We start from the raw sequence: 57,671 nt of genomic DNA on the forward strand, positions 1-57,671 counted from the left end.
TTGGGCTGAAATTCCCCACTGTAAAAGTGTCTGCTCATCTTGCATGGGACTGTAGCGAAACAGCTTTCCTTGGTCTAAAGTTTCTAGCAATTGCACCAAGCTAACGCAGAGATTACAATTCCCGTCGTAGATTACGTAGTAATTCATAAAAATAATGGCTCTTTGGCAATTGAATTGTCGGATGTGTCTAAAACACAACTTTGGTATTCTAGCTTAGAAAACTGTAGCGATCGCTTTTGCCTCACCGAAGCAGTACTAAGTAATGCGATTCACCTCAGCCAAAACAAAATTTCATTTGTGAATTGGTAGCGGCGATAGCGTAGGTAAGTCGAATCTTTGAGCGTCGGAGTCCCCCACCTCACATCTTGCACCTCGCATTTTCCAAGTACCTTATTGAGGCGCAATAAGTAATAAAATTAACTTTTTATTGTGGGTGTTCTGAGATAAGGATAGTATTTTGCATAACCATTTGTTGTTTAGATCAGACTGCGACCGATACTGGCTCCACCGTCTACAAATAAGGTTTGTCCTGTGATGAACGCTGCTCCATCAGAGCAGAAGAAGGCGATCGCAGCAGCAATTTCGTCAAGCTGACCGAACCGACCCATTGGAATCATGCTTGAATAAAGGTGTTCTTCCTTAATGCCAGGGGAAACTTTTTCATGAAACATTTCAGTTTCAATCGTTCCCGGAGCGATCGCATTCACGGTAATTCCAGTTTTTGCTAGTTCTAGCGCCCAGGTGCGGGTCAAGCTGATGACTCCTGCTTTAGCCGCCGAATAACTGGTGCGATTAGGAAAACCCAAAGCTGCGAGGCTGGAAATGTTCACAATGCGTCCCCATCCCGATTGTTTCATGCTTGGCAGCAGCGCTTGTGTGAGCTGCACTGCCGGACGTAAATTAAGATCCAAAACATTGCTCAAATCCTGCAAATTGATTTCTTCCAGAGGCTGTGCCTGACTCAAGCCGACATTGTTGACCAAACCTGTGATGGAGTAGCTAGCAGTCAACTCTGCTAGCACAGACTTTGTTTGCTCAAGATTCGCTAGATCAATGCTGACGAATTGGCCAGGAAAAGGAGCTTTCGGTGGACGTCGTGCCACCCCAATAATTTTATGTCCTTGATTTGCCAGATAATCAGCCGTGGCGCGCCCAATGCCTTTGCTTGCACCTGTGATCAAGATTGTACGTGGGGTGTTAAAATTCATGGGTTATTGTTCTTGGTAGTGGCTCGAATCAAGATTTTATTTATTCTTCTACAATAATGGCTGGTTTATTTCCGCCGTGCTGTACTAGTGACATGAATACTGATTCAAATATGCATAATATCGTCGAGTTTAAGTTGTAAATTTGGCAAGACATCAGAAGAAATAGTATCTCTTAAGCGATATTGTTGTAGCTGGTACACACCGTTAACTAACTGACAAACGGTAAAGGTGGGTTGTTTGGGATTGCCGATAAACTGCAAACCACCCAAGCCACGAAAGTCTACAATCCAATATTCTGGGATGTTAAGAAAAGCGTATTCTTCCACTTTTCTTGCATAATCGTCTTGCCAATTAGTACTTACAACTTCAGCAACAAGTTTAATTGTATTGCCGTTACAAATAATCGGTTCTTTTTGCCAGAGTGGTTCTTTACTAAGTTCTGCTTTATCTAAAACAATTACATCAGGACGAAGTGCTGTGGCTTCAGCCGCCGATGGTTTAATCAGACAAGTTTTTGGAATTAGCCATTTTAAATTAGAATTAAAAATTTCGACATAGTTTCTACCAGCGATATTACCTGCAACAGCTTCGTGTAGCCCTGTAGGTTCCATGTCTCTTAGTTGTCCGTCGATTAATTCGTAGCGTGTATTATCACCATATTCAGCTATAAATTCCTCGAAGGTAAGTAGTTTGGGCGAGGTGTAAGTCATTATGTCTTATTTTGACTTGACGTAGGCTTATTATACAGCATTGCTATGCCCCTACAGCATGGTCTGCGATCGCAGGATAATTAAGAAAATCCTAAAACAATCCATTTTTTAATGCACATCACGATGCCTTTGTACAGCATGAAAGTCCTACAATCATAGTTTCCAAACAAGGACTATAGAATGTTTATATATAAATTATTCTCGCCACAAAAAATAATTAGCATTCTTATTTTTTAACAAAAAAATCTTGTGGATTGATTCCTATTTAATATATAGTCTTTTTTCGTACACACATTGGCACAAGAAAATACTGGATGCTTGCGACATGTAAGTATATCCTTAATTTTCAGACTTTGTATCTTAAAACACCAATTACCTAATAAACAAGTATGGCTAATATCACTGGAACCCCTCTAAACGATGTTCTTAACGCTACTATTGGCAACGATGTAATCAATGGACTGAATGGAGATGACCGCTTAACAGGGAATGCTGGAGTCAATACTCTGAACGGTGGTTCGGGTGATGACAACCTTGATGGTAGAGATGGTAATGATATTCTAATTGGCGGATTGGGTAGAGATATCTTAGCTGGTGGAGCAGGAGCTGATATCTTCCGTTACAACAGTGCTTTAGAGGGTGGCGATATTATCAATGACTTAAAGGCATCTCAAGGTGATAAAATCCAAGTTTCTGCATCTGGATTCGGAGGTGGACTCGTAGTAGGGCAATTACAACGTTCTCAATTAACTCTTGGTAGTGCTTTCACCAATCCTAACCAACGCTTTAGATTTGACACCAGTAGCTCGATTCTATTCTTTGACAAAGATGGTAGCGGTTCGCAATTTGGCTCCGTCGAAATTGCTAGAATAAACGGCGTTAACGGCCCTCAAATTATCGAAGTAATCGCCTAGAAGATTTTGGATTTTAGATTTTAGGGTCGGGTGCCGTAGCTAGATGGACTATGGCACCATTAGCAGACATCAAAAAACCTAGAAGCCGAGTTTCGTAAATTTAAAAACCTAGTTATAGAAAAATATTCAATTTCAATTTTATCATATTATTAAAACAACAGTATATTTAATAATTTATTTTTGTAGGTTGGGTAACGCTAAAGCTCAACCTACAAATTTTTATTTTTTAGCCTTAACCGAGTAGTATTGCAAAGCGACCGTTGCATTTAAATAGCAAAACATCGCCCCCGGTTTCCAGTTATCATGCTTTTGGAATGATATTTGCTTAGTTTTTTCATTAAAGAGAAAATATTCATGAGATACAAACTCTTGGGCAAAAGCGGGTTAAGAGTCTCTGAACTCTCCTTGGGAACCATGACCTTTGGTGAAGATTGGGGTTGGGGTGCATCTGTTGACGAAAGTCGTAAAATCTTTGATAGCTATGTAGAAGCAGGGGGAAATTTCATTGACACCGCCAACGGTTATACCGATGGTAGCAGTGAAAAAATTGTTGGTGAGTTGATTGCTAAAGAACGGGAACGCTTTGTAGTTGCGACAAAATATTCCTTTCCCTTGCGGATGAATGACAAGAAGGGCGACCCTAATGCCAGTGGAAACCATCGCAAGAATTTAATTCAATCTTTGGAAGGTAGTCTCAAACGCCTGAATACCGATTACATTGATTTATTCTGGTTGCACGCTTGGGATTTCACAACACCGATTGAAGAAGTCTTGCGATCGCTTGATGATGTAGTGCGTCAAGGTAAAGTACTTTACATTGGCATTTCTGACACACCCGCTTGGATTGTTTCCCAAGCAAATACCATCGCCCATTATCAAGGATGGACGCAGTTTGTTGCTCTGCAAATTGAGTATAGTTTGATTCAGCGGACACCAGAGCGGGACTTGATCCCGATGGCAAAAGCTTTGGATTTGGCAGTAACGCCGTGGTCGCCCTTGGGTGGTGGAGTGCTCACAGGAAAGTATAACAAACCCAGTCAAGAAGGCGGTGAACAAGGGCGAGTAGCGAGTTTAGGGGGAGAAGTTTCTGAAAAGAATTTAGCAATCGCGCAAGTTGTCAGTGAAGTTGCGACAGAAATTGGACACACACCTTCACAGGTAGCATTAGCTTGGTTACGTGCTCAAAGTGGTGTGATTATTCCGATCGTTGGCGCACGTAAGTTAACCCAGTTTCAAGATAACTTAGCTTCCATTGATGTCAGCCTCTCGCCAGAACATCTGCAACGGTTAGATGAAGTCAGTCAAATTGAACTGGGTTTTCCTCATGACTTTTTGCAAAATAATGATATTCGCGATCGCCTTTTCGGTGGTACATTCAATACCATAGAAAACCATCGTATCTGACCAAGAGTCATAACCAGTAACACATTCAGCCATTAATATAATCTGTCGTCAGAGAGTTTCGCACAGCCAACCAAAATCTGTAAAGTTAAATGCAAAAGGCATTAACGTAGAACTATGAGCGACAACACTATTACATCACGTTTGTACCCCACTCGTATTGACATTCCCGCTGAAGCGCGAGTGCAAATCGTGGTACTTCTCAACCAAAGCTTGGCAGCTACTTCGGATCTAAAAACCCAAGCAAAGCAAGCGCACTGGAATGTAAAAGGAACTGACTTCTACCAGTTACATCTATTATTTGATGAACTTGCTGGGGAATTGGAAGAGTACATCGATTTGATAGCTGAACGCGTCACAGCTTTAGGTGGATACGCTTTCGGAACAGCCCGCGCCGCAGCTAGTAATTCCATCCTGCCAGAATACCCCTTAGATATTTTGGATGGCAAAGACCATGTGACAGCCTTGGCAGATCGCTTTGCATCCTATGCTAAACATCTCCGGGAAGCGATCGATAAAACTGATGAATTAGGCGACCTCGATACTGCTGACCTTTACACGGAAATTTCCCGCACCATTGACAAACGACTCTGGTTCTTAGAAGCTCATCTGCAAGTAGCAGAAATTAAGGCAGAGAATGGCAAAGCGAGTACTACTCAAACTCAAAGGATACCTGCTGGTGTAAATTAAGCACTTTTGAGAGACACTTGATTTACTAATAGGGTGCATTAAACTAAAGCTTAAAGCACCCTATTTCAACGTTATCTTGATATGAGTTCGACAAAACTCTCTACCTGGAACTAAAGTTCAAAAGTGTCCCTCTCCAAGTCAGTGAGGGACACTTTTGTATGGTAAAAATAGGCAGAGGTTATTAAACCTCTTGCACAAATGCAAAATTCGCCCACCCTGCGGGATCTTGCTACAACCCCCAACCCGTCTCCCAATATTAGGAGAAGGGGAGCTAAATTAAAAATCCTTCTCCCAAGGTTGGGCTATGGTGTATACACAAGTCAGATCCAGTTTTACCCCACGCTTGGGATCAGCCAGAAAGCCCTCATGTAGAGACGCGATTTATCGCGTCTAAAAGACTGGCACGTTAACAAGACGCGATAAATCGCCGTCTCTACAGAGAATATACTCGTCAATTATTCCTTGACAGACTACTATTTCCAACTTGTGTGTACACCATAGGCCAAGGTTGGGAGAGGGATTTAGGGTGAGGGCTTTTGATTCATACAAGAAGTCTATTGATTCGGCTAATTAGACAGACATTATATGAGCCGTCGAATTCACGTTACCTCGATCGGATTTTTGATATGTGTCTAACACAGGCTAGCAGCTAATCTTGTTGTGCAAAAATTGAAATTGCAGTAATTTAGTTTTTTAAGAGTGTATTTTATTCAATTAAAAATATCTGTCAAATTTCACAGTATCTTTTTAGTAAGTACGCCACTTTTAAGTGCGTACTTTTCATTTTATATGTATATACTTTACTATTTAAATAGTTACAAATTAGTTCTAATCAATCAGAATTCTAAATTTTGAATTCTAAATTCTTCTAAAAACAATTAACAACGAGGTAAATTTATGTCTCAAAATACAATTACCCACTTAATTCACGATCGCAATGCCCGTGGTCACGCTAAAATGGGCTGGCTCGATAGTTATCACACATTTTCCTTCGGTAGTTTTTACGATCCCAACCGCATGGGATTTCGCTCTCTACGGGTAATTAACGACGATCGCATCGCCCCTGGTGCTGGATTCCCTACCCACAGCCATCGTGACATGGAAATCCTCACATACGTCTTAGAAGGTGCTGTAGAGCATAAAGACAGCTTGGGTACTGGCTCGGTGATTCGCCCTGGTGATGCCCAAATTATGAGTGCTGGAACTGGAATCAGCCACAGTGAATTTAATCCCTCACCAACTGAACCACTACACTTACTACAAATCTGGATTTTTCCCGATCGAGAAGGGTTAGCACCAAGATATGAACAAAAAGCTTTTCCTCTAGAAGAAAAACGCGGCAAATTACGCTTAATAGCTGCTAAAGATGGGCGCGATGGTGCTGTGACAATTTACCAAGATGTTGATTTATACACATCTGTTTTAGAGTCAGGTGATGTTGTTAATTATCAAGTCAAACCCGCTCGCTATGCCTGGTTACAAGTAGCGCGAGGCATAGTCAACTTAAATGGTGAAGAACTCAGAGCCGGTGATGGTGTACAAATCAACGGCGAAGAACAGCTAGAAATTAGCACCAACATCGGCGGCGAAATCTTGCTTTTCGATTTAGGCTAATATTGCAGCTAAAAGGGCGGTTAAAAACCGCGTCTAAACAAAACCTGCGGAAGCAGGTTATAACAAGGGGCTTAAGCCCCTTGTTTTGTCTTAGTCCGCGCAGACGGACTTTGCCTGTGTAAAATGAGACTGTTGGAAAACTATATCCAAATCACGGTTATACTTTCTCATAAAACCACCAAAATACTTGGGGGCAATGGACAAAAAGTTCTTAGTTTGGGAAAGATGTATCAGACTTTAATAAGTATTAGAGGTGGCTGTAATGCCGACGATTCATTTTGTGGATGGTGAAAAAGGCGGGGTAGGAAAGTCTCTCTTTGCCAGGACAATGATTCAGTATTGTCTGGATAAGAGAATCCCATTTGTACCAGTGGAGACAGATAGATCGAATCCAGATGTAGCAGGGGTATATAAGGAGATATGTAAGTATGCTGTGTTTAGTGAGAATGAACGACAGGCAAATAAGGCAGATAGAATATTTGAGTGGGCGATAGAGAAGCCAGTAATTGTTAATTTAGCTGCACAATCGCATAGAGCAGTACAAGGGTGGATTGAATCTAATCAATTACTTGAACTAGGAAGTTCGCAGGGAGTTCTGTTTTGCAAATGGTTTGTATCGACAGGAGGATATGACAGCATCAACCTGTTTACTCAGTCAGTGAATACTTACGGTGAGAAAATCCCTCATATTCTGGTGAGGAATTTAGGGCTGTGTGATGATTGGGAGCATCTAGAGTCAGACTCCAACTATCAGAACATAGTAAATAAATATCAGATAAAAGTTATAGATTTTCCGAAGTTAGCATACAGAGAAAGAAACATAATTGACCAAAATCGCCTGACTTTTGCAGAAGCTAGAGAGTATAAAGAATTTGGGATAATTGGGAAACAGAGAATAGTGAATTTTCTGAAGCTTGCTTATGGTGCTTTTGAGAAAGTAGGTATCTGGTATGAAAAAGTTGAGTAGCAGTCATTAGTCATTGGTCATTGGTCATTAGTACCAATGACTTTGGAGAAACCTTAACAGGAGATTGGATGGGGGTGTGATGGTGTACCCGCCCACCGTAGGCGATCGCTTTGCGAATTTGACTACAATGCTTAGAAAGAGTAGCTAAAACCTAAATGTCTAAAAAGTCCGATTCTCAGTTTCAAAATCTTTTTAGTTCACCCAAATCAACTAACTGGGACGAAAGATTAGCCCAAATAGCTTATCGCTTTAACCGAGAATATCAAGGTGAAACCTTTGAACTCCCAGCAGAAGTACAGGCAATGCCGATATTTTGCGAGTGGATTGCTGGAAGTTTCTCAGGGAGAATTGCTTCCCCTTTTTGGGAAATTGCTAAACCTCAAAAAAACCAACACTGTATAGATATTGGCTGTGGGATCAGCTTTTTAATCTATCCTTGGCGGGATTGGCAAGCATTTTTTCATGGGCAAGAAATTAGTAATATGGCACGCGATACCCTGAATTCTCGTGGGCCACAGTTGAATTCTAAGCTGTTCAAAGGTGTTGAGTTGGGAGCAGCCCATCAGTTAAACTATTCATCAGAGCAGTTTGACCTGGTGATCGCCACAGGATTTAGCTGCTATTTTCCCCTCGAATATTGGGATGCTGTACTAGCAGAAGTCAAGCGGGTGTTAAAACCAGGTGGACATTTTGTATTTGACGTTCTCAATCCAGAACAGCCTTTAGCGGAAGATTGGGCAGTTCTGGAAACCTATTTAGGGGCTGAGGTGTTTTTAGAGCCTTTGGCTAAGTGGGAAAAAACGATTAAGGCCGCTGGTGCTAAAGTCGTAACGCATAAATCAGGGGAATTATTCGAGTTGTATAAGGTGCGATTTTAAAAATCTTATTACTCAGGGATAAGTGGACTTGATGGATCTAAAGAAGTTGTAAAAACAAAATAGATTACCCCAGTTCCGAGAATCATCACAGCGAGACTGAACAGCAACACCCAACGGTCTGTTGGTTCGTAAGTATCTTCTTCGATATCACGACGAACAGCAAAATAGTGTACTGTTGAGAGCCACACCGTGATTAAACCCACCAGCGAGAAGACTAAACCTAACTTCCAGCCGTTACCAGGACGGGGTATCAAAGGTACTTGGAAGGCACGCAAACGCACGATGACGACACCAAAACCTAAAAGAGCGATCCCTGTCCGCATCCAAGCGAGGTAGGTACGCTCATTTGCCAAGTGATCTCGGATTCTGGACGGATTTAGTCGTCCTGGCTTTTTTTTATCTTTATCTTCTTCTGTGGGTTTCAATTTTAACTGCATCAATAACACCCTTATCCCCAAAGCGGCTCTTATCAAAAAAATGCGAAGGTAGTAGAAAATCTCTTTCCAGATGACTTGCACCCAGCACAATAGTTGCGCTACTGAAATATGCCTGTTGTGATTGTACATTTTTTCCAAAATTTATTTTAATGCAGATATCGAAATAAAACAAGCCTAAAATTGAGGACAGATAAATTCAAAAAAAAATAGCCAAGATCAGAGAGATGTTTCACCAGTGTTTGTCCTGTTTTTCTCTGATTTTGGCTGTTACTCTATATAAATTCAGAACAATCATTCAAAAATAAACTATACAGTTCTATTTCAAGACTGATTGCTAGGCGCATTAGGAACTCGTGTATTTATGAGATCCTGCGATATATTTGGGATAAACCAGTTAGCCTCTTTGCTGTTAAGAACTTTTACAGTCGGGACATTCAATTCAATCTCAGCAGTATCTGGATTCCTCTTGATTACCAGCTGAGTGCCATCAAGGATCTTCAGAGCAGCGGCTCCTGTCAATTCTTCACCTTGCCCATTAGGACTAGAAGTGAAATTTGCTACCTGGGCATCATTCGGTAGATAGATGCCATCACAATCCCAGTTATTTTCAGTGGACTGACCATCAGCTAGAAAATACAGACCATTCTCATATACGGCATCTTCATTGTCTTCATCATTTGGTGTCTTGCCATATACCCCTATGGTATTACCAGTTTGGTTGTTGCACTGACCCCAATTGATTCCCGTCTCTAAAGCATATTTTTGCAGTGTTAATTCCTCGGTTCTTTTTTTAATTTCTTCTGGTGTCAGACCTTCAACTTGAGTTTGGGCGTCTTTTGTCTGAGAGAGTTGCTTAAGAGCTTTGGTGACTTCGATGTAATCAGGGTTTTTGCTAAATTTTGGTCTGTCAGCAAAAGAAGGTTGAGCAAAGGCTAGATTAACGACAATCATTAAAACAATTAGCAGAGATTTCCAGATTTTCATGTTTTGATTCCTGTTGATGGGTAAGATATTTTCCAGTTTATAATTCGTTTTGTTCAGAAAATTGATGATGCACCTCTTTATTAGACACTTAATTTTTCTTGTTCTTCACTCGACGGCTGAGTATTGAAACCTAAAATTAATGAGAATATATAACTAGAAACTACAGATAAAAGAGTCCAAGTAACATTTTCTGTGACAATAAACACGCCCAAACCAATCAAGATACAAGGTACAAAAGTATTGCCATTTTCAGTTAAAAAGTTGGCGATCGCAGGCAAGTAGGTTAATTTATAAGCGGTATAACACCATACACCAACTAGGGTAAAAAATACACTTAGTATTACCAGCAGACTATCTAATTCTGAGTTGGCAAACAGGGGTACATAGACGCTGATATTATCACTGCCATTAGCAAAGGCGATCGCGGCTACATTGCAAGTTTGCGGAGAGAGAAAACTACTAACTATAGAGGGACAAGATGGCTCAGTTTCTTCTTCGGCTTCCTCTGGTGAATCCTCTTCGCGTTTTAGTAAACCGCTCACACCAATGATTATTGGCATTAAACCAAGTAGTCTAATCCAGTCCTGCGGTATGATTAGTCCACCGAAGAAACCGGGAAGGCTAGCAACGATCAATGCCGCAAAACCGAGATACTGACCAGCAAGGATGTGACGGCTGCGAAACGTTTTACTTATTTGTGAAAAAAGCAACGTCAGAATGACAATATCATCGATGTTGGTGGCAGTGAATGCGGTAATCCCTGTGGTAATGGCAGTTACTAAATCGTTCATTTGTGGATGTCCTTATGTTCATGCTTGGGAATTGGGCATGGGGCATTGGTTGTTCTCCCTCTGCTTCCCATGCTTCTTCCGCTCTCTACTTGGCCGTTTGAGTCCGTGCCGAAGCTTTGATTTATACTTTAGTCAAACTAACCGATAGAATCAAATGCTTTTATTTGTCAAAATGATAAATGAAAGTGATTAAAATTTTGACACCAAGTCTTAGGGATACGATAAATGGCAGGAATGACGCTTGAGCAGCTAAAAATATTTCTAGCTGTGGCGCAGAACTTACACTTTACTCGCGCTGCAGAGGAGCTTTATATTACACAACCGGCTGTCAGTGCAGCAATCCACAACCTAGAGCAAGAATACGGAGTGAAACTGTTTCATCGGATTGGTCGCCATATCGAGATTGCTGAGGCGGGTAAATTACTGCAAGTAGAAGCGCAGAAAATTCTCGATCAAGTTTCCTTGACAGAAAGGGGATTGCGAGAATTGAACAATCTGCAACGGGGTGAATTGAAATTAGGGTCGAGTCTGACAATTGGTAACTACTGGCTACCAAGTAAGATTAGTGAGTTTAAGAGCCAATATCCTGGTATCCAGATTGACTGTACCCTTGCCAATGCAGAAACGATTTGTGTCGGTACAGCGATGGGACAGTTTGATTTAGGTTTGGTGGAAGGTGATGTGAAGCCAGCGCTTCAGAATACTCTAGAGTACGAAATAGTGGCGAGCGATCGCTTGCAAATTGTGGTCGGTCAAAAACACCCTTGGTTTGAGTGGGGAGAAATTGATTTAAGCCAACTAACTCAAACTCCTTGGGTGATGCGGGTGCGGGAATCTGGTACACAGCAAAGGTTTGAGGAAGCGTTGCAAAATTGGGGGATCAACCTCAGCGAACTGAATGTAATTTTAGTGTTCACCAGTGGTGAGATGGCAAAAGCCGCGATTGAAAATGGCGTAGGCGCAACTGGAATTTCTGAGTTGATGGTAAAAAAAGAAATCCAGCTAGGAACTCTGCGGGCAATTCGAGTTATTGATAACCGAGAAGGCAACAGTGCGATGCCTACGGCGGGCTACGCCTACGCAGAAATAGTTCGACCTTTTTTCAAAATCAAGCATCGTCAGCGTTTTCAAACTGCTCTTTCCAAAGTCTTTGAACAAATGTTGATATCGTCTATGTTGGATGGTTCACATCATTTATCAGTTATTTAAAGGAGACTGGGCATTGGGCATTGGGCATTGGGCATTGGGCATTGGGCATTGGGCATTGAAAAGAGGCAGAGAGGAAAAACTTACTGCAACTGCTCCCCTACTCCCTGCCCCCTGCTCCCTCATCCCCTCATCTCCCTTAGTCCCCAATCCCCTTCACATCTTCCGCATATTTCTACTGATGGGGTCAAAACCTCTAGAAAACCGTGTACTTTCATCGTAGCAAGCGCCAGTCAGATTAGCTCCATACAACTTGGCATAGTTGAGTTTTGCTCCTCGGAGATTTGCTTCATTCAGATTGGCACCGCTCAAATTAGCTCTGGTCAAATTCGCTTTGGCTAAATTAGTTCTACTCAAATCTGCTCCCCAGAGTTTAGCTTTAGCTAAGTTAGCTCCACTCAAGTCAGATCCCCATAAATTAATTCCAGGCAAATCGGCTCCAATTAGCTTGTCCCGACTCAAGTTGACGGCTGGAAAATATCTTTCTCCTGCGGCAAAACGCCTTTTTAATTCTTCAGCATTCATGCGTCACGTTGACCTTGTTTAGCAATACAGAAGTTATGTGTTCCCATTCCTGGCTTAGTTCTCCTGAAAATGCTGGCTGACCACTGCGTTGATACCAGAAATGGGCATTTTTCAAATCGCCTTCTTTGCGGTGCAGATAAGCATGAACCCAGGCACTGTCAGCATCACTGGCATTTGCAACTATTTCATGAGCCTTGCTCCAATCACCTTTGTTGTCATACCACATTGCTTGCAGCCCTTTTGGTAGTGTCTGAGGACATGGGCGCTGCTTTTCGATCAATCGCAGGAATTCCTCTGTATTCACGATCGCCCCCAACAAGAATCAAACTTCTATCTCTAAGATACTCTCCAGGTTAAGGTTAAGGGGAGTATGGGCGTAGAGACTAGAGCTTTTTTACTTTCCAAACATCTCTAAGCTTTGTGACCTTTCTTACAATACCCCCTACTTTTAAAACATCCTCTAAACAAACGCCAACGAATTTGACTGTGGACAGCTTCTATTTTAACCCCCATAGTAGAGGTTGTTTATTTAATATCTGCAATACTCCAAATTTCCTCAGATGCACAGAGCTAATAGAGAGCAATTTCTTCCTATTAATATTCGGGCAGGCGGTCATTTTTTTGCAGCAACTAGTGGATTTATCTTATTAACTATTACAGCTAATTTCTGACAGCGCAAACGATTAGCTAGGTTACAGTACTGTTCCAATTGCTGAAGAAACCATTTTAGTTCGCTTTAACTGTAAAATAACCTCAACATGAGATTCTATTTAATTATTTTCTTACAGAAAGAGTCATGGTCTTTAAAACAGCAACCGAACACCTGATAGCTCTAAAAAGTGTCAGCAAATCTTATCAGCAGCCCAACGGCCAGCAGATTGTAATCCTGGAAAATATTAATCTTGAGTTGCGTCCAGGGGAGATAGTCGCGTTGCTAGGGCCTTCAGGTTCAGGGAAATCTACTTTAATGCGAATAGTTGCTGGGTTAATCGCCCCCAGTCAAGGTGAAGTTATATATCATAACCGTCCTCTAGTTGGTTTAAATCCTGGGGTAGCAATTGTTTTTCAAAGTTTTGCCCTTTATCCTTGGTTAACTGTACTGGAGAATGTGGAACTAGGTTTAAAAGCAAAAGGAGAAGTGCCAGATTCTCGACGGCAAAAGGCGCTACGGATGATTGATATTATTGGTTTGGATGGGTTTGAAAATGCCTATCCCAAAGAGCTTTCTGGGGGAATGCGTCAGCGAGTTGGATTTGCTAGGGCTTTGGCCGTAGAACCAGAACTGTTATGTATGGATGAGCCGTTTTCGGCCTTGGATGTGCTAACAGCAGAAAACTTGCGGTTTGAGTTATTAGATTTGTGGTTAGAACGTCGCATACCTACCCAAGCCATTCTGATTGTTACCCACGGGATTGAGGAAGCGGTAATTATGGCGGATCGGATTATTGTTCTCGGACGTAATCCGGGAAGAATTCGGGCTGATTTACCTGTGACTCTACCCCATTACCGCGATCGCAAACACCCAAGTTTTCAAGCCCTGGTAGATAAAGTTTATACAATCATCACGAACCCAGAACTAGAAACAATTCAGCCTCCAGCCACTACCTCTGTACAACCTGCAACACCACCAGCAAAATATCAGTCTTTGCCAGCCGTGCGAATTGGTTCCATTGCCGGTCTTTTGGAACTTTTAGAAGATCGTCAGGAAAAAGACCTATATCGGCTTGCTCAAGAATTGCAACTAGAAGTAGATGAGATTTTACCAATTGTGGAAGCTGCAAAATTAATGGATTTTGTAGAACTTGCAGAAGGTGATATTAACCTGAAGCCAGTCGGGCAACAATTTATCAATGGTGGTATTGATGATCGCAAACAAATCATGCGATCACAACTCTTAACTAATATTCGCTTGGTACAGCAAATTTACCGTCTTCTGGAAGCGAAAAATAATCAACGCATTCCAGAAGAACTGGTTTTAGATATTCTAGAAAGTCACTTTAGCCCACAAGAAGCCGAACGACAATTAAAAACTGTCGTTGATTGGGGTCGTTACGCCGAGATATACGGCTACGATCAGCCATCAGGACAAATATTTTTAGAGCAAGTTGTTAATGCTGATTAGTCAGTTGTCATTGTTAACTCTCCCCACTCCCTATTCTTATGACCCGACCCCTCACTCCTGCTAATAAAACTCTGGGACGTAGCAATTGGACTTGGCAAGATGGATTGCTGATTCTGGTAATTTTATCTTTCATTGTGGCAATTATTAGAACTGCTTCCCAATTTAGTGGTGCTTTTGAACCTGAACTCACAATTTCTACAAACATCAATGCTTTGCCAGGATATACAGCCCAAACCCTGATCCGCATGGGGTTGGCTTACTTTTTATCCCTAATTTTCACTTTATTGTATGCTTATACTGCTTATCGCTCCCGAATTGCAGAGCGGATTTTAATTCCGATGTTGGATGTTCTGCAATCGATTCCAGTATTGTCTTTTTTACCAGGTGTGGTACTGGCTTTAATTGCCCTGTTTCCGGGTCAGAGAATTGGTGTAGAACTAGCAGCTATTTTGCTGATTTTCACTGGTATGACCTGGAATATGACTTTTAGTTTTTACCAATCTCTCCAAAGTATTCCGCAAGAATTACTAGAAGCAGCGCGGGTTTATCGGCTTAATCCCTGGCAACGCTTTTGGACATTGGAGTTACCATCTGGTGTAATTGGTTTGGTATGGAATAGTGTGATGTCAGTGGCTGGAGGTTGGTTTTTTTTAATTGCTATCGAGTCATTTACTTTGGGGAATAAAGATTTTCGTTTACCAGGATTAGGCTCTTTTTTAGGCACAGCAGCCAACAAAGGAGACTTTAAAGCTATATTTTGGGGCTTGGCGGTGCTGATTGGGATCATTGTGGCAACTGATTTTTTTGTGTGGCAACCCCTGATTGCTTGGGCAGAAAGATTTAAGCTGGAGATGATTGAAACTGAAAATGCACCGCAATCGTGGGTATTGGATATTGTCAGGCGATCGCCTACTTTACGCGCAATTGGCGATCGCGTTTTTCAGCCATTACAAACAGCCCTAGACGACAGTTTAATTCGGTCGTTTCCCGTGCGTTCTGTACCTGTAAATGCCAAAGGCAATCTCAATTTGCCGAGTTTTTTAAATTGGGTATTTGTTAGCGGCTTCACCTTAATTGTCCTGTGGGGTACTTGGGAAGCCGTGTTACTATTACAGACTTTAGGCTGGGCTGATTGGCAACAGGTAATAAAGGGCGCTATGTTAACGGCGTTGCGGGTGATAATTGCTTTGATATTATCACTGTTGTGGACTGTACCCGTGGGAGTAGCAATCGGTCGCAATCGCCGACTGGCTCAAGTGTTACAACCATTAGTACAAATCGCCGCTTCTGTGCCTGCAACAGCCTTATTTCCGGTGCTGCTGTTGGGTTTAACCCGCGTCGCTGGCGGTTTGCAGATTGGTGCGATCGTTCTGATGATGTTAGGGACAATGTGGTATATCCTGTTTAATGTCATTGCTGGGGCACAGTCGATTCCCTCAGACCTGATCGAAGCTGCTTCAGTGTATAAACTATCCCCTTTGCAACGCTGGCGAACCTTAATTTTACCTGCAATCTTTCCCTACCTAATTACAGGAATTATTACCGCCGTTGGCGGTGCTTGGAATGCCAGTATCGTCAGTGAGTACGTCACATTTCAAGGGCGAGTAATTAGTACTTCTGGATTGGGGGCAACAATTTCTCATGCCACCGCGACAGGCAATTTCTCCCTGTTATTAGCTTCGACAGTGATCATGTCGCTATTAGTAGTGTTGACCAATCGTTTGATTTGGCGACCTCTTTACAATCTAGCTCAAGAGAAATATCAATTATTAGTTTAAGTAGGTAAGCGTGAATAATTAAAGATTTGTAGTAAGCGGATCCAGCCCTGGAGTTAAGGGGGATCAATAAGTGCCTAAAATTATAGCCAAACACTTTTCAAACAACCTCTTCTATTCCAATACACTTGGGTTAAGGCTTGATCCTCCCGAACCCTCCTTCAAAGGAGGGAATTAGAGCAAGCCTCTTCTTTCACATCTACTTGACTGGAATAAGTTCAAACTCGAAAGTACTGATCAAACGGTCATCAATATACACCTCTATTCTATGCTTACCAACTGGATCGCCAGGGGCGATTGTCCAAAAATTCTCAATTACACCTTCTGGAGCCGACTGTGTGCGCCGTGTTACAGATGTCTTGCCGTCTGCTGATATTGAGAAATCTTCACCATTATCTGTACCCCAAGTTTCTGGAGGTTTTGGTAAATGCAAGACTTCACGCCATTTCACTTCACCTTGGTAGTTTTTGAGTTTAATCCGCCACCCGTAGGTGTTTCCTTCCTGAAGTGGCACTCTTGTTGTCTGGAAAATGGTAACGTTTCCTTTGGAGTCAACTCTCTTCAGACCAAACTCGGTGTTACTGACAGTAATCTGTTTTGCATTCGTTGGCGCTGGAGATGATATGGCATTTTCTACCAAAACAGAAGTAGCGTTAATTGGCTTAGAACCGATGACCCCAGATATTAGCCAAAAAGCAGCTAGCACAGCAGTAGTAGTCCAAATTCTCATTAGTATGGTTTTCCTGTCAGACTTTTGGTACTTATTCAAGTAATCTGCCATGTTTTCCGGGTCAAGGTTAGCGATGGTTAGACAAAGACGAATTGCTTTGAGAAAGTTGGCGGTAGCCTCCATAGTGACGATCCCACTTAATGTTGTGCGTCAAGCAGACGAAAAACTTTATAACAGTCTCAAAGGTGGTGATTTTTGCTACGTCTTCAACTCTCGGCAAATGGGTAAATCATCCCTACTACAGCAAATAAGTCGTCGTCTCAAGTCAGAAGGCTATAAATGTGTTTACTTAGACGTGACGCAATTGGGTAGCGAGGATACCACATCAGCATTGTGATTCTGTGGGATCTAGAACAAATTCTCCATCTCGACCTACTGAAATACAGTTGTGATTGGGTGCGGGATTATTTAAAGACTAATATAACAGTGGAAAAGAGCGATCACTCTCTTTGCAATTACAGCCTTTTACATTGATTTGAAACATAATTCCTTGTTGGGACGGCTGGAAAACAATACCTGTGAATAAAATTCTCAAGCCGCTCTTGCGGTCAGAATTTATAAATTTAGAAGCAATTCCAACAACCAAAACACAATAACTGACGAAATCTACACGGCAATTGAAATTTGAACAATTAGTTTATTTAGCTGAATCTTTGATTAACAATAATTAAAAAACATCAAAAATTCTATGCTTAAACTACTCAGATACATTAGTATTTTCCTGATTACTGCCTGTTTGCTACTTGCTTGTAATACTTCAGCACCAACTGAAGTAAAACGCCCTCCATTGAAAGTTATATTTGCATCTTTTGTTGGAGAGCTTCCAGGCATCATTGCTCAAGAAAAAGGATTCTTCAAAGCCCAAGGGGTAGATGTGGAACTAATTCATAAACAATACCCCCAATTGGAACAAGCAAACTTCAATGCGGGTAAGTATGATGGTATTACGTCGTCCTTGGGAAAGTTTATAATCTTGAGTGCCACAAATCCAGATATACAAGGCGCGATGGTTATAGATGAATCAATAGGAGCAGATGTGGTAGTCGCCCAATCACAAATTAAAACTGTCGCTGACTTGAAAGGCAAAAAGCTGGGTACAAATCTAGGCAGTTTTAGCGAAGTTTTCGTGACTGAAATGTTGAAAACTGCAAACTTAACTAGTGATGATGTGAACTTAGTTCAATTAGAGGCTTCAGAAATTCCTCAACGCCTGAAAAATAATACGATTCAAGCCGGACACACTTGGGAACCCTATCTCTCTGAAGCGATGAAATTAGAGGGAAATATCCTATTTACTAGCAAACAAACCCCTGGCTTGATTTTAGATTTGATTATCTTTCGCGGTGAGACAATCCGCGATCGCCCCGAAGAAATTCGTGCATTTGTGCGAGGATGGCTGCAAGCCTCGACCTACTGGAAAGCAAATGTTGAGGAAGGAAAAGCTATCATCAGCAAAGCGTTAAAAATTCCGATCGATACTCTCTCGCTGGAGGGAATAGACCTAACTGATTTCAGTGAAAATCAAAAATATTTTCAATCTAGCAACCCTAACTCCATTTACAAAACAGCCAATATATATGCAGACTTTTTTATTCGCTCTGGAAACATTACGCGTATTCCTGAGCTAAAAAGTCTGTTCAACTCTTCCTTCTTGAATCCCCCCTAGTTTGAAGCTATGCAGCACTCCTTTTTGGGCAGCATCCGTACAAAGTTGATCGCCTCGTTTCTCATTGTTGCTTTGATTCCATTGCTGTTATTGGCATTTGTCAACAAACAGACAACCGAAAAAGCACTAACTGACAACGCCCGACAAGCCCTATCTGCGGCGGCTAACGAAACCGCTAACAGAATAGATGCCTTTATTGATGGAAATCTCAATGCCGTGCGCGTAGAGGCGATTTTACCAGGTTTGGCACGCTACCTGAGCCTAACTCCAAAACAGCGAGATGACAGCCCCGAAATGCAATTGGCGACAGAAACATTAATCCGTCTCAGTCGCAAAGATATGCTCAATATTCTCTCATACGCTTTGCTCGACTTAAACGGTAAAAATGTATTGGATACACGTACACTGAATATTGGCAAAGATGAATCAGTTCAAGATTATTTTAAAAAACCGCTACAAACTGGTTTCTCTTTTGTTTCTAGCATGAAGCTATCGCCGACAATTCCCGATCTTATTACCCTCTTTTTTAGTAGTCCGGTTCGCAATGCTAAGGGAGATATATTGGGTATATTGCGTGTTTCATACAATGCGACTGTTGTTCAGCAGTTAGTAACTCCACAAACTGAACGGGCTGGGGAAAAATCTTTTGCTATTCTTTTAGATGAAAATAATATTTATCTGGCACATAGCACTGCACCAGAACTGCTTTTTAAATCAATTGTACCTCTGCCTGACGATGTTGTAAATCAACTGCAACAGGAAGGTCGTTTGCCTAATTCTTCTGTCAAAGAATTGGCAACTAATGAGTCAAAACTTAAACAAGCATTGGATAATAAACAGTCGTATTTAATTTCTCCTTTAGAAGCAACAGGTAATCAGGTTAATCTGATTGCGATCGCTCGTTTGCAATATAAACCTTGGTCTGTGTTGTTTGCACGACCCCTTGCCGTTGCCCTAGCACCTGTAAAAAAGCAAATTCGTGATGCAATTTTTCTATTTGCATTTATTGCTGGGCTAGTGACAATCATCGCTTTTGCCATTGGACAACTGCTAACCAAGCCAATAATTCACCTTACCAATATAGTTTTCCAGTTTACCGCAGGTAACTTAAATATCCGCGCTAAAAATAACTCAAAAGACGAAATAGGTCAACTCGCAAAATCATTTAATAACATGGCACTTCAGTTACAAACATCTTTTGAAACTTTGGAACAACGGGTACAGGAGAGAACAGCAGAGTTAGCCATTGCTAAAGAAAAAGCCGAAGTAGCAAATCAAGCTAAAAGTTTATTTATTGCTAATATGAGTCATGAATTGCGATCGCCCCTCAATGCTGTTCTAGGTTTTTCTCAATTAATGTTACGTGCTAAAAACTTGCCTGCCGAGCATTATGAAAATGCCGGGATCATTTATCACAGTGGTGATTATTTACTAACACTCATTAATAATATTCTCGATTTATCAAAAATAGAAGCGGGTAAAACTACTCTTAACCCCAAAGACTTTGACCTGTATCGCTTGCTGGATGACTTAGAAGATATGCTGTATTTACAAGCAAGTAATCAAGGCTTAAATTTAATATTTCAACGTAGTGAAAATCTCCCATGTTATATTTGTACAGATGAGTTAAAACTCCGGCAAGTATTAATTAATTTGATTAGTAATGCCATTAAATTTACTCACAAAGGAACAATTGGTTTAACAGTAAATAATAGTAGTGAAGAAATCACAGATATTTTAACTCTTAATTTTAAAGTCTGTGATACAGGAGTAGGAATTGCAGCAGCAGAATTACCCAAACTATTTAATACTTTTTCCCAAGCACAAGCCGGAAAAGAATCCCAAGAAGGAACAGGTTTAGGTTTAGCAATTAGTCGCAAGTTTATTCAGTTAATGGGAGGAGATATTTCTGTTGAAAGTAAATTAGGAGTAGGGACAACTTTTAAATTTTATATTCAAGCAAAATTAGGTCAACCAATACATAGCAATACTTTAGAAGGACATCCAAAAGTATTAGAACTTGCACCAGGACAACCTATATATAAACTATTAATAGTAGATGATAAACCTATTAATCGCCAATTATTAATTAAACTTTTACAACCGTTAGGGTTTGAGATGAAAGAAGCTAGTAATGGCAAAGAAGCGATCGCTATTTGGAATGAATGGGAACCCCACCTGATTTGGATGGATATGCGAATGCCTGTCATGGACGGTTACGAAGCTACAAAATATATCAAGTCCACTACCAAGGGGAATGCTACAGCTATAATTGCTCTGACAGCAAGTGTTTTAGAAGAAGAAAAAGCGATCGTCCTTTCAGCCGGGTGTGATGACTTTCTCCGCAAACCTTTTGCAGAACATACAATTTTTGACACACTAGCCAAACATCTTGGTGTCAAATACATATTTGCTGAAAATAATTATTCAAATTTTGAATATACAGAAAAATATCCTTTAACATCCAACAATCTAATTTGTATGTCTCAAGAGTGGATTAATCAATTTTATCAAGCTGCTTTAGAAGCAAATACTAATCGTGTCATAGAATTAATTAGAGATATTCCCAAAACAGAAACTTTTTTAATTCAATCTTTAACAAAACTTGCTCGTCAATTTGAATTTGAGGAATTGGTTGATTTAGCCGAACCCCTGAGAAGCAATGAATCTTGATTCTGACAAAGAAAATAAAGGTAATATTCTCCTAGTAGACGACAGTCCCAAAAATTTACATTTACTAAGTGATTCTCTGGTCAAACTTGGCTACACTGTTCGTAGCGTCACAAGTGGGCGGATGGCACTAAAAACAGTAAAGGTGAAGCGACCAGATATCATTCTTTTAGATATCAAGATGCCAGAAATGGATGGCTATCAAGTTTGTAGAATTCTGAAAGCAGATGAAGTTCTAAGCACCATTCCCGTTATTTTTATTAGTGCTTTAGATGATGTTTTCGATAAAGTGATAGCCTTTGAGTCAGGGGGCATAGATTACATCACCAAACCCTTTCAGATGGAAGAAGTCGTAGCGCGTCTAGAAAATCAATTAACCATTCAACGTCAGCAACGGCTTCTAGAACAAGAAAATATTAAGCGTAGGGAAACAGAAGAGATACTGTATCAGTCCAAGGCAATGCTAGCCAGCATTTTGAATAGTTCGCTAGATGGTATTGCCGCTATGCAAGCTGTCCGCAACCCTGCAACCGGAGACATTGAGGATTTTCGTTGCTTAGTTATCAATTCTGTTATTGCTAGAGCCTTCGGAAGCAAATGTGAAGAAATGATTGGCAAAGTAGTACTCAAAAAACTTTTAAGCCGTCTAGAACCAGAACTTTTTAATCACTTCGTTAATCTTGTTGAAACGGGGGAAGCTTTAAAACGGGATTTTTACCATCCATTAGGCAATTCTTGCTGGTATCACTTTGTTGCAGTCAAACTAGATGATGGTTTTGCTATTACCATACGCGACATCACTGGACGAAAACAAATTGAATTGGCTCTCCAAGATGCAAATCAGAAACTAGAACAACTGGCAAATTTAGATAGCTTGACTCAGGTAGCTAACCGTCGTTGCTTTGATGCACGACTGCAAGCAGAATGGAGACGCCTTGCACGAGAACAACAACCTTTGTCACTGATTATGTTTGACGTTGATAAATTCAAACTTTACAACGATTACTATGGTCATCTTGCAGGCGATGATTGTCTAATGAGGATGGCGCAAACAGTGCAACAGACAATTCATCGTCCTGCCGATTTAGTAGCCCGTTATGGTGGAGAAGAATTTTTGGTACTCTTGCCCAATACTGACTTAGCAGGAGCGATTAAAGTAGCGCAAAGTATTCAGCAAGCAATTCATGCTCTGGCTATTCCCCATATACAGTCTGATATCAAGAATATCATCACCGTTAGTTTAGGAATTACCTCTTGCATACCCATTTGGAACATCAGGCCAGATACACTCATTGCCTCAGCAGATAAAGCACTCTACTGTGCCAAACAAAATGGGCGCGATCGCTATTATTATAATGATTAAAACATTTTTTATAGCAATACCTTCAATTCCCGGCACTACTACATCAGTAACAATCACATCCGAGACTTTTTTTGCAAAATTATACTAACTTATAAGTACGTTGCAACGCTTGCTGAAGTAAAGATTGATATTCTTCATCCCCAACCCGATAAGCGCCAAACCTTTGCAAATGGGGATTCATCATTTGGGCATCAAAAAACACAAATTCCCTCTGACGCAATCTTTCTACCAACTTGACCATCGCTACCTTTGAACCTTCGGGAATGCGGTAAAACATCGACTCGCCAATAAAAGCCCCACCAATCACAATCCCTAAAATTCCCCCGGCTAGTTCGTCACCTTGCCAAGTTTCAAAACTATAAGCGTAACCCTTCTGGTAAAGCAACCAGTAAATCTTTTGCAATTCCGGTGAAATCCAGGTTGTCTCTCTATCAGCACAGCCAGCCACCACAGCCTGAAAGTCTCGATTAATCGCCACAGTAAACCGTTCTTGATTCAGAACGCGCTGTAAAGACTTGGGGTAGCGAAACCGCTCATCCAAAGGAATAAAAGTCCGCTCGCGACTTGCGTACCAACTCAAGCGATCGCGTTCATCAGCCATGAGAAAATAGCCTTGTGCATAGCCCTCAACAATAGCGGCGATATCATATTGCATAAATAAATATAAAAAAACAAGAGAAACGCAATTTGATCCTAAAAAATCAACCTCAGCGTTCCTCAGCGTTTCCCTCCGCGTCCCTCTGCGTTAAAAAAAAAATGACTCAACCAATTCCACCCATCACCCTACCACCCCCTGAAAACCCCCTGCTCGAAGGTGAATGGTTAAGAGAACGCTTACAACGGTGGCTAGATACAGAATTTATCCCCGAAGCAGTCAACCAAAATATTGCCCAGCGAGCCGCACAGATTTTTGTGCGTCAACGGATGGAAGGAGAAAATGACCTTGGTTCTCTGGTAATTGCCATTGTCACAGAGATGCAGTCCTATGATTTTTCCAATAGCTTCTACGGAGAATTTGCGATCGCCAACGCCGTTAGCGATCTACTCTTAGAAAGTCTGGGAATTGATAAGTGTTGTGGTCAATAATATTTTGTCACTTGTCATTTGTCCTTTGTCATTTATTCTTGACCAATGACTAATGACTAATGACTAATGACTCTTGACTACCAACTAGACTTAACAACTCCAGGTAAAAGACCTTCATGCGCCCATTCTCGCAGTACGTTCCGAGACAACCCAAAATCGCGGTAAACACCTCTAGAACGACCAGTCAACCAGCAACGGTTGCGGTGGCGGGTGGGCGCACTATTCCGGGGTAGCTGTTGAATCTTCCGGTGGATTTCTAGCTTATCCAAAGGAGATGCTGCACTTCTGAACTCTTCCAAAAGAGCTTCCCGCTTGTCAGCATACTTTTCTATCAACTTGGTGCGCTTTTTCTCGCGCTCAATCAAGCTCTTTTTTGCCATATATTCTCTAACTTATTTAAAGACACCGTTTTCCATTCTACAGTCTCTCCATCAATTCTGGGGTTACTTGTGTCGCTTACCCTACAACCACTGGCTTATTTGCAGCAGGACATAAATCGGCAAGTTCACAAGCAACGCAGACGGGAGAGCGTGCTCTACAAATAGCACGACCGTGATAAATCAGCCGAATTGACCAATTTTCCCAATCAGGCTGAGGCAATAAACCCATTAAATCTTGCTCAATCCGAACGGGGTCTTTTGCTTCAGTTAAACCCAAACGTTCGCTAAGGCGCTTGACGTGAGTATCTACTGTCACGCCAGCATTAATGCCATAAGCATGAGCTAGGACTACATTTGCTGTCTTTCGCGCCACACCTGGAAGCTTTAATAATTGCTCCATTTGGTTGGGGACAACAGAGTTAAACTCAGTGATAATCATCCGACAGGCGGCTTGAATGTTCTTGGCTTTATTACGATAAAACCCTGTTGAACGCACCAAACTTTCTAATTCTACCAAGTCAGCGATCGCTAAACTCTCAGCATCAGGAAACTTACCAAATAATGCTGGTGTCACCTTATTCACTCGCTCATCAGTACATTGAGCAGAGAGAATCGTTGCCACCAACAATTGTACTGGCGTTGAGTAATTCAAAGAGCAGGTAGCATCTGGATAAAGACGCTTCAGACGAGCTAAAATTTCTAGCGCCCGTTGCTTTTTAGATAACGATTTGCGGGTAATGCTCACTGGAACAATTTTTGTACCCACTCCAATTGGCTAGTTAATTGGGTGGTTTCTTTGACTATCAGAAAAATTCCTAACCCTAAGAGTAACACCAAACCGGTTTGCATTACACCTTCTTGAATCCGGGCGGGTACAGGCTTACCGCGTAAACCTTCAATTAGCAGAAAAGCGAGTTGTCCGCCATCCAAAGCTGGTAAAGGCAAAATATTGATAATAGCCAAGTTAATGCTGATAATTGCAGCAAAAGACAACAAGTTTACGGTATTGTCCTCAGCTAATTTTGCACCTATTTTGACAATATTAACTGGCCCAGAAACTTGTCCAGCAGTTTGTTGAAAGTTGGTAATTAACTGCCCAAAACCGCTGAGTGTCCCCACAAATAATTGTTGAAATCTATTAGCAGCAATGCCGAAAATTTCCAAAGGATTATTAGGACGGCGATAAACTGCTGTACCATTGGGGCCAAGTTCAATCCCAATTACACCTTGGCCTTTATCTCCCAGTTTTGGGGTTAATTTTAGAGACTTTGGTTGATTTTCATGTTTAATTTTTAGTTCGATTTGCTGATTTGGATGAGTTTGAATTTCTTTTGTGAGAAAAGCTGTTGCTTTTTCAGAAGCGGGGAGTTCCTGACCATTAACAGCCAGAATGATATCTCCTTCCCTAATACCTGCTTGGTAGGAAATAGATTGTTCATCAACCGGCTTGACGATGACACCAGGTTGAAAGTTAATCCTCTCTGGAATGCCGACGATACCCAATTGCAGAGCCAACACCAAGTAGGCAAATATTAAATTGGCGATTACTCCAGCACTGATAACTATCGCCCGGTCTAAAACTGGACGGTTACGCAGCAGATTTGGGTCATTGGGTGGAACATCGCTATCGGGGTCATCATCGGGAAAGCCCACAAAACCGCCCAAAGGAAAGGCGCGGACAGCATATTCGGTTTGTGAACCTTGGTACTTCAAAAGAACTGGGCCAAAACCCAAAGAAAAGCGGTTAACGAGAATGCCTTGAGAACGTGCTGCAACAAAATGTCCCAACTCGTGTACCAAGATCAAAACAGCCAAGACTGCGATCGCTGCTAAAACTGACATAGAGTAAATTAGTGAAGATATTAAGCTAAAGTTATCTCCATTCTAATTGGGCATTGGGTATTGGGCATTGGGCATTGGTAAAAGACAAAGGACTAATGACTAATAACAAATTACAAAACTTCACGCCCAAAATAAGGTTGCAACACTTCTGGTGTCCTGACTGTTCCATCAGGTTGTTGATAATTTTCCAAAATTGCTGCCATCGTCCTTCCCACCGCCAAACCCGAACCATTAAGGGTGTGTACGAACTGGGTACCTTTCTTCCCCGCCTCTTTGAAACGAATATCAGCCCGTCGTGCCTGGAAATCTATAGTATTGGAACAGCTAGAAATTTCGCGGTATTTGCCAGAAGAGGGCAACCAAACCTCTAAATCATAAGTTTTGGTAGAGGCAAATCCTAAATCTCCAGTACTTAAATTTACTACTCGGTAAGGCAACTTCAATGCCTGTAAAATTGCTTCTGCATTCCCTACCAATTTCTCCAATTCATCAAAAGACGTACTGGGTTCGACAAACTTCACCATTTCCACCTTGTTAAATTGATGCAGGCGAATTAATCCCCGCATATCCCGCCCATAACTACCAGCTTCGCGGCGAAAACAGGGAGTAAAGGCACAGTGGTAAATAGGCAAATCTTCAGCAGCGAGAATTTCACCCCGGTAGAGATTTGTAACTGGAACTTCCGCCGTAGGAATCAGCCATAAGTCATCATCAGCGCATTTAAAGCTTTCTTCCGCAAACTTGGGTAACTGACCGGTTGCTGTCAAAGACTCGGTATTCACTAACAGAGGTGGACTGACTTCCACATACCCAGCTTGAGTATGGAGAGTCAACATAAATTGAATTAATGCCCTCTCCAATGCTGCACCAGCGCCTATCAATGTCACAAATCGACTTTGGGCAACTTTTACAGCTCGTTCAACATTGAGAATACCCAGCTTTTCGCCAATTTCCCAGTGAGGAAGAATATTCGGGTTTTGGGGAATGTACTCATCACCCCAACGCCGTACCTCTACGTTATCTTCCTCATTCTTTCCAAGGGGTGTAGAGTCGCTTGGCAAGTTGGGAAGCGCCAACACAAGTTGGGCAATTTCAGCTTTGAGGTTTTTTTCCTGGGGTTCCAGTTGACTCAACGTCGCTTTGACAGAGTTCCCTTCATCCCGCAAAGCTTGAATTTCTGGATCTTGAGGATTGATCCCAGATTTAATCTTCTGCCCGACTATTTTACCAATTTCGTTGCTACGGGCTTGGAGTTGACTACGCGTCCCCTCAAGTTCCCGTTGTTGCTGATCTAACAGTAATATCGGTTCGATGTCGTATTTACCATTACGACTATTCAATCGTTCTTGAACTAATTGCGGATTTTCCCGTATTTGCTTAATATCCAGCACAGATTTTTCTCAGTTTTTAGCCTAAAATCTTCCTGTCAATACAGTTAACACATAAGCATTTAGCATATAGTAATTTTGCTTTGCTGTAACTGCAAAAACAAAGTTTATTAGAAAAATCAGTTTCAATCTCTGAGCAAGATTTTACCCTAGCATCACTGCCAGGGCTAAGAAACCATATAATGCATTAAACCAATCATGAATTCGTATTTTGAGTCACTGTCGTTTCAGAAACCTGAGCAAGACTTTGATCATTACCATTATTGTTATCAACGGCTGCAAACGTCCTTTGAGTGATATTCGGTGGTTCCTTATCGTCTCTAGTTTGTCCTGGTGAAGGTAACCAGTATGCAAGCACACCTGATAAACCACCCCAGTAAAGCGCAATATTCTTATCGTCCTCTGCTGGCGAGCCAAGTTTGAAAATGCACAGCCCCAACACGATGCTACTAAAGAAAACCTGTACGCCAAATCTCCATACGTCTTGATTAAATTTCTGTGCTGGTTGATTTCTCATGGTGTCAAATTGATTTTTCATGGTGTCAGACTTCTAAAAAAGGTACATATTATCCCTGTGCTAGTTTTGGCATCACCTACTACTACAGCTTGGCAAAATTCCTAATTACGCTCGTACCTTTACAGGGATCTTGTTACGCGCAGCGTGCCGCTTTCCTGACTCGCTAACGTAATTTGTAATTCCTATACCGCAAGCGTTCCATTGATTTGAATTACGCAATGCTGTACTAGTAAGATGTTTTTCAAGGATTATGTAGTTGTCTTCACACCCAGTTTTGTCCGTTTCGGAAAAATTATGATTAACTTCTTTAGACTTTTGAAAACTCAGCACTCATAATATTAGGGTCGGTTAATCCGATTGAGCAACCAAAGTGATGCAATAAGCCCTGCAAAGTGGGCTGAGACGGTGTTCGTGTTTGCCTGTACTACAAGCATATCTAGACCGCTAATAATCCGGGTAGGGTCAAAAAATTGGGTAGTTATCGCTTGCGGAGATATGGATCGTGCTACCAGTGTTCCAACGATCGCTTGCGCCCCCAAAAGAGTCACTAGCGTTCCTCCTAAATTCACCCACACCCCTAAGCGTAATACTTGCACAGTCTCGCTTTTCCGAGGGCGGTTGCTGGGATTGGAGGATTCCAATTGCTTGCCAATTCTCGTGTAACGGTAAGCTAAATAAATCCCCCCACCTAAAACAACCAGTCCACAAATTGCTAAAAATACGCCAAAGCCAGTCCCAGGATTATTACTAGGACTGCCAGTTCTTTGATTAAAGATGGCGAACAGCAGCACAATTATGCTAGAAACAACGCCTAGTACTAGCTGAATCCAGAAGCTAATCCAACCTGTAAGGCGAAAAGTTTGGGCAATTGCCCTAAGAGTTGAGGAAGATGATGGGGCATCAGGAGTTTGTGACATAGCGATCGCCAATGTGCTGGGTGCTTGATTAAGGGACGCGAAGACGAGGGGACAAGGGGACACGAAGAGTTCTTTCCATACGTCTCCCCTCTTTTGTCTTCTTTCCCCTAGTCTTTAGCGCCTTCTTTGATAAATTTACTATCACACTTGCCAAATAAGACAAGAAATTCTGCGATCGAGGAAATCAGAAATGGTTACTGCTTAAGTGTGTCTACCGACGTAGCAGCTTGATCCCAGATATATCCCTTAGCTTAAAATTTTAGAACTTGCATTGGGAAAATCACTGTAAAACAAAGTGTTTATTAAGTTTTACAGACAAAATAGCATTTTACCTGTAAAATTTCTTCGATGGCATTTTATTGCTTAAGCAGTTCTAACCAGCTCGGCATCAGTTAACACCAAGATAGTGATTTCCTCACTGTCTGTTCGCTCCTCACCACACCGTATCGAGCTTGAGTGGGGGTACATTGTTTTGTTCCCCTAAAACTCGCAAACTAGCCCCACAACTTCACAGGCGTGGGTAATTGTTTGATGTTTACGCAATGGATATCCAGTCTAAGTAGCTTTATATGTATTACTCACGTAGTAGTAGCACTGTATACTGGCTACAAGGATTGTAGACTTTACCCTAAGGCCTTTTTTTAGCCATTCACTAACCATGAAACTTGAGGATATATATCAATTTTTTGAGAATCCTCCGCCAACTTACCTTTGTCAGGAACTAGCAGTTTGTTACATACTGTCTGTTTTATTACAAGGTGAATCCTACGGAACCAAGTTGATCGAGCAATTAGAAACTGAGTATCCCGTCTATCGGCTTTCAGATACCGTACTTTACAGTGCAATCAAATTTCTGGAAGACCAAAGTGCAATCACTGGATATTGGAAGAAACTCGAAGGACGGGGACGCCCCAGGCGGATGTACCAAGTTTCTCCTGAATGGCAAGTTCAAGCTCAGGATTTAGCTTTTCTTTGGCAAGACTACATCAACGGGAGGACAAAGTAACGAATCGTTGATAATGAATAAGTCTCCTCCAGTCAAACACTAACAATTAGTTATGGATACTGCTATTCTGCCATCTACGTTCCTGCTAACCTTGTTGTTATCGGTTGGGCTGTTTTTCTTTATTCGTGCCTCGACTAAAGACCGCACAGAAATAGCCCAACTAGTATCTGAGCAAGACGAAGCTGTTTTAATGTCTCAATTAAAAGAGTATTTTCGATCGCGGTCTTACCAAGTGGCAGTGGTAGACCGAGAACAAAATCAGGTAACTTTTGAAGGTAATGTTCGCCCTAGCTGGTTCTTAGCTATATTTCTAACTTTACTGACAGCAACTGGGATTGTTTGTCTATCTTTGGTCGCATCCCTGCTTTTTCCTAGCCTGAGTACCCTTGTTCTGGCGATGGTACTGCTGTCGCCTTTAAGTGGTCTATTTTATTGGAAAAAATCTGGAAGACTTGAGAAGGTGTCGCTCAAAGTAGAAACAACTCAGAGCGAACAAACCTCCTCAAGTAAGATCACTGTAGTTGCCCATCGAGATGAACTCAGTGAGTTACAGAGGACTCTACAGCTCAAGCCTGGGAAATAATTGTTGATTTTTGCGACCATCTCTTAACTATGATATGCAGACTTCTGACCTAACCTACTCTTTAGGCAATGGAAAGTAGGAAGGAGAAAATCAAGACTGCTGCTTTGTCAGTTTTCCCCACGACCCAAGGCGTGGGGAAAAATTTAAATTCATTAACTTAAATTCATTGACAGAGCTTACTTAACCACCTACGGCATAAGAGCGCAACTTCACTAGCACTTTTAGACGCGCTTGGCTCTATACCCACTTCCTTCTGCATCATCAAAGCAGTATCAACCCATGCAATCTAGCGTGGTTTGAAACAGGTTCACTTTCCAACTACCTGGACTAGATTTACTGGCAAATCAGCTACAAACTAAAAAAAAATTAAATTTTGCATAAACTTAGCAATTTTGCCAGTTAATAGTAGTCAGGAGCCACATTCAATGCCCAAGATGACCATTTATGGTTCACCGACTAGCTAAAGCAAGAGGTTCTTGACCTGGTGAAGGTTCTAACACCCTCAAACTAGGAAACAAGAAATGGTTTTCCTCTACATATTGAGCACCAAACAGTCCCTTTTCTGCCCAGAAATAACGATCTGTAGTGTGTTCATTTCGCTTTACAAGTAGCAACGCCGGTGGCAAAATCCCTTCAGCTTGAATGAATCTTCTCGCTGCTGTCACAGGCTTTTCTTCGCCACTTTCGATGCTATATTGAGGCACGTGCTCCAAAATGCGCCGTCCTTCCTGACGACGACGACTCTTCCTTTTGCGTCTCCTTGCCAATCTATTGTCCTCCTCTTTCAAGCTTATAGATTGTAGTGATAGCTACAAAATCAGTCGTCATTATATAGGTTCTAGTTCAGAATATCAATAGTTTTTAACCTTTTAATATAAGAAAGTTAATATCTTTGAAACATAGAGAAAAAAAATTACCTAAGAATATAATCCCCTAGTAGAAACCATCTCTAAGAAAATTTTAGTTAAGCTTTATTAAATGAGTGAGGTAAAAATTAAGTATCCTCTCTTACATCATGCCTCAAAATCTATAATCTTGAGCAAAAGCTAAAAAATGTTAATGTCTGCCAGTTCCGATTTTCTTGCTTTGTGTCGAGAGCAAATAGCCCTACTAACCCAAGGGCTAGGAGCAACTTTAAGTATTGTGTACCTAACACAAGAATTGGTAGATACTCCTTCTGGCGATGCCAAACTGATTCCTGTGGTAATTTACCCGGAAACAGCATTATTGCTGCCAGGAGAGGAAACTATTGAAGCGACGGCATACAAGCAACTTGAAGTTGGAAATGCGTTTATATTACCCAATCATCAGGGAAGGTTATTGACACCGAGTTTAGAATCTCCAACTTCTTCACGGGAGTCTGAGATACCAGATGCGTCTCAACCCGATCTCAAAGAGGAATACCTACTTAGTGGCAACCAAATTGTTTTACCTCTGATTTATGAGGGTGTGATGATGGGGTTACTGGTGACACGCAGGAAAGACCGGGCATGGAATGAACACGAGCAAAGTCAGATTCAACGGATAGCCCAAACATTAGCGATCGCTTGTATTTTAGATCAGCGGCGAGCATGGTTTGAGCAACAGTTGCGTGAGCAACAAATTCTCCAAGAAAAACAGCGGGATTTGTTGGATAACCTGTTGCATCAGTTTCGTAACCCATTAACGGCGTTGCGGACTTTTGGCAAACTGCTATTGAAACGACTACGACCAGCAGACGCTAACCGGGATGTGGCAAATAGTATTGTCAGAGAAAGCGATCGCCTTAAAGAATTACTGCAACAATTTGAGCAAGTAATTGACTTGACAGAGGCAGATTTAGCACCACTACATCTGCCAGAAGATGAAGTATTTGTAGAAGCAACTATCCAAAAATCCGCTAAACCGCCGCTATTATTGCCGGGAACGGGAGATAAAGCAGTTGACTGCTCGTTAGCAGATATATTAGAACCATTATTAATATCAGCCAAAGCGATCGCCCAAGAACGAAAGCTAAAACTAATAACTGAAATTCAACAGAATTCATCCCTAGTACGTGCCAATGTCAAAGCATTACGAGAGGTATTGACTAACATTATTGATAATGCTTTAAAATATACTCCCACTGGTGGCAAAATTGTGATTCAGGCTGGGCAAGAAAAAGCTAATTTTCAGGGAATAGTCATTAGTGATAATGGGCCTGGCATTCCACCTCAGGATTTAGAACATCTTGGAGAACGGCATTATCGGGGTGTACAAGAGCAAACAGAAATCCCAGGTACAGGTTTGGGGTTAGCGATCGCTAAACAATTAATAGAGCAAATGCAGGGCGAAATCGAGATTTTCAGCCCTGCAATCAACTCTAAATTAACTTCACCCAATGCGCCGGGAACTACTTTTATTATTTGGTTGCCTGAAACTAAAAGTTAGTCTATTTAGAACGGTTTATCCCGTTTTCCTTTAACTTTTAATGCTGCTCAAAATCCTAATCCAAGATTATTATTTTTAACAATCAAATAGCTAAGTATTTATTCATATTATAGTTAGCACTTAAAGAGTTAACATGTCATCCAAGCGCATTGTCATATTACCTGACTGTACTTCAATCAGCGAAGAAGTTAGCTTATCAAACTCTAGAGATACACCTATCTGGCTATTATTTATTAATTTAGACAGTGTTGGTATTTCTTCAAGCGACTCATCACTAACATATGATCTAAGAAGGACAGGATGGATGTCATTGCTATTGATAAAATCAGTAATATTATGCTTGAGTTTCTCAATATCCTTAAGGAGTGAAGTAATTCGCAACTTATCTTCTGCACCGCTATTATAATAGGAATTCTCACTTTCCTTAATAGTCAGTTTTAGATACATATAAGCAACTCTTTCAAGAATTTCTTTAATTTTAGACATTTTTACATTTTTTGGCTGCTTGCTGAAAGCAAGGTTATCAAAAAAATTCTTTTTTTGTTCATTATCATTATATGGTTCTCTTGTATTTATCTTCTTATTCTTAAGAGAATTATTCATAGTTAAAAGACTATTAATTATATCATTTATTCCTGGTTTACTGTAAGTATTATTTTCAATACCTACGAAAAATATATTATATATATAAATTCCTATCATGTTTAAATAATAAACACAAGGTTCAATATTTTGGTAGTACACAACTTCTCTTACTATCTCAGCATTAGTAATATTGTTTATAATTGTCGATACTTCATCTTTATTATCTTCCTTAAACGAGACGTGTTTATAAGTTAAATTAGAGCCTTCTGAAGATTCAACTTGCAACAATACATTTGTAGTATTATTTTGAGGCTTTATTATAATCCAATCTCCCTTTTCAATATTATTTCTATAAGAAGACGAATCTAAAAATTGATATTCATATTGTTTATTCTCTAATTCTTTAATTTTAATTTTTCGACGCAGAAACGCTAAATAATTTGGAACAAAAGGATTTCCCATATCACGAGTAATTTTTGTATATACAGAGTCACTTCTTAAATCTTTCTTATAATACTCTTCCGTCTTGTATGCCTGAAACCTTATAGTTAGATTTTCTGGTTCACTATTTGTCTCTCTAATAACCAAGTTTGTAGGATGTAACTCACTAAATGAGAATGAATTCTGCGAGGATGAAGATTGCACAGAGCGATTAACTAATTCAGATATTTTATCCAAATACCAAAATCCTCTTACAAAACGAGCAGGTAATTTATCCTTATCCAAGTTCTGTAGTTCTTTGAGTGTTTCTAAAAAACTTGGAGTAGGTGAATTATTTTCCTTTTCCCAATTGCGGCGATAAAGACTATTATTTGTTCTTCTAAATTCAAAATTTTTACTCTGCTCTAATTCCAGTATTTTATCAAGTACAAGCTGCACAGCTATTTTATCAGAACTGTCATCGCTGAGGGTATAAAAAGTATTTCCTGCTTTGTAAAGTATGCACTTTAAAATAATCTCAACAATTTCGCGGGGAGCATATGTTGTTGAATTTTTATGAAGCTTAAAAGGCTCAAATACCTGTACTAAACTTGGTTCACTAGATTGAAGACTAAAAACCTTCTCATAATCTTCCATTATTTCATCAACTTTTTTCTCCTTTTTGTCATAAATTACTCGAATATTATCATAAAAACGCTCTGGCGATTCTCCACAAGTAAGTAGGTCAAAGAAAATAGCTCCCAAACCAAATAGATCCGTTTGTACACCTTGCCGTTTGTACAATACAATCTGTGTTTTATGATCATTCTTAATATTTTTAATAACCTCATTATTTACATTAAGAAAAATACGTATTGATGAGTTTTCATCAAGATAAATTGACTCAATTTCATACTGTTCTTTATTCTTACTAAAAACTACAAAATCATTATTTCCAATAATTGAATCACGAAGTTTAGGATCTGCACTAATAAGCTCAACTTTATGGTTTTCGCTATTAACTTGAATATCCGCATCACAAATATCAAAATAGTCTTTTTGTTCAGGTGAACGGTAGTGACGTGTTCCAAGAGGTAGCTCTGCATTAGCTATTGGCAAAGATGCAGTTATTGGATCTCTTTTTGGTAAGAGAAAACCAAGATCGCCAATCACAGCCTTAACCTCAGAACCCTCTTCGTTTACGAAAATATTTGCAGGTTTCATATCGAGGTGTAACAGACCAGCTTTATGAAGAGTTACAAGACCTTGAGCAATATCTTTTAAATATGGAAGTATATTAGCTATACGATCTTCAAAGGTCATCTGTCTAAGAATCTCATATCCTGTAAGGTTTCCAGCAGTAGTGTATTGAGATTTTTCCTCTTCTGTATTTTGTTTACCGTCTCTTTCCAAAATGTCTTTCAGTGTTGCATCATACTTCTCAGTTACTAAAGCATAGTTTGAGATTCTTAATTGCTCAAAAAATACCTTTAGTGTCTTATAAACATTTGATTCTTGAAATGAATCAGTCCAACCAACTGTCCTGATAACACCAAAAATCTTTCTCTCTCCCTTGGCTCGTGTAATTTCTTGTGTTGATTTAATTTCATTGTCAAAACGTGACTGATCGATCTTATGAGCATAAAGAAGTTTAACAGCAAATCTGTCTTCTTGATTACTATCATGGACTGCAAATACTATGCCAAAAGTGCCGTCACCAAGTTTAATAGGCTGCCCTTTTTCATCTAGTGTCAAATAAAAATTTTGGCTGTTACCCCCTAAGGTTTTAAATGAATATTTGTCATCTTCTTGTTTAAGGTTATCTTCTTTTTCTAAGGACATAGTAATTTACTCCTGAGCTAAAATAAAGAGAAAATATTCTTTACGAGAGGTTTTGGGCTTATATTCAATTAAGATTGTTTTTTTTACTATGTTTTTCTCTACTGAGAATACTAAGTCAGGAATTGCTTCCAGCTTTATAATTTCGCCGACTTTATACTCTGTAAATTGGAAGGTTTCCGATAACTCTGATGATAAATTATTTATATCTATCACTCTTTTGGAACTATTTCTTGGAAATTCTAACTCTATAACCCCGTTTCTATTAAGACATAATCCAAATTGTTCTGCATTTTCGATTGTTTTAATCAATGCCCACTCATTTTCTTTTAAAGGAATTAATTTAATGTTGTCAATTAGCACTGATTTATCTTCTGGTTTTCCTTTTTTATTCCACCAATTTTTTTGATTAATGATTAAATGTAATCCACTACTAAAAGGAACATTTTGAATATTGAATTTGATGTTGTTTCCTGGTTCCCTTTTCAGTTTTTCTGGCGTATTAGTTGGAAGAAAAGCAATGGATTCATTTACATTCTCTAAGGGGTTTTCTAAGCTTTTATTTGGAGAATTTCTGGGAGTAATTATAGCTAAAGGCTTATTTTGATTACCTATTATAACGAAATTAAAATTAAGAGACGCATTGATATTTTCTGCCAGTTTTAGCTTCAGAGTTTCGATACCTGTAAGCTTAACTTTAGGGACAAATCCTTGAAGTAAGTTAATAATATCTAATAAATCTTGATTCATAAGCATTATCTCCTTTGTCTACCACCTAATTAATTTGAGCGTTTGAGCAAAAGTACCAATATTAAAATTATTTTTAATAAATCCTATAAAAATTAGTCTTGTCTTAGAGGATGTTTGAAAAGTCATAATTGATGTATCAAATATTTTTTCCCCCTCCCTAATCCTCCCCTTATAAAGGGGAGGCAACGGATTTTCTTGTTTCCCCCCTTTATAAGGGGGGATTAAGGGGGGTAATAATTCGATTCAAATCACAACATACCACTTTTCAAACAACCTCTTACCTCTGGAGCGCTATTATCACTCTCAGCAATCAAAATATCATGAAATTATTGCTGAAACTAAGTTTCAGCAATTTTATAAAAATGGTAAGTTTAGTCAAAAAATAGTGTGAGTACTACATACTTACAATATACAGCAATTATACTAATCTTACAATTCGACTTTAGATTGACGCTTTTTTATTACTCTCATTAGAGAATATTTAGAACCTTTTTTCTGTGTGCTTGCTTCCAAATGAAGATTTTTTGGTTTTGCCGATCAAACCTTTTAAAAAGATTCAAGGTCAGCATCTTATTTTTCTCTCATCAGATATATAAAAGAGGGCTAAAGTCGAGTTACAAGTTATGATGTGGTTACCCTGGAGAGGAAAAAATTTTAAGAGTATCCTAAATTTACAAAATATATTCGACATCTCCAGAAATTATTATTCGTTGGCTGAAACCCTATGTAGAGACGTAGCACTACTACGTCTCTACATTCATTTTCGGAGATGTCTAATCTATGCAAACAGATTCTGGGTTACAACTTTGGATTAATAACTATCTTAGTGAAACCAACAAGTTTTGATTGATTGTCATTTGTAAATCGGTATTTGGGTCAATGGCAATTAAGTCAACACTATTCTTGCCAAAGAACAGACCAACCAACGCACCGATACCAGCACCACCTAAGACTTCTTCTGTGGCAATGGCGCGATCGCCTGTGACAGCAGATACCGCAGTTGCTGCACCTGCGCCCAATACAGTATTTTTGATAATTGAACCAACACTAGTACCTTTCTTGACGGTTTCAGTTTTAGTAATAACGTCAGAAGTAGCGTTCAGCTGATACTCTTGACCGCTAGTTAAAACTAGTTTCTCGGCAACGAATTGAGAACCACCCGTAGCAGGTTTAAGTTGACCAACAACTTGACTACCAGCAGGAATGACTACAGATCCGTCTTGCGTCACCACGTTTTGGGATACTGTCAATGTCAAGGGCGATGTTTCATCCTTTGTAACTAGAATTTTTTCTGCTTTGTCATACTTCACAGGAATAGTAGTCCCTTGCGCAATTGTCACTGATGCAGGTGTTGGGGTAGTAGATCCGACAGCCACAACATAAGGCGAGTTAATTGCTGAGGCTTGATTAGAACTAACTAATGCTTGGTAGATAAAAGCTGCTACTTGTGCCCGTGTAGCAGTTGCAGTTGGATTCAGTAACTTTACATTCGGATAGTTCACCACAATTTGCTTTTCAGTTGCTGCGGCGATCGGGCTACGGGCATAGCTAGCGATGTTAGAGGCATCGTTGAAGTATTGCAGAGTGCTTTCGGTATTACCACTGGGACTATATTCCAAACCGTTAGCGAGGGAAACTAAAACCTGTTCGCGGGGAATAGCCTGGTTAGGCTCAAAGCGATTACTGGGATAACCAGATAAGAAACCAATGGTATAAGCTTGCTGAATTGCACTGGATGCCCAATAGTTGCTAGGTACATCAGTAAAACTGATTGGCTGCCGTTGCTGTGCTTTTTGGAAAGCTTTGTTGACCATCGCGGCAAATTGAGCGCGTGTCACCGGTTCTTCTGGGCGGAAGCTACCATCAGGAAATCCGGCAATTACACCTCGCTGTGACAATTGTTGAATGAATTGTGCTGCCCAATAGTTAGATGAAACATCAGAAAAAGTCGTTTGAGCTAAAGATGGTGAAGCTGTAATGAAAGGCGCTACAGTACCGACTGTGACGCTCAAAGCCATGAGTGCAGCTGTTCTCGATTGCCAACGATTTAAGTTAAACATTATTTTTTACTCCGGTACAATTATTTTTTTACTGTTAATTAGTTAGACATTGACTAAAGTACAAGGTTCCTAATTTTTCTAGTTTTTGTCAAAACCATTACTTTAGTCATACAGTCATAATTAAAAAAATCTATGGCAAATGAACTAGCTAATAAAAGTAATGTCATCACACTATTACCTATTAGCAAATTTCCAAAAATATAGATACTGAGTGAGACGATGTAGAGAAAGAATAGGCGCTGTTAAATAGACAATTTTATGGTTAAAAGTAAAGGCGATCGCACACTCTAGTTAAAGTAGCGATCGCCTATTAAATAGATAGACCTCTTGCAAAAATCCTTGAATCACCCCTCCCCTTCACAAGGGGAGGGGGCAAGATTTCAAGTTTCCCCCCTTTATAGGGGGGGATTAAGGGGGGTCTATTCGACTTATGCAAGAGGTCTAATAACTATCTAAGTCAATAGATTCTAATTGTGACTAATACAGGTGTTGAAGTAGTAGACCCGACAACTACTGTATATGGCGAGTTAATTGCTAAGTTTTAACACGACATAGGGTGAGTTAATTGCTGAGGCTTGATTAGAACTAACTAATGCTTGGTAGATAAAAGCTGCTACTTGTGCCCGTGTAGCAGTTGCAGTTGGATTCAGTAACTTTACATTCGGATAGTTCACCACAATTTGCTTTTCAGTTGCTGCGGCGATCGGGCTACGGGCATAGCTAGCGATGTTAGAGGCATCGTTGAAGTATTGCAGAGTGCTTTCGGTATTACCACTGGGACTATATTCCAAACCGTTAGCGAGGGAAACTAAAACCTGTTCGCGGGGAATAGCTTGATTAGGCTCAAAGCGATTTCCAGGATAACCAGATAAGAAACCAATAGTATAGGCTTGCCCAATCGCACTAGATGCCCAATAGTTACTGGGTACATCAGCAAAATTGATTGCTGTCCGTTGCTGGGCTTTTGGGAAAGCTTTGTCGATCATCGCGGCAAATTGAGCGCGTGTCACCGGTTCTTCAGGGCGGAAGCTACCATCAGGAAATCCGGCAATTACACCTTGCTGAGACAATTGTTGAATAAATTGTGCCGCCCAATAGTTAGATGAAACATCAGAAAAAGCAGTTTGAGTTGAAGATAACGGGGAGCATCCCACTGTGATGAGTTTGTCTTGCAAAGGATAATTCACTGGATCGCAAACAAAACCTGCCGACTTAGCCTCTATAGAAGTCCGCGTTGGCGGATTTTGTTTCTCTGGCTGTGATTTCCAATCGTCAGATATTTTTTCGAGAGTGGGATGCTTACTTAAAAACTCTGAGTCTGCAACAATATCGTGAGGCCCCTTAACACTTATCTTAGAACTATTGAGATAGATATTATAATCATAAACAACGTTTTTGTTTTTAGTGTTGTTATTAATATTTTTTCCAGGAAAAGCATAGAGAATGTTCCTGAGAATTCTGACATCGGATGAGGTATGAGCAAATATTTGCCCACCATTAAGTTCTGGACTCTGATTATTCAAAAAAGCTGTGTTATTTACAATGTCAACATGTTCGCTTAAAAATGCATGAATCCCTGAACCACCATTATTAAATGCAAGATTGTTTTTAACTAAAGTACGTCCTTTATATGCATCCAATTTTGAATTGTCTTGATTTCTTGTACTATCGATAATAATGCCATTACCGTCTGTGATCTTTCCGACTGCAATCCAAGGGATGTACATGCGATTGTTGTAGGTCTTGTTGTTGGTAACAAACATTTTGTATCCCTGGTTGTTGTCAGAATTCCAATTATTCAACATTGAAATACCACTAGAACCATAAACACCATACCAGGCATTATTAAATACCACATTATTATCTATTGTTACATAGTCTGCTTGAATCGCTGAAATACCTGCTCCTCCACAGTCATGCACTTTGTTGTTCAGAATACGGATGTGATGAACATGACCATTCGTTCGTCCGTCAACGTTGATACAGTTTCCATTCGTCAGTGGGTTTTGTTTGTTAGTCTTCTCACTCATCGCGTAATCAAGGGTTATATTGGCATTGTTTCCTATAACCTCTAGTCCGTTGATCTCGATATATGAAGCTTTATTTGAAATCGTGATCCCATTCCATGTATTGTGCTGAATTTTTGGGAAATGCCCAGGATATGCTTTATACCTAATCCATGCATTTGCAGTTCCAGAACGTTTAATATTTACTACATTTCCAGCTTTGCCTGTATTTGTGTATACTCCGTTCATAATCAATACTGTATCGCCAGGGTTGGTAAGGTCTGCTGCCTTTTGAATTGTCCTAAAAGCTGATGAAGTAGAGAGTCCACTATTATTGTCGTTTCCACTACCACTAACATAGTATGTTTTCGGTGTTGAATTCTGGCTGATTAAGTTGTCGTGGCTGGATAGACTTATTTCCTTGTTAGTGGATACCTGGCGGACGTTTTCAACTAAAGATACTTTTATACTTTCTCCCTGAGCCGAAAGACTTAATACCAGGGGAATTGCAAGATATGTGCTTAAACCGAAACCTTGAATTACCACAAGAACAGGCTCCTCGATCGCTACTACTTAACAAAAGTATCAGGATATTCCATAATTTTGAATACTCTTTTAGATACAGAATACAATAGAGCCAACTTTTAAATAAGTATTCCAATAAATATTCATACTGATTAAGACGATATAGACGTGGAATAGTTGCTGTTCAATAGAATTTTTTAGGGTTAAAAATAAATGCGATCGCACACTCTAGTTAAAGTGGCGATCGCATATAGATGATTAAATTCACAACTTGAATCAAGTTAAATCTAGTAGCGGGATTGTGGTACTAAATTCAAGTTAGAATTCAGTGTGAGTCTCAAATCTTGTGCAGGTCTGAGGACAAAAGCATTTCCTTCTTTTTTCCGCAACAGCACGCTAGCACCCGCACCCGCAGCCGCACCAATAACAGGTTTTAAATCGTCAATTCTGTTGTTGCCAGTAATTAGTGAACCTAAAAGACCAGCACCCCCACCAATAGCTGCATCAGTTAAAACCTGACTGCTGTTGGGCCCCTGTTTAACTCTTTGAGTTGTGGTGTATGTCCGAGAAGTTGCATTAATCGACTGACGCTGACCATTAGAAAATTCTAATTCTTGAGCGACAAACCTTACGCCTTTTCCTTGGTTATCATCTCTATCTCTGGAATAACCATCTAAGTCAACAGGTTCTAACCGTCCATTTACTTTAGTACCAGCAGGAATTAATACATTTCTATTCCTATCGATAATGTCATTGGCAATTCTCAAGGTTAGAGATTTACTTTCTCCAGGAGCAATAGTAATTGTCTCTTTATCGTAGGTGACAGGAAAAGCAACTCCAGAAGGAATGGTAACGTTTCCGTATTGCCCAATTCTGTCTTGCCCAATTCTATATTGTGCATTAGCAGGAGCCAAGCTCAATAAGGGACTAATGACAGTTGTAGTAACCGCCATTGCCATAAGTGCAGCAGTTCCAGATTTCCATTGATGTAGGCGGGTCATAAGAGGGTTATCCTTTGTATATGTGATGTATTTAATGACGAGGATTCACTGAGTTTGTTTCTGACTGTTTTTGAACCTGTCTATAGACGTATACAAGTACTTATTATGATGGGAAGTTGGAGCGATCGCGTCGGCGTAGACCGTCGTAGACATCGCTGTTCAGAATTTGTATCGTGCTAATGTGCGTTACTAAAATTAAAGGTGAGACACTTTTAGGACGCAAAATGAGTATTATTTTGTTCCAGAATGCTGTTTTATTACTTATGTCCGCATATCTTAAGCCATCAAGTAGAGGTGAATAGGCTGACTGCTAACTATTATTTTTATTTTAGATTGATTTGCTAGGACTGGAGAAATATTTTCGCTTTTTTAACGAATGATTTACTATCTGTTATATGGGTATTTAAGATTGCTGCTGACGCTGTTTAATCTCTGCGATCGGTAATAGCAAAGTATCTTCTATTTGCTGTCGCACTTCACGGCTAACATAACAATCACTATTTAGACAAGATATGAGTATTTTATGGGCATCGTAATATTGTTTAAATATTTCTTTTTGCTCGTCAGTAAAATGCCATTCATGACCAATGTTTCGATAGCTAATAAGTAAAAGTTTGAGTTTTTCAACCCAAGATTTTCCATTAGCTCTCCACAAGGTTTTAAATATTCCTCTATCCTTATCTGGATCGGGTATTTGTTGTTTAAACCTTCTTAGTGAGCGCTGTAATTCATAGTCTGATGTCGATGTAATAGCACGATTTAAAGCATATGATAGTTGAGACCCGATTTTAAATTTAGAAACAGTACTGGCAGCAAACGCAAGCTTACGAGAATGATTAAGGGCAGAAATTAGAGCATTATCAACTTCAAACTCATCTGCATGAAGACTAAGATGACGAAGTGGTTCCTCGTCCTCGGTACTGAAAAAGTTCAACCTGTTTAGTAGAAGAAAACGGCTCTTTTTTAACCCATTTATAGCAGAATCAAAGCTATTTTTTAACCCATCTCTTATAGCATAATCGAAATTGTCTCGGTTAGATTCAGATTCAAAGTCTAGCTCACTTTCAGACTTAGTTAAGTAATTATTTAAGCTAAAATCAAAATTAAATTCATAATCAAAATCTATATAAAACTCTCTAACAGTTAGTGTTGTAAAAGGAACTTTTACTGAAATGGATTTTTGATTTACCCAGGTTATAAAATATAGTAAATTTTCATGTTTACTTAAAATTGCATCAATTTTCTCTTTGATCAACAGCAATAATCGATCTGCACTTGGTGACATCCCAACTGCTAGCAGAAATACTTCTTGCCAGCGCTTTTCAGTGATATGACTAACAAGATTTTGCAACGCTTCTTCTGATGACTGTCTTACAACCACAAATTCTCTAGCTGTGAAATACTCATGAAATGTGAGGTGAGAAAATGAGTAAATCCCTTTTGCCCTTGCGACAACTAGTCCATGATGATGTTCAATTGAACGCAAAACTTGCTCACTGTCAAGTTGCAATGCTTCTTCGTCAGTATTGGCATCTGTAAATTGCGGATGTATTCTGTAATGTATTGCTCTGCTACTTTTTGCTTGAAGAAATAGTCACCGCGCTCAAACGTAGTCAGAGCCATTTTGCTGAGTAAATCTTCTTTGCGTTGAACTGATAGCTTTTTGTAAATCTGATCGCGTTGAATTCCCCGCTTGGCATCCCATTTTTTCAATAACGCATCTAGTCCTTCTTTATATAACTCAGAACGATTTGCAGGAAAATCTCCTGACTCTTCAAATGCTAAACAAAGCAACGTCAGCAGCAGCGGACTTGCAGCAAGTTGTTTGATTCGGCTATTCTCTTCGAGACGTTTGATAAAAGTCTCTGGTTTTACAGCTTTCTCCTTAAACCAGTTATTGGCAAAGTTGGAAATTTGGTTATCGTCAAAATCAGCAACTTCTACCTCTGTGAATTTCTCAAAAATATACTCTCGTGCTGCAATTCGGCAGGTCATCACAAACTGATTTTTTGGGTAACGCTCAGAAAACTCACGAATTTCCTTTAATATGCGATCGCTATCCTCTTCTCTAACCTCATCCAACCCATCGAGTAAAATTAATGCCTTGCCATAGGTTAGTACATCTCGAATAGAAGAGATAGGATTTATTATCTCTTCAGTGATATATTGCAATAATCCAGGTTTATTTGCAGCTTCCGCAAAGCTTTTGAGGGTAACAAAAATCGGTACACGTTCAGCCTGAAATTCACCTCCAATACACTGAATTGCTAAATACTTCAAAAATGTGGTTTTGCCTGCACCTGGTTTACCCAAAATCATCAGCTTGGAATATTTCTCAACCGCTTCCAGTCCTGGCAATCGTTTTTCAGTAATTCTGTTGAGTCCAAAGAGGTCAAAATCCTGGCTTTTACACTGTTGTAATAATTCATCAATGCCTAACCGCCGCTGTCCAGTGATTTTATCCAAAATATTAACGCTGGTGTAAATGTCATTCAACCCGATGGGCTGAGTCATATCTAGCACCCGCATTGTGCCGCAACGTTCTTGAATGATGGGTTTTATCTTTTCGCGTACCCCTTGGACGATCGCATCAATATCAATGCTGTTATCTTGATTAATCTCTGGTTCACTGGCTGTTTCAGCAACTATTTCTTCCCACTCTAGATATAGCCTGTCGCAAATCTGGACAAAGAGATTGCGGTCAACAGGTTTACCTGTAAAGAACTTTCCGATCGGCTGGCGAGTTACTTCTAACTCTTCAGCTAATGCCTTTTGAGTTAAGGAATAACGAATTAAAGCTCTTTTTGCTTTTTGGATACCTTCTGGAGAACAGGAAAGCGATCGCCCGGTCATAAGCTAACCACTACACTTTTGCTGATTCTAACTACCAATTTGGCAATTCATCCTCATCGCATACACAAGTCACTCATATCACCAACCTGTATTTAAGCCTAGAACAAACACTCACCTGTCAAAGTATGGATATAGAGATTCTAACGATTTGGGAGGGAGTCAATGTTATCCAAGAAATTTCCTTCAAGAGATGAAGTGCTGGCTGTTGTAACACTGATTATGGTGATTGGTTCTCTCACTCTTGCAGTTATTGACGAGAAGAGTCGCCCTCCATTTCTAGATTTAACCAAATTTGCTGTCGGTACATACATTGGATTGTTGATACCTCGGTCAAGGTCAAATGATAGCGATCGCAACTAGCCAATAACAATCCTAAATAATTCCTAACAGACAAGATCCCCGACTTCTTTGAAAAGTCAGGGATCTGTAACTTTCAATTCTCACAAATCAAAAAAGAATGTTTTCTTCTCAGACAACAGAAAGAAATAACAAAAGCCTCCTGGAGAGTTTTATTTTTCTCCGAAGACAGTAAAACTTTTTCATGCAATAAGAAAAATTGACTGATAGTATTGTAAATTTTTGTAAATTTGATGTCTTCAAGACTAGAAACCTGATATCTAGATAGCTAAACTAACAAACAGTGCATCTGTACTGTTATTTATTAAAAGTAGATGTGGCGCTATAGCCTGAATGATCCCAGTACAACTTATCCTCAAAAACTTTCTCAGTTACCGTGATGCAACTTTAGATTTTGGCGGTTTGCATACGGCTTGTATTTGTGGTTCCAATGGTGCAGGTAAATCTTCTCTTTTAGAAGCAATCACTTGGGCAATTTGGGGTGAAAGCCGTGCCACTGCTGAAGATGATGTCATCTATTCTGGTGCGAAAGAAGTTCGGGTTGATTTTACTTTCCAAAGTAACCAGCAAAAATATCGGGTGATTCGTACCCGAATTCGGGGAGGTACTAGCGTCCTTGAATTTCAAATAGAAATACCATCTGGGTTTCGCTCACTCACTTGCAAAGGGGTAAGAGCAACCCAAGATTTGATTTTAGAACACATCAAGCTCGATTACGATACATTTATTAATTCTGCCTACTTACGTCAAGGTCGTGCAGATGAATTCATGCTCAAGCGTCCCACGGAACGCAAAGAAATTTTAGCGGAGTTGTTGAAACTCAATCAGTATGATGATTTGGAAGAACGGGCAAAGGAATCTTCTCGTCAGTTTAAAGCACAGGCAGTAGAGTTAGAGCGTTCTTTGGAGTCGATAAAAATTCAGCTGCAACAACGCCAGATCACCCAAGCGCAAAGAGTGGAATTAGAAGCCGAACTTAACCAACTGCAACAGGTACAAGCTTTTGATAATATTCAATTACAAAGTTTGCAAGTTGTCCAGCATCAGCGCCAAAATTGGGAACAACAACTCAGCTTTATAAAGCAGCAATACCAAAATCTTACCCAAGACTGCGATCGCCTCCAACAAGAACAATCAGCTATTGGCTCTCAGCTATCAGATTTAGAAAAAATATTACACCAAGAAGCTGAGATTAAAGCTGGATACGCTCAATATCAAAGTCTACAATCTCAAGAAGAAGCCTTTGCTGTCAAATTTGAAGAACACACCCGCGCTGGGCAGAATCGCCAACAAAAGCAACAACAGCTTACCAAACAAATTCACGAAATCGAACGGCAACTGCAACAAGCCCAAGCGCAGCTAGAAGCTTTGCAGCAACAAGAGCGAGACATTCAGCAAACTCTCACTAAATCAGGTGAAGTAGAAGCCGCTTTGTCACAACTAGCCGCAGCTCGTCACCATGTTGCTCGTTTAGATCAACTGCAAATGCAAGTGACTCCCTTATTGCAACAACGAGCAACTTTACAAAGCCAACTTGATCGCACTCATGCTGGTTTAGTAGCGCGACTCGAACAACTCCAAAGTACTGAAAACCAATTGCAACGCCAGCATGGCCGCCAACCGCAACTACAACAAGCGGTGATGGATGTAGCAATCCAGATTGAGGAACTGGAGAAAAAGCGGGTTTATCTGCAACGAGTCCAAGAAAAAGGGCAAGAAAGGCGGCACTTTATCGAACGTCTGCAAGCTCACCAACGGGATTATGAAAAACTGTTGGGAGAATTAGAGCAAAAATTGCAAATGCTGCAAAATCCTGAAGCACTTTGTCCATTATGTGAGCGTCCTTTAGACGAACATCACTGGAGTCGGGTAGTGGAAAAAACCCAAAGTGAGTTAGAGGATACTCAAGGGCAGTTTTGGGTAGTTCGGGAACAATTGGCTGTGTCTGACAAAGAAATTCAGACACTCAGGCAGGAATATCGCGACATATCTCAACAATTGGCGGGCTACGATGGTTTACGCGAACAGCGGGGACAGTTAGCAGCACAATTAGAAGCGACAACTGATGTGCAACAACAGTTACAACAAATTGCTGCTGAAAAACAGCATTTAGAGCGATCGCTCCAAGCTGGTGATTACGCTCCCGACAAACAAGCCGAACTCCGGCAACTAGATCAATATCTGCAACAAGTTAATTATAGTGAACAAGACCACGCCCTCGCCCGGAGCGAAGTTGAGCGGTGGCGATGGGCAGAAATTAAACAAGGGCAAATTAAAGATGCAACTAAGCGACAAGCGCAACTATTAGCCCGAAAACCAGAACTTAAATCCCAAATTGCCCAATTACAAGCCAGAATCCAGCAAGATCAGATTGATTCTGAATGTGCTAAACAAATCGCGGCCCTTGAGCGTCACATTACTGAAATTGGCTATAGTTCTGAACAACACAACAATCTCCGCATGGCTGCAAAGAAAGCTCAATCTTGGCATTTGCGGTATCAACAACTGCTATCAGCCCAGCAGCAGTATCCGCAACTCCAGACGAGGTTGCAAGAGTTAGAGGAGTCTAGAAGCGCCAGAGTAACGGAGCGCCAAAAACTCGGCAGCCAAATCGAAAGTATTATTCAGCAACTACAAGCAACAGCTAACCCATCTCCCCAAATCCAAGCTTTAGAGCAGCAGTTAGCAATCCGCAGACGGCAACTTGATGAGCAAATAGCTAAGTTGGGGCGTTTAGAACAACTGGCGCATCAACTGGAAACGCTACAAATTCAATATGAACAACAGCAGCAGCAATTACAATCTTGCAAGCAGGAATATCGGGTTTATCAGGAATTAGCGCAAGCTTTTGGTAAAAATGGTATCCAAGCACTGATGATTGAGAATGTGTTGCCACAACTGGAAGCCGAGACAAATAAACTACTTTCGCGGTTGAGTGGGAATCAGTTTCATGTACAATTTATTACTCAAAAAGCTGGTCGCAGTGCTAAATCAACCAAGAAAAATGCCAAGCTGATAGACACCTTAGATATTTTAATCGCCGATTCTAGAGGAACACGAGCTTATGAAACTTACTCAGGTGGGGAAGCATTTAGAATTAATTTTGCCATCCGTTTGGCTTTGGCGAAATTATTAGCACAACGGGCGGGGGCGGCGTTGCAATTGTTAATTGTGGATGAAGGTTTTGGTACACAAGATGCTGAAGGATGCGATCGCTTGATTGCCGCGATTAATGCGATCGCTTCCGATTTTGCTTGCATCCTCACTGTTACCCACATGCCCCACCTCAAAGAAGCCTTCCAAGCCAGGATTGAGGTTAATAAAACTCAGCAAGGTTCACAGTTGAGTTTGTCAATTTAATTGTATTTTACCCGTGCATCCAGACCTAATGAGCGGAGCTTTTTCGTTAGCGTTTCTGCTTGGGCGCGATCGCTAAATGCTCCAGCATTCACATAATCCCCTAAATTGGATTGCTCCGCGACAGCGTTGGGTATATATTGTTGCACTTTACTCAGAGTATCATTACTGGAAATTGGAATTATTACTCTGTAAGGATTATTCGCAACTAATGTATTGCCATTGGTAACAGGTACTACATAGTCATTGGCAGGAGGTAATGCATAGCGATTAGTCTCAGCTAATACATAACCATTATTCTCGGTATAATTGCCCCCAGTTGAACCATTTAATCCCAATGCTTCCCAAGTTTGCCAATCTACATTTCCAGTAGAATTAATTCGAGAATATTGCTGGAATGCAATCACAGATTGTCTGGTGTAATCGTTGAAAAGTCCATCAGGATTAGTATTAGAGAAACCCAACTGCGCCAAACGCTCTTGAACTAATCTGACATTTTCTCCGCGATCGCCTACAGTGAGATAATTTCTACCTGGTTGTTGAATACCACCTGTGGAGACTCTACGCACTGAGTCCAAAACCTGGGCATTGGCGATGCCATCAACAGGTAGTCCATTATTTCGCTGGAATGCAATTACAGCTTCTCTAGTCATTGGGCCAACATTCCCAGTGGCATCAGCATTTAAATAACCTAGCTGCCGCAAACGCACCTGGAGTTCTCTGACTTGTTGAGTAGAGAGACTCGATCTTCCTGAAGTCGGAGAGGAACCCATTAGTGCGTTCCAAGTTTGTCGATTCACAATCCCGCTAGCAGTTATGCGATAATTCCGCTGGAATGCAATTACTGCATCTTTAGTAATTCGTCCAAAATTCCCAGTGGGATTAGTATTAAAGTAGCCTAACTGCCGTAGACGCTGTTGTAATCTTGTGACCGCTGCACCAGTTTTGCCTTGAGAAAGAGTAGGATATTGACTAACTGGCGAGCGCGATGCGCCACCGATATTTCTATTGGAACTTCTACCTTGACAGGCTCGTTGCAAGGCTCTTTGAGTACTAATACCCACAACTCCATCAGCAGATATTCTATTGGCTTGCTGGAATTTGATCACAGCATTTTGAGTCAAGCTAGCAAACTTGCCTGTCACCGGGCCGTTAAAATAGCCTAACTTTTTTAAACATCTCTGGCTACTGCTAACTTCAGGCCCATTACTTCCTATTTTCTGAAGTGCTAAAGCTTCTCCAGCAATACTCAGAAGCCCCGTAATCAGAGCCACAGACAAAAGACGCATTGCAGCATCAGTCGATAACTTTTTCCAATTTAAAAATTTAAAATTAACTACGATAGGAACAACCTTGATGCTTTCGGATGCCTCGTAGACTGAGGCAAGCTTGGTTAAATGGCTAGCTACCCCTGTTTTCACTTGCTTTTTTCGAGTTAATGACTATAAAAAAGTATACCACTTACGGTGTGTAATAATTACTTTTCGTATGATTCTTTATAAGTAAGTGTCCTGAGGAGTGGGGAGACAAGGGGGATGAGGGGGAGAAATCAATTCAAAATTCAAAATTCAAAATTCAAAATTAAAGAACTCCTGCCTCCTCTTTCCCAATGCCCAATGCCCAATACCCAATGCCTATTGTTCATCAACTTTTTCAGTATTACCTGCTTTCACCCAACCTTCTTGTTCGCTACCTTCCAAACGGATCTTTTGCCAAGCTTTATCCTCGCTTTCTGACAAAATAATAATTTTTTGATTAAAACCAACCCCACCAATCTTTTCAGCTTCTTGATTTGGTTGCGATCGCAAACTCAAGCCTTCAGCCCAATTAACACGCCCTCGGTAAGCTCCCGATGGTAATGGTTTTGATGATGGGGTAGCCTTTGGTGATTCTGTGGGAGTAGAGGTTGAGCTTGGAGACGATTGAGTAGGTGTCCCAGGTGTAAGAGCGGGTTTACCTCCTCCAGGCTCAGTTCCTTTAGGAGCTTGGGCTTTCACCGAGGGACTATCGTTGGAAAAAACGGGTTTGGCAGGGGCTATGCCGGTGCGATTCATAAAATAGAGTGCAATTGCAGCACCGCCACCTATTAGCACAGCGATCGCTAAGAAAAACCCCAGTATAAACTTTGTTAAGCCAGACAACATAATTAAAACCTGATTATCAAGAGTCAAAGGTGAAGGTGAGCCAGTCATCTGCGTATTTTCCCTCCATTGAGGAGAGTGGTGTTGAACTAGCTCTCAACGGTTACGAGTAGAGAAGCAAGTAACCCATCAGTATAAGAATCAATAGTCCATAATAATTCATCATTAACTATTGACTAACTCATTATTGTAGCTATGCTGAATAGACATTTGGTGAAATTAAATATGCGTTATCCAAAATAAATGTAGAGACGTAGGAGTGCTATGTCTCTACATTTATTTTGGTTCACGTAGTGCGCCGGAGGCGTTCGCTCAAAGGATTGTGTTTAGATGCTAAACGCGCTCTCCCAGCAGCAGCCCATTCTTGGAGTTGCTGAATTTGCTCTACGGCAGTTCGTGCCAAGGGTATAATCTGACTGGCTGCTTCTAAAATGTCGTCGTTAGCAAAGTCGCGATTTTGGCTAAATCCAATATGCATCGCTTCAATTAAAGTTTGCTCAATCTCGGCCCCAGAAAAATCAGGCGTTTCATAAGCCAACCTTTCGATGTCATAACTTTTCAAATTATGAGGGCGCAGTCGGGATAAATGAACATCATAAATTGCTTTTCTCTCTTCTTGGGTGGGCAATCCCACAAAGAAGATTTCATCAAATCGCCCCTTGCGGAGCATTTCCGGTGGTAAAGCTTGGATGTCGTTGGCGGTGGCGACGACAAACACGGGTGAGCTTTTTTCGGCTAGCCAATTAATAAAAGTGCCAAACACACGGCTGGCTGTTCCTGCATCGCCTTTGCTACCAAGTCCAGCAAAGGCTTTATCTATTTCATCAATCCACAAAATACAGGGAGCGAGGGCTTCAGCTACTTGGATCATTTGGCGAGTCCGAGATTCTGATTCACCCACCAAACCACCAAATAACCTTCCCACATCCAAACGTAGCAGGGGTAAATGCCAGTGATGAGCGATCGCTTTTGCCGTTAATGATTTACCAGTCCCCTGAATACCCACCAACATTAAACCACGAGGGTGCGGTAATCCGTACTGTCGCGCCTTATCAGTAAACGAGCCTCCCCGACGAATCAGCCAGTCTTTCAAGTTATCCAGTCCGCCAATATCAGAAATTTGCTCAGTGGCGGGGTAGAAGTCCAGGATTTGGGTTTGACGGATAGTTTGGCGCTTTTCTTCCAAAACCAGATCCACATCTTCTGGTTGCAATTCACCGTGGGTAGCGATCGCTTTTGCCAAAACCCGGCGAATTCGTTCCATCGAAAGTCCTTGACAAGAGCGCACCAAATCATCTAAAACTTTGCCAGAAAGTGAGTTACCAGTACTTTGTAGCAAGCGATCTACCTCAGTTTTAATTTCTGGGGCGGCGGGTAAGGGAAACTCGACGACTGTCAGCACTTCGGTTAAGTCGTCAGGGATGGCGATGCGTGGTGACAGTAGGACAATATTTTTTGGTTGCGACTTGAGAAGCCTCGACAGGTTACGGAGTTTGCGAGCGATCGCTACATCATCTAAAAAGCGATGATAATCTCGTAGAATCAATACCGCAGGTGCAGAAGCTGGTAATTTTTCGATAAATTCTAAAGCTTGCAACGGGTTACGTCGCCCAAACCCAACATCATTGGGGTTTCCTTGGTAGCCATCGACAAAATCCCAAGTATACACTGGGCGATTACCCTGGTTGGTTGCTTCTTCCCGGATAGCTGCTTCTACCCGCTCTTCTTCGTATGTGGGAATATAAATCAAAGGGTAGCGGGCACGTAGCAGCAGTTTAAACTCTTCACGGAAGTTCATATATAGCTGTGGTTATTTGTTCTTCTCTCATTGTTCAGGTTTGTATCGCCTCTAACAACTAAAAAACCAACATCTACCAGTTCATAGCGGTTGCCAGTGCGATCGCTCTATGTTAGAAAGGGTGAGCGATCGCTCTTTTGTGGTGAGTATAGTTGAATCACCTGTCAGGATAATCAGGTGCTTAAAACTACTCAATTTTTTCACTTTTTTACAGCCTCTTGCCAGAAAATTATTAAAAATTGGATGTAAACATTGTTTTTCGTTAGCAAATTCAGCCTAATTTCGCTAAATAAAATTTATAAATATTGACTATTCTAAGAATTAAGCAAAATATATGTCTAAATGTTACATTTGTGAATGCGAAATTAGTCCAAATAATATTTACAAAGAACATATAATACTCAATTCAATAGGAGGCAGGCTCAAATCACCATCTTTGATTTGCAAAAAATGTGCTCCACACTTTGATGGCATAGATGCTGCTCTTGGTAAGCAGCTAAATATTATAGGCTTAGTTCTTGACATCAAGCGTGATAGAGGTAAGAATCCATACACCAAAGCAAAAATAGTTAGTACAGGTGAAGAGGTATCTTTAATTTCTGGTGGCAAAATAGCACGAATCGAACCAACTAGGGATGTGAGATACGATGGAGATAATGTCTACCTTTCTGTCTCTAGTAGAGATGAAAATGAGATGAGAGTGGTGCTTAATGGGCTTAAACGTAATCACCCCTGGATTGACGTTCAGGAACTTATGAGTAATGCAATCAAGCGACAAGAATTTATTGATAGTCCTCTTAAGTATCAACTCACATTTGGAGGAGATGAAGCATTTCGAGCCATCTGTAAAATGGCAACTAGTTTCTATATTTATAAAGGAGGGGAGCGAAATCATATATCGCACTTAATTCCTTATATAATAGATGGTCAGTTAAATAATACTGTTTGGCACTATTATCCAGAAAATATTACTAATTACAATTCAGAAAATATAGAAGTTTTACATACTTTATTTGTTGTAGGCAATCCTAGCGAAAAAATACTGTATGCTTATATCGAACTTTTTAGTACCTTCAAATTTCTAGTATTACTATCAGATAGTTATACAGGGAGAGAATATCAAGAATTCTATTCTTTTGATGTTATAGGTCAAAAAATTATAGATAAAGTTAGTGAGATTAATCTCTCTAGAAATGAAGTTTTGAAAACCGTAACACTTCGAGAGAATAACTTGCAGCAAATTCAAAATTCCATTAGTTGCCTATTTAAAGTCATAAATGATAAGCAAATTTATGAAAGCTTCAGCAAACAAGTTGAAAATGTTATAGAAAATTCCTTCAAAGATATTCCACAAGGTACAGTTTTCAATGAAAAAATGGCATCAGAATTAGTTATAGAATGTACTGATAAAATTGCTGCTTTGCTGCACGAAAAAGGATTTTTTAATCAGCAGTAAACTTTATCAGGTGCATTGGTAGTCTAGGCAATTTCTACTTACAACAGGTGCATTGGTAGTCTAGGCAATTTCTACTTACAAATAGATAATTAATTGCGCCGTAATACAGCAAACGGCGCGTTAAATACCTATCCTGGAAGTTGCTTTTTCAGCGCTTCCAGAGAAGCCCAACGGTGATCAACTGGAGTTTCAGAACTCTCAGAACTCTCAACAGTACTACTTACAGGAATACCTGGACAATTGCGATCGCATAGTTGCCGTTGTGGTACTGCCAACCACATCTGCTCATACAGCCATTCGTTTGGATAAAAATAACCATCAGGCGGTAAGCTTTCCAGCAACTCTTCCATAACTACTTCCCTTTCTAAGGGCAAGTCATTTGCCTGATTTGCAGTTTCGTCTAACCAGATGATTTCTTTCGTATCAAGCCCTAAACGTCGATTGTATTGCTGCAAACAGCGGTTGCAGGTACAAGTAATAATTGTTTCTGCCTGACTAGACACTTGCAAGTAATTACCATGATGCTGTACGCGCACATGACCGCGAACTGGTGTCAAAGTTTCCAGACCAGGCAGAAATTCATTAACCTGAACTTCCTCTGTCCGCTCCGGGGCTTGAGTTAGCTGCGGAATATAAATTGCGTCCATAGGATTTGTGAGACATCCTCACTAAAATTTATCTCGATTACCAGCAATTATACTGATACTAAATCTTTATTTTATCCCTTAAGAACAAGAGAAATTTTGAAATTATATATGGTTATGAGTTTTCAATCAACTCCAAACTCATAACTCCTAACTCCTAACTGCTAACTCCTTCCAATGAAGCTGGACAGACAACCAGATGACGATGTGGCTCTTTACCGCGACTGAAGGTTTCTAAATCTCCAAATTCCTTCAAGAAGGTATGAACTTGACGCCGTTCAGCAGAACTAAGAGATTTGATTTCCACTTCTCTACCAGAAAAGCGCACTTCATCGGCTGCTGCTTCTGCCAATGCGCGAATTTCGGCTTCTCTTTTGACCCGGTAGCCATTTAACTCAATGGTGTAAGAGGCTTGTTCTTCCGCGGGTTGGCTAAGGTTTAGAACCGAATTTGCTAGATACTGAATCGCATCTAACACAGAACCATCAGCACCAATTAACACCTGGATTTGTTCTGATGTCAAATTAGTTTGGTCAATAGTCAACCAGTAGTTATCTGGTTCTGGAGAATCGCCGTCTTGAGATTGGGCAGTTTCTAAATGACCTTGAATCTCAACAGGTATTCCAGTGAGTTCCAGCAGGGTTTTTAACCACTGCTGACCTCGCTGCATCGGAATGTCGTTCATGATCCCCCTGTAGCCTTTTTCTTGGCACTTTTTGGTTCAAACGGTAATGCTTTTTGTTCTGTGACTGCTGCTTCTTTCTCCTGGGTTTCTACAATTTTTTGCAGTTCTTCTGGTAGAGGTTCGCGGGAGAGAAGATAAGTTTGGGCGGTTTGGAAAATATTACCAATCACCATATACATCAGTACCCCAGCTGGTAGGGGAAAGAACAAAAACATCCCAGAAAAGATGACGGGGGTGATTTTGTTAACTGTATCCTGCTGCGGATTGCCACCGCTGGAATTTTGCCCGGAAAGCATTTGGCTAACATAAAGGCTGATCCCAAAGAAGACGATCATGGCGACGATATCCCAGTGGATTGTGCCATCTGCATCTTGTGCGCCAACCCTGCCTAAAGCATCAATAAATAGAAAGCCTTTTTCTGCTGCTAGTCCAGGAATTGTTCCTTGAATGGTGACATCTCCTGGTTGCAAGGCTTCTACATTGCCCTGAGCATCAATTTTTATCCTATCTTCACCCTTGGTAATTTTCCAATCAGGAATCAGCTTATTTTCTGGGTGTTCTGCTAAAAGCACCTGGAATGGTTTACCTTCAACAGTCTGATACTGTATCTTGGTTTGTTCTCCCACCGCTAATTTATTTCCGCTAGGAATAATGGCAGCTACTTTAACGTGTTCCCCATCTGCAACGTAAATATTTTGAGGAGCAGTGGCAAAGGCTTGCGGTTGAATTTGTTCGATTTGTTCTGCAGGAAGAATTTGCAGGTTAACGCTGTAGTTCGCACTTGCAAAAGGTGAACCCCGCAAGGTGGCAAACAGCGCTAACAAGACTGGCATTTGCACTAGTAATGGAAAACAGCCTGCCAAAGGGTTGCCAAATTCTTTTTGGACATTAACCATTTCCTCCTGCTGCTTTTGCGGTTCATCCTTATAGCGCTCTTTGATTTCTGCCATCCGCTTTTGCATCAGAGGTTGTACAATTCGCATTTTCCGCATGTTGCGAATTGAGCCAGCACTCAGGGGATAGAGCGCGAAGCGGACTATCAAGGTCAAAGCAACGATCGCTAATCCGTAGCTAGGCACAATACCATAGAAAAAATCTATGATTGGCAGCATCACGTTGTTCGAGAGAAAGCCGATACCAAAATCCATTATTCTGAATTCAACCTGAGGTACTGTAAACTGAATCTAATTTATCTAAATCATGATCTGTCGGCGACTATCTTTCGCTACGGATAGCCGCACATTTAAATCGGGAATTGGGAATTGGGAATTGGGCATTGGTTCATCTCCCTCATCTTCCCCTGCTGCCATCATTTGTTAGCAGGAGCGCTAAATTCGGGATTTTTCGCAGCAATTCTTTCGTTAATGTAGTCATAGACTTCCCGAAAATTGGGAATTGCACGCAATTCGAGACGACTGCCGTTTTTTAGGGTGATCGCCATATCTCCCCAAAAGCCAATGCCACGGGGAACTTTAACGATTTTGACAATTTCTGAGTAAATTACGTCAGTGCGATCGCGTCCCTGCCAACCTCCAATCACAGTAATTCGGCGATCAGTGATGCGGAAACGCAGCCACAATGCCCTGACAATTGCCCCGACTGCTAATGGTAGCCCAACAATGGTTAGCCCAATCAGCAGGTTAACAATTAAATCCCCAACATGGGGCCCACCTTCATAATAAACATCTTCACGAATTCCCATCGAACACCTCAGCTTGTGCCAACAACTGCTCTAATTCTTGCAGAAATTGTGGGCTTACGCACTTAGATTCTGCTGCGGTGGGTTTGACAATGAATACTAGCCGCCATCCTGGTGATAATTTTGGCAGCAAGTTATGTAAAGCAGCAGTAATTTGCCGTTTGATTCGGTTGCGAACCACTGCCCTTTTGCTGACTTTTGTGCTAATCGAAATGCCAATCAGCGTGCTGGCAAGATGTGCTGAGTCAGTTGCTTGTGTAGTCTGAGTGGCAGTGTCCAAAGATGGTTTCTTTGAACATAAGGGCTTTAAGGCTCTCAATGTTAAATAAGAGCCATGACGCCGAATTCCTTCTCGGAAAACTGCCTGGAAATCCTTTCGGGATTTTAGCCGATTTGCTTTGGGCAAAGCCACAGATGCTCTTTTAGCTTAAATATGCCCTAAACGCTCAGACGGTGACGTCCTTTTTTTCTTCTGGCGCTAATCACGTTTCTGCCGTCTGGTGTCCGCATCCTGGCGCGAAAACCAGAGGTTCTTTTTCTCTTACGGCTAGTGCCGCCCAGTGTTCTTTTCATACTGTTCTCCTCTTAGGTGATTTTTATAAAAACTCACAATCTCTAATTGTATCACTTTGTAAGGAAATTGGGAATCGCCGATTAGTTACATCCCTACTCTTAATTGATACTCAAAATCCATGTTCCCATGTAGCGCAGTAGTG

General features: G+C 40.6%; 55 protein-coding genes and 1 pseudogene (2 of these 56 cut by a window edge). 21 read left to right on the forward strand and 35 right to left on the reverse strand.

What is annotated here, in order from left to right:
* Positions 1 to 147, reverse strand: the beginning of a protein-coding gene (locus HWQ40_RS11225) for a thiol-disulfide oxidoreductase DCC family protein (protein WP_292777697.1). 261 nt of this gene lie to the left of the window's left edge; only the first 147 of its 408 coding nucleotides appear in the window; its start codon is at positions 145 to 147; the stop codon falls past the left edge of the window.
* Between the two features lie 36 nt (positions 148 to 183).
* On the opposite strand from HWQ40_RS11225, the gene HWQ40_RS11230 reads away from it, so the two are divergent.
* Positions 184 to 309 (forward strand): hypothetical protein, encoded by a 126-nt coding sequence (locus HWQ40_RS11230; RefSeq protein WP_292777699.1) that lies wholly within the window; start codon positions 184 to 186, stop codon positions 307 to 309.
* A gap of 167 nt (positions 310 to 476) precedes the next feature.
* Here HWQ40_RS11230 and HWQ40_RS11235 read toward each other — a convergent pair whose 3' ends face one another.
* Positions 477 to 1,208: an SDR family oxidoreductase gene (locus tag HWQ40_RS11235; RefSeq protein ID WP_292777701.1), complete on the reverse strand. Its 732-nt coding sequence runs from the start codon at positions 1,206 to 1,208 to the stop codon at positions 477 to 479.
* Between the two features lie 104 nt (positions 1,209 to 1,312).
* On the reverse strand, positions 1,313 to 1,918 hold the full coding sequence (locus HWQ40_RS11240) for a Uma2 family endonuclease (RefSeq protein ID WP_292777703.1): 606 nt from the start codon (positions 1,916 to 1,918) through the stop codon (positions 1,313 to 1,315).
* A 389-nt stretch (positions 1,919 to 2,307) separates the two neighbouring features.
* Between HWQ40_RS11240 and HWQ40_RS11245 the strand changes: the two genes are divergently transcribed.
* From HWQ40_RS11245 to HWQ40_RS11270, 6 genes are all read left to right on the forward strand, one after another.
* Positions 2,308 to 2,832 carry a hypothetical protein gene (locus HWQ40_RS11245; protein WP_292777705.1) on the forward strand — a complete coding sequence of 175 codons (525 nt, stop codon included), beginning with the start codon at positions 2,308 to 2,310 and terminating at the stop codon, positions 2,830 to 2,832.
* A 354-nt stretch (positions 2,833 to 3,186) separates the two neighbouring features.
* Positions 3,187 to 4,236, forward strand: a complete 1,050-nt coding sequence (locus HWQ40_RS11250) for an aldo/keto reductase (protein WP_292777707.1) — start codon at positions 3,187 to 3,189, stop codon at positions 4,234 to 4,236.
* A gap of 114 nt (positions 4,237 to 4,350) precedes the next feature.
* Positions 4,351 to 4,923 carry a DNA starvation/stationary phase protection protein Dps gene (dps, locus tag HWQ40_RS11255; protein WP_292777709.1) on the forward strand — a complete coding sequence of 191 codons (573 nt, stop codon included), beginning with the start codon at positions 4,351 to 4,353 and terminating at the stop codon, positions 4,921 to 4,923.
* 897 nt (positions 4,924 to 5,820) lie between these two features.
* On the forward strand, positions 5,821 to 6,537 hold the full coding sequence (locus HWQ40_RS11260; RefSeq protein WP_292777712.1) for a pirin family protein: 717 nt from the start codon (positions 5,821 to 5,823) through the stop codon (positions 6,535 to 6,537).
* A gap of 262 nt (positions 6,538 to 6,799) precedes the next feature.
* Complete coding sequence (locus HWQ40_RS11265) at positions 6,800 to 7,504, forward strand: mobilization protein (RefSeq protein ID WP_292777714.1); 705 nt, start codon at positions 6,800 to 6,802, stop codon at positions 7,502 to 7,504.
* 155 nt (positions 7,505 to 7,659) lie between these two features.
* A complete protein-coding gene (locus HWQ40_RS11270) occupies positions 7,660 to 8,382 on the forward strand; it encodes a class I SAM-dependent methyltransferase (protein ID WP_292777715.1) in 723 nt (240 codons plus the stop codon).
* An 8-nt stretch (positions 8,383 to 8,390) separates the two neighbouring features.
* Here the strand turns inward: HWQ40_RS11270 and HWQ40_RS11275 are convergent, their stop codons facing one another.
* The 3 genes from HWQ40_RS11275 to HWQ40_RS11285 form a co-directional block, all read right to left on the reverse strand.
* Complete coding sequence (locus tag HWQ40_RS11275) at positions 8,391 to 8,819, reverse strand: DUF202 domain-containing protein (RefSeq protein ID WP_292777717.1); 429 nt, start codon at positions 8,817 to 8,819, stop codon at positions 8,391 to 8,393.
* 321 nt (positions 8,820 to 9,140) lie between these two features.
* On the reverse strand, positions 9,141 to 9,803 hold the full coding sequence (locus tag HWQ40_RS11280; RefSeq protein ID WP_292777720.1) for a hypothetical protein: 663 nt from the start codon (positions 9,801 to 9,803) through the stop codon (positions 9,141 to 9,143).
* A gap of 80 nt (positions 9,804 to 9,883) precedes the next feature.
* A complete protein-coding gene (locus tag HWQ40_RS11285; RefSeq protein ID WP_292777722.1) occupies positions 9,884 to 10,594 on the reverse strand; it encodes a cadmium resistance transporter in 711 nt (236 codons plus the stop codon).
* Positions 10,595 to 10,819: 225 nt separating this feature from the next.
* Between HWQ40_RS11285 and HWQ40_RS11290 the strand changes: the two genes are divergently transcribed.
* Positions 10,820 to 11,803 carry a LysR substrate-binding domain-containing protein gene (locus tag HWQ40_RS11290; protein ID WP_292777726.1) on the forward strand — a complete coding sequence of 328 codons (984 nt, stop codon included), beginning with the start codon at positions 10,820 to 10,822 and terminating at the stop codon, positions 11,801 to 11,803.
* Between the two features lie 153 nt (positions 11,804 to 11,956).
* On the opposite strand, the gene HWQ40_RS11295 is transcribed toward HWQ40_RS11290, so the two are convergent.
* Together HWQ40_RS11295 and HWQ40_RS11300 are read right to left on the reverse strand one after the other, a co-directional pair.
* Positions 11,957 to 12,325 carry a pentapeptide repeat-containing protein gene (locus HWQ40_RS11295; RefSeq protein ID WP_292777728.1) on the reverse strand — a complete coding sequence of 123 codons (369 nt, stop codon included), beginning with the start codon at positions 12,323 to 12,325 and terminating at the stop codon, positions 11,957 to 11,959.
* Positions 12,315 to 12,629, reverse strand: a complete 315-nt coding sequence (locus tag HWQ40_RS11300; protein WP_292777730.1) for a hypothetical protein — start codon at positions 12,627 to 12,629, stop codon at positions 12,315 to 12,317. Before HWQ40_RS11300 ends, HWQ40_RS11295 begins: the two co-directional genes overlap by 11 nt.
* A gap of 492 nt (positions 12,630 to 13,121) precedes the next feature.
* Here HWQ40_RS11300 and HWQ40_RS11305 point away from each other — a divergent pair, with 492 nt between their 5' ends.
* Both HWQ40_RS11305 and HWQ40_RS11310 read left to right on the forward strand, forming a co-directional pair.
* The gene (locus HWQ40_RS11305) at positions 13,122 to 14,447 is read left to right on the forward strand and encodes a nitrate/sulfonate/bicarbonate ABC transporter ATP-binding protein (RefSeq protein ID WP_292777733.1); all 1,326 of its coding nucleotides are present in this window, start codon (positions 13,122 to 13,124) and stop codon (positions 14,445 to 14,447) included.
* Positions 14,448 to 14,485: 38 nt separating this feature from the next.
* Positions 14,486 to 16,225, forward strand: a complete 1,740-nt coding sequence (locus HWQ40_RS11310; protein ID WP_292777736.1) for an ABC transporter permease subunit — start codon at positions 14,486 to 14,488, stop codon at positions 16,223 to 16,225.
* Between the two features lie 196 nt (positions 16,226 to 16,421).
* On the opposite strand, the gene HWQ40_RS11315 is transcribed toward HWQ40_RS11310, so the two are convergent.
* Positions 16,422 to 16,952, reverse strand: coding sequence for a hypothetical protein (locus HWQ40_RS11315; RefSeq protein ID WP_292778024.1), 531 nt, complete (start codon positions 16,950 to 16,952; stop codon positions 16,422 to 16,424).
* A 124-nt stretch (positions 16,953 to 17,076) separates the two neighbouring features.
* Here HWQ40_RS11315 and HWQ40_RS11320 point away from each other — a divergent pair, with 124 nt between their 5' ends.
* The 4 genes from HWQ40_RS11320 (at position 17,077) to HWQ40_RS11335 (ending at position 22,651) form a co-directional block, all read left to right on the forward strand.
* Complete coding sequence (locus tag HWQ40_RS11320; RefSeq protein WP_292777738.1) at positions 17,077 to 17,289, forward strand: AAA-like domain-containing protein; 213 nt, start codon at positions 17,077 to 17,079, stop codon at positions 17,287 to 17,289.
* A gap of 351 nt (positions 17,290 to 17,640) precedes the next feature.
* The gene (locus HWQ40_RS11325) at positions 17,641 to 18,618 is read left to right on the forward strand and encodes an ABC transporter substrate-binding protein (protein ID WP_292777740.1); all 978 of its coding nucleotides are present in this window, start codon (positions 17,641 to 17,643) and stop codon (positions 18,616 to 18,618) included.
* Between the two features lie 9 nt (positions 18,619 to 18,627).
* Positions 18,628 to 21,291: a hybrid sensor histidine kinase/response regulator gene (locus HWQ40_RS11330; RefSeq protein ID WP_292777742.1), complete on the forward strand. Its 2,664-nt coding sequence runs from the start codon at positions 18,628 to 18,630 to the stop codon at positions 21,289 to 21,291.
* Positions 21,281 to 22,651, forward strand: coding sequence for a diguanylate cyclase (locus HWQ40_RS11335; RefSeq protein ID WP_292777743.1), 1,371 nt, complete (start codon positions 21,281 to 21,283; stop codon positions 22,649 to 22,651). The genes HWQ40_RS11330 and HWQ40_RS11335 overlap by 11 nt, the downstream gene beginning before the upstream one ends.
* Positions 22,652 to 22,730: 79 nt before the next feature.
* Here HWQ40_RS11335 and aat read toward each other — a convergent pair whose 3' ends face one another.
* Positions 22,731 to 23,306, reverse strand: a complete 576-nt coding sequence (gene aat, locus HWQ40_RS11340) for a leucyl/phenylalanyl-tRNA--protein transferase (RefSeq protein ID WP_292777745.1) — start codon at positions 23,304 to 23,306, stop codon at positions 22,731 to 22,733.
* A gap of 101 nt (positions 23,307 to 23,407) precedes the next feature.
* On the opposite strand from aat, the gene HWQ40_RS11345 reads away from it, so the two are divergent.
* Positions 23,408 to 23,737: a hypothetical protein gene (locus HWQ40_RS11345; RefSeq protein ID WP_012410384.1), complete on the forward strand. Its 330-nt coding sequence runs from the start codon at positions 23,408 to 23,410 to the stop codon at positions 23,735 to 23,737.
* Positions 23,738 to 23,814: 77 nt separating this feature from the next.
* On the opposite strand, the gene rpsN is transcribed toward HWQ40_RS11345, so the two are convergent.
* The 6 genes from rpsN to HWQ40_RS11375 all read right to left on the reverse strand — a co-directional run bounded on the left by rpsN (position 23,815) and on the right by HWQ40_RS11375 (position 28,781).
* Positions 23,815 to 24,117: a 30S ribosomal protein S14 gene (gene rpsN, locus HWQ40_RS11350; protein WP_104909185.1), complete on the reverse strand. Its 303-nt coding sequence runs from the start codon at positions 24,115 to 24,117 to the stop codon at positions 23,815 to 23,817.
* Between the two features lie 76 nt (positions 24,118 to 24,193).
* Complete coding sequence (gene nth, locus HWQ40_RS11355; RefSeq protein WP_292777747.1) at positions 24,194 to 24,883, reverse strand: endonuclease III; 690 nt, start codon at positions 24,881 to 24,883, stop codon at positions 24,194 to 24,196.
* Positions 24,859 to 25,959: an RIP metalloprotease RseP gene (rseP, locus tag HWQ40_RS11360; protein WP_292777749.1), complete on the reverse strand. Its 1,101-nt coding sequence runs from the start codon at positions 25,957 to 25,959 to the stop codon at positions 24,859 to 24,861. Before rseP ends, nth begins: the two co-directional genes overlap by 25 nt.
* 110 nt (positions 25,960 to 26,069) lie before the next feature.
* Positions 26,070 to 27,350, reverse strand: coding sequence for a serine--tRNA ligase (gene serS, locus HWQ40_RS11365; RefSeq protein WP_292777751.1), 1,281 nt, complete (start codon positions 27,348 to 27,350; stop codon positions 26,070 to 26,072).
* Positions 27,351 to 27,543: 193 nt separating this feature from the next.
* Positions 27,544 to 27,864, reverse strand: coding sequence for a hypothetical protein (locus HWQ40_RS11370; protein WP_104909189.1), 321 nt, complete (start codon positions 27,862 to 27,864; stop codon positions 27,544 to 27,546).
* Positions 27,865 to 28,202: 338 nt separating this feature from the next.
* The gene (locus tag HWQ40_RS11375) at positions 28,203 to 28,781 is read right to left on the reverse strand and encodes a DUF3611 family protein (RefSeq protein WP_094350894.1); all 579 of its coding nucleotides are present in this window, start codon (positions 28,779 to 28,781) and stop codon (positions 28,203 to 28,205) included.
* 658 nt (positions 28,782 to 29,439) lie between these two features.
* Between HWQ40_RS11375 and HWQ40_RS11380 the strand changes: the two genes are divergently transcribed.
* Positions 29,440 to 29,787: a PadR family transcriptional regulator gene (locus HWQ40_RS11380; protein WP_292777754.1), complete on the forward strand. Its 348-nt coding sequence runs from the start codon at positions 29,440 to 29,442 to the stop codon at positions 29,785 to 29,787.
* A 52-nt stretch (positions 29,788 to 29,839) separates the two neighbouring features.
* Complete coding sequence (locus HWQ40_RS11385) at positions 29,840 to 30,370, forward strand: cofactor assembly of complex C subunit B (protein WP_292777755.1); 531 nt, start codon at positions 29,840 to 29,842, stop codon at positions 30,368 to 30,370.
* A 449-nt stretch (positions 30,371 to 30,819) separates the two neighbouring features.
* Here the strand turns inward: HWQ40_RS11385 and HWQ40_RS11390 are convergent, their stop codons facing one another.
* Positions 30,820 to 31,137, reverse strand: a complete 318-nt coding sequence (locus HWQ40_RS11390; protein ID WP_041566316.1) for a DUF3155 domain-containing protein — start codon at positions 31,135 to 31,137, stop codon at positions 30,820 to 30,822.
* A 286-nt stretch (positions 31,138 to 31,423) separates the two neighbouring features.
* Here HWQ40_RS11390 and HWQ40_RS11395 point away from each other — a divergent pair, with 286 nt between their 5' ends.
* On the forward strand, positions 31,424 to 32,779 hold the full coding sequence (locus tag HWQ40_RS11395) for a HAMP domain-containing sensor histidine kinase (protein WP_292777757.1): 1,356 nt from the start codon (positions 31,424 to 31,426) through the stop codon (positions 32,777 to 32,779).
* A 120-nt stretch (positions 32,780 to 32,899) separates the two neighbouring features.
* Here HWQ40_RS11395 and HWQ40_RS11400 read toward each other — a convergent pair whose 3' ends face one another.
* From HWQ40_RS11400 to HWQ40_RS11430, 7 genes and pseudogenes are all read right to left on the reverse strand, one after another.
* Positions 32,900 to 35,626: a hypothetical protein gene (locus tag HWQ40_RS11400; protein WP_292777759.1), complete on the reverse strand. Its 2,727-nt coding sequence runs from the start codon at positions 35,624 to 35,626 to the stop codon at positions 32,900 to 32,902.
* A gap of 6 nt (positions 35,627 to 35,632) precedes the next feature.
* On the reverse strand, positions 35,633 to 36,373 hold the full coding sequence (locus HWQ40_RS11405) for a hypothetical protein (protein ID WP_292777763.1): 741 nt from the start codon (positions 36,371 to 36,373) through the stop codon (positions 35,633 to 35,635).
* A gap of 818 nt (positions 36,374 to 37,191) precedes the next feature.
* Positions 37,192 to 38,433, reverse strand: coding sequence for an S-layer homology domain-containing protein (locus HWQ40_RS11410; protein WP_292777765.1), 1,242 nt, complete (start codon positions 38,431 to 38,433; stop codon positions 37,192 to 37,194).
* A 545-nt stretch (positions 38,434 to 38,978) separates the two neighbouring features.
* A pseudogene (locus HWQ40_RS11415) lies at positions 38,979 to 39,560 on the reverse strand (S-layer homology domain-containing protein); the annotation flags it as partial.
* A 1,691-nt stretch (positions 39,561 to 41,251) separates the two neighbouring features.
* Positions 41,252 to 41,965 carry a conjugal transfer protein TrbI gene (locus HWQ40_RS11420; protein WP_292777766.1) on the reverse strand — a complete coding sequence of 238 codons (714 nt, stop codon included), beginning with the start codon at positions 41,963 to 41,965 and terminating at the stop codon, positions 41,252 to 41,254.
* A 403-nt stretch (positions 41,966 to 42,368) separates the two neighbouring features.
* Positions 42,369 to 43,451, reverse strand: coding sequence for a hypothetical protein (locus HWQ40_RS11425; protein ID WP_292777767.1), 1,083 nt, complete (start codon positions 43,449 to 43,451; stop codon positions 42,369 to 42,371).
* The gene (locus HWQ40_RS11430) at positions 43,421 to 44,818 is read right to left on the reverse strand and encodes an NACHT domain-containing protein (RefSeq protein WP_292777770.1); all 1,398 of its coding nucleotides are present in this window, start codon (positions 44,816 to 44,818) and stop codon (positions 43,421 to 43,423) included. Before HWQ40_RS11430 ends, HWQ40_RS11425 begins: the two co-directional genes overlap by 31 nt.
* A gap of 162 nt (positions 44,819 to 44,980) precedes the next feature.
* Between HWQ40_RS11430 and HWQ40_RS11435 the strand changes: the two genes are divergently transcribed.
* Entirely contained in the window at positions 44,981 to 45,178 is a 198-nt protein-coding gene (locus tag HWQ40_RS11435) for a hypothetical protein (protein ID WP_292777771.1), read from the forward strand.
* Positions 45,179 to 45,508: 330 nt separating this feature from the next.
* Positions 45,509 to 48,535, forward strand: coding sequence for an SMC family ATPase (locus HWQ40_RS11440; protein WP_292777772.1), 3,027 nt, complete (start codon positions 45,509 to 45,511; stop codon positions 48,533 to 48,535).
* On the opposite strand, the gene HWQ40_RS11445 is transcribed toward HWQ40_RS11440, so the two are convergent.
* From HWQ40_RS11445 to HWQ40_RS11460, 4 genes are all read right to left on the reverse strand, one after another.
* The gene (locus HWQ40_RS11445; protein ID WP_292777775.1) at positions 48,532 to 49,953 is read right to left on the reverse strand and encodes a peptidoglycan-binding protein; all 1,422 of its coding nucleotides are present in this window, start codon (positions 49,951 to 49,953) and stop codon (positions 48,532 to 48,534) included. The two genes, HWQ40_RS11440 and HWQ40_RS11445, sit on opposite strands and share 4 nt — an antisense overlap.
* Positions 49,954 to 50,166: 213 nt before the next feature.
* Entirely contained in the window at positions 50,167 to 50,676 is a 510-nt protein-coding gene (locus HWQ40_RS11450) for an SH3 domain-containing protein (protein ID WP_292778026.1), read from the reverse strand.
* A 283-nt stretch (positions 50,677 to 50,959) separates the two neighbouring features.
* Positions 50,960 to 52,471 carry an AAA family ATPase gene (locus HWQ40_RS11455; RefSeq protein ID WP_292777778.1) on the reverse strand — a complete coding sequence of 504 codons (1,512 nt, stop codon included), beginning with the start codon at positions 52,469 to 52,471 and terminating at the stop codon, positions 50,960 to 50,962.
* A gap of 81 nt (positions 52,472 to 52,552) precedes the next feature.
* Positions 52,553 to 52,675 carry a hypothetical protein gene (locus HWQ40_RS11460; RefSeq protein WP_292777779.1) on the reverse strand — a complete coding sequence of 41 codons (123 nt, stop codon included), beginning with the start codon at positions 52,673 to 52,675 and terminating at the stop codon, positions 52,553 to 52,555.
* A gap of 130 nt (positions 52,676 to 52,805) precedes the next feature.
* Here HWQ40_RS11460 and HWQ40_RS11465 point away from each other — a divergent pair, with 130 nt between their 5' ends.
* Entirely contained in the window at positions 52,806 to 53,927 is a 1,122-nt protein-coding gene (locus HWQ40_RS11465) for an HNH endonuclease (RefSeq protein ID WP_292777780.1), read from the forward strand.
* Positions 53,928 to 54,055: 128 nt separating this feature from the next.
* Here the strand turns inward: HWQ40_RS11465 and HWQ40_RS11470 are convergent, their stop codons facing one another.
* The 7 genes from HWQ40_RS11470 to HWQ40_RS11500 form a co-directional block, all read right to left on the reverse strand.
* Positions 54,056 to 54,574 (reverse strand): YceD family protein, encoded by a 519-nt coding sequence (locus HWQ40_RS11470; RefSeq protein WP_292777782.1) that lies wholly within the window; start codon positions 54,572 to 54,574, stop codon positions 54,056 to 54,058.
* Positions 54,575 to 54,728: 154 nt separating this feature from the next.
* Complete coding sequence (locus HWQ40_RS11475; RefSeq protein ID WP_292777783.1) at positions 54,729 to 55,256, reverse strand: R3H domain-containing nucleic acid-binding protein; 528 nt, start codon at positions 55,254 to 55,256, stop codon at positions 54,729 to 54,731.
* On the reverse strand, positions 55,253 to 56,404 hold the full coding sequence (yidC, locus tag HWQ40_RS11480; protein WP_292777784.1) for a membrane protein insertase YidC: 1,152 nt from the start codon (positions 56,402 to 56,404) through the stop codon (positions 55,253 to 55,255). Before yidC ends, HWQ40_RS11475 begins: the two co-directional genes overlap by 4 nt.
* A 161-nt stretch (positions 56,405 to 56,565) precedes the next feature.
* Positions 56,566 to 56,958 carry a PH domain-containing protein gene (locus tag HWQ40_RS11485; protein WP_292777787.1) on the reverse strand — a complete coding sequence of 131 codons (393 nt, stop codon included), beginning with the start codon at positions 56,956 to 56,958 and terminating at the stop codon, positions 56,566 to 56,568.
* Complete coding sequence (gene rnpA / locus HWQ40_RS11490; protein ID WP_292777790.1) at positions 56,945 to 57,367, reverse strand: ribonuclease P protein component; 423 nt, start codon at positions 57,365 to 57,367, stop codon at positions 56,945 to 56,947. The genes HWQ40_RS11485 and rnpA overlap by 14 nt, the downstream gene beginning before the upstream one ends.
* A gap of 26 nt (positions 57,368 to 57,393) precedes the next feature.
* Entirely contained in the window at positions 57,394 to 57,528 is a 135-nt protein-coding gene (gene rpmH, locus HWQ40_RS11495) for a 50S ribosomal protein L34 (RefSeq protein WP_099102484.1), read from the reverse strand.
* Positions 57,529 to 57,627: 99 nt separating this feature from the next.
* A protein-coding gene (locus HWQ40_RS11500; protein WP_292777794.1) for a DUF2808 domain-containing protein crosses the window boundary here: on the reverse strand, positions 57,628 to 57,671 show its end. 469 nt of this gene lie beyond the right edge of the window; only the last 44 of its 513 coding nucleotides appear in the window; the start codon falls outside the window, past its right edge — the gene reads right to left on this strand; the stop codon is at positions 57,628 to 57,630.

Source organism: Nostoc sp. NMS9 (assembly GCF_017114995.1).
GTDB lineage: Bacteria > Cyanobacteriota > Cyanobacteriia > Cyanobacteriales > Nostocaceae > Nostoc.

What these genes read in the sequence shown, in the direction of transcription:
- HWQ40_RS11450 (WP_292778026.1), bottom strand. Translation starts at nt 50,676, where the DNA reads ATGTTGTCTGGCTTAACAAAGTTTATACTGGGGTTTTTCTTAGCGATC.
- HWQ40_RS11285 (WP_292777722.1), bottom strand. Translation starts at nt 10,594, where the DNA reads ATGAACGATTTAGTAACTGCCATTACCACAGGGATTACCGCATTCACT.
- HWQ40_RS11310 (WP_292777736.1), top strand. Translation starts at nt 14,486, where the DNA reads ATGACCCGACCCCTCACTCCTGCTAATAAAACTCTGGGACGTAGCAAT.
- HWQ40_RS11280 (WP_292777720.1), bottom strand. Translation starts at nt 9,803, where the DNA reads ATGAAAATCTGGAAATCTCTGCTAATTGTTTTAATGATTGTCGTTAAT.
- HWQ40_RS11315 (WP_292778024.1), bottom strand. Translation starts at nt 16,952, where the DNA reads ATGAGAATTTGGACTACTACTGCTGTGCTAGCTGCTTTTTGGCTAATA.
- HWQ40_RS11400 (WP_292777759.1), bottom strand. Translation starts at nt 35,626, where the DNA reads ATGTCCTTAGAAAAAGAAGATAACCTTAAACAAGAAGATGACAAATAT.
- HWQ40_RS11235 (WP_292777701.1), bottom strand. Translation starts at nt 1,208, where the DNA reads ATGAATTTTAACACCCCACGTACAATCTTGATCACAGGTGCAAGCAAA.
- HWQ40_RS11410 (WP_292777765.1), bottom strand. Translation starts at nt 38,433, where the DNA reads ATGTTTAACTTAAATCGTTGGCAATCGAGAACAGCTGCACTCATGGCT.
- dps (WP_292777709.1), top strand. Translation starts at nt 4,351, where the DNA reads ATGAGCGACAACACTATTACATCACGTTTGTACCCCACTCGTATTGAC.
- HWQ40_RS11395 (WP_292777757.1), top strand. Translation starts at nt 31,424, where the DNA reads ATGTTAATGTCTGCCAGTTCCGATTTTCTTGCTTTGTGTCGAGAGCAA.
- HWQ40_RS11375 (WP_094350894.1), bottom strand. Translation starts at nt 28,781, where the DNA reads ATGTCACAAACTCCTGATGCCCCATCATCTTCCTCAACTCTTAGGGCA.
- HWQ40_RS11325 (WP_292777740.1), top strand. Translation starts at nt 17,641, where the DNA reads ATGCTTAAACTACTCAGATACATTAGTATTTTCCTGATTACTGCCTGT.
- HWQ40_RS11430 (WP_292777770.1), bottom strand. Translation starts at nt 44,818, where the DNA reads ATGACCGGGCGATCGCTTTCCTGTTCTCCAGAAGGTATCCAAAAAGCA.
- HWQ40_RS11455 (WP_292777778.1), bottom strand. Translation starts at nt 52,471, where the DNA reads ATGAACTTCCGTGAAGAGTTTAAACTGCTGCTACGTGCCCGCTACCCT.
- HWQ40_RS11470 (WP_292777782.1), bottom strand. Translation starts at nt 54,574, where the DNA reads ATGGACGCAATTTATATTCCGCAGCTAACTCAAGCCCCGGAGCGGACA.
- HWQ40_RS11465 (WP_292777780.1), top strand. Translation starts at nt 52,806, where the DNA reads ATGTCTAAATGTTACATTTGTGAATGCGAAATTAGTCCAAATAATATT.
- HWQ40_RS11260 (WP_292777712.1), top strand. Translation starts at nt 5,821, where the DNA reads ATGTCTCAAAATACAATTACCCACTTAATTCACGATCGCAATGCCCGT.
- HWQ40_RS11245 (WP_292777705.1), top strand. Translation starts at nt 2,308, where the DNA reads ATGGCTAATATCACTGGAACCCCTCTAAACGATGTTCTTAACGCTACT.
- aat (WP_292777745.1), bottom strand. Translation starts at nt 23,306, where the DNA reads ATGCAATATGATATCGCCGCTATTGTTGAGGGCTATGCACAAGGCTAT.
- HWQ40_RS11380 (WP_292777754.1), top strand. Translation starts at nt 29,440, where the DNA reads ATGAAACTTGAGGATATATATCAATTTTTTGAGAATCCTCCGCCAACT.
- yidC (WP_292777784.1), bottom strand. Translation starts at nt 56,404, where the DNA reads ATGGATTTTGGTATCGGCTTTCTCTCGAACAACGTGATGCTGCCAATC.
- HWQ40_RS11250 (WP_292777707.1), top strand. Translation starts at nt 3,187, where the DNA reads ATGAGATACAAACTCTTGGGCAAAAGCGGGTTAAGAGTCTCTGAACTC.
- HWQ40_RS11240 (WP_292777703.1), bottom strand. Translation starts at nt 1,918, where the DNA reads ATGACTTACACCTCGCCCAAACTACTTACCTTCGAGGAATTTATAGCT.
- HWQ40_RS11330 (WP_292777742.1), top strand. Translation starts at nt 18,628, where the DNA reads ATGCAGCACTCCTTTTTGGGCAGCATCCGTACAAAGTTGATCGCCTCG.
- HWQ40_RS11270 (WP_292777715.1), top strand. Translation starts at nt 7,660, where the DNA reads ATGTCTAAAAAGTCCGATTCTCAGTTTCAAAATCTTTTTAGTTCACCC.
- rpmH (WP_099102484.1), bottom strand. Translation starts at nt 57,528, where the DNA reads ATGAAAAGAACACTGGGCGGCACTAGCCGTAAGAGAAAAAGAACCTCT.
- HWQ40_RS11265 (WP_292777714.1), top strand. Translation starts at nt 6,800, where the DNA reads ATGCCGACGATTCATTTTGTGGATGGTGAAAAAGGCGGGGTAGGAAAG.
- HWQ40_RS11335 (WP_292777743.1), top strand. Translation starts at nt 21,281, where the DNA reads ATGAATCTTGATTCTGACAAAGAAAATAAAGGTAATATTCTCCTAGTA.
- HWQ40_RS11420 (WP_292777766.1), bottom strand. Translation starts at nt 41,965, where the DNA reads ATGACCCGCCTACATCAATGGAAATCTGGAACTGCTGCACTTATGGCA.
- HWQ40_RS11485 (WP_292777787.1), bottom strand. Translation starts at nt 56,958, where the DNA reads ATGGGAATTCGTGAAGATGTTTATTATGAAGGTGGGCCCCATGTTGGG.
- rpsN (WP_104909185.1), bottom strand. Translation starts at nt 24,117, where the DNA reads ATGGCAAAAAAGAGCTTGATTGAGCGCGAGAAAAAGCGCACCAAGTTG.
- HWQ40_RS11475 (WP_292777783.1), bottom strand. Translation starts at nt 55,256, where the DNA reads ATGAACGACATTCCGATGCAGCGAGGTCAGCAGTGGTTAAAAACCCTG.
- HWQ40_RS11385 (WP_292777755.1), top strand. Translation starts at nt 29,840, where the DNA reads ATGGATACTGCTATTCTGCCATCTACGTTCCTGCTAACCTTGTTGTTA.
- HWQ40_RS11405 (WP_292777763.1), bottom strand. Translation starts at nt 36,373, where the DNA reads ATGAATCAAGATTTATTAGATATTATTAACTTACTTCAAGGATTTGTC.
- HWQ40_RS11440 (WP_292777772.1), top strand. Translation starts at nt 45,509, where the DNA reads ATGATCCCAGTACAACTTATCCTCAAAAACTTTCTCAGTTACCGTGAT.
- HWQ40_RS11295 (WP_292777728.1), bottom strand. Translation starts at nt 12,325, where the DNA reads ATGAATGCTGAAGAATTAAAAAGGCGTTTTGCCGCAGGAGAAAGATAT.
- HWQ40_RS11345 (WP_012410384.1), top strand. Translation starts at nt 23,408, where the DNA reads ATGACTCAACCAATTCCACCCATCACCCTACCACCCCCTGAAAACCCC.
- HWQ40_RS11290 (WP_292777726.1), top strand. Translation starts at nt 10,820, where the DNA reads ATGGCAGGAATGACGCTTGAGCAGCTAAAAATATTTCTAGCTGTGGCG.
- HWQ40_RS11370 (WP_104909189.1), bottom strand. Translation starts at nt 27,864, where the DNA reads ATGAGAAATCAACCAGCACAGAAATTTAATCAAGACGTATGGAGATTT.
- HWQ40_RS11275 (WP_292777717.1), bottom strand. Translation starts at nt 8,819, where the DNA reads ATGCAGTTAAAATTGAAACCCACAGAAGAAGATAAAGATAAAAAAAAG.
- HWQ40_RS11435 (WP_292777771.1), top strand. Translation starts at nt 44,981, where the DNA reads ATGTTATCCAAGAAATTTCCTTCAAGAGATGAAGTGCTGGCTGTTGTA.
- HWQ40_RS11305 (WP_292777733.1), top strand. Translation starts at nt 13,122, where the DNA reads ATGGTCTTTAAAACAGCAACCGAACACCTGATAGCTCTAAAAAGTGTC.
- rseP (WP_292777749.1), bottom strand. Translation starts at nt 25,959, where the DNA reads ATGTCAGTTTTAGCAGCGATCGCAGTCTTGGCTGTTTTGATCTTGGTA.